Source organism: Phycicoccus sp. Root563, from assembly GCF_001427915.1.
Taxonomy (GTDB): domain Bacteria; phylum Actinomycetota; class Actinomycetes; order Actinomycetales; family Dermatophilaceae; genus Pedococcus.
This window is the reverse complement of sequence record NZ_LMGM01000001.1, coordinates 2,680,309-2,737,185: the sequence shown is the minus strand read 5'-3', so window position 1 is coordinate 2,737,185 and position 56,877 is coordinate 2,680,309. Positions and strand designations below refer to the sequence as shown.

50 protein-coding genes, 1 tRNA gene and 1 pseudogene (1 of these 52 only partly in view) are annotated in these 56,877 nt (G+C 71.4%); 19 read left to right on the top strand and 33 right to left on the bottom strand.

The annotated features are described in order from the left end of the window. From mmsB to ASD62_RS12960, 7 genes are all read right to left on the bottom strand, one after another. Positions 1 to 576: the 5' end (the start) of a multiple monosaccharide ABC transporter permease gene (gene mmsB, locus ASD62_RS12990; protein WP_369818819.1), read on the bottom strand. Its footprint begins 759 nt before the window's first position; 576 of the gene's 1,335 nt are visible here — the first part of the coding sequence; it begins with the start codon at positions 574 to 576; the stop codon falls past the left edge of the window. A gap of 84 nt (positions 577 to 660) precedes the next feature. Further along, on the bottom strand, positions 661 to 2,193 hold the full coding sequence (gene mmsA, locus ASD62_RS12985; RefSeq protein ID WP_082553252.1) for a multiple monosaccharide ABC transporter ATP-binding protein: 1,533 nt from the start codon (positions 2,191 to 2,193) through the stop codon (positions 661 to 663). 167 nt (positions 2,194 to 2,360) lie between these two features. After that, positions 2,361 to 3,455, bottom strand: coding sequence for a multiple monosaccharide ABC transporter substrate-binding protein (chvE, locus tag ASD62_RS12980; protein WP_200947805.1), 1,095 nt, complete (start codon positions 3,453 to 3,455; stop codon positions 2,361 to 2,363). Positions 3,456 to 3,548: 93 nt separating this feature from the next. Continuing rightward, positions 3,549 to 5,054 (bottom strand): L-arabinose isomerase, encoded by a 1,506-nt coding sequence (araA, locus tag ASD62_RS12975; protein ID WP_056916317.1) that lies wholly within the window; start codon positions 5,052 to 5,054, stop codon positions 3,549 to 3,551. Next, positions 5,051 to 5,743: an L-ribulose-5-phosphate 4-epimerase gene (locus tag ASD62_RS12970; protein WP_056916316.1), complete on the bottom strand. Its 693-nt coding sequence runs from the start codon at positions 5,741 to 5,743 to the stop codon at positions 5,051 to 5,053. The genes araA and ASD62_RS12970 overlap by 4 nt, the downstream gene beginning before the upstream one ends. After that, positions 5,740 to 7,413, bottom strand: a complete 1,674-nt coding sequence (araB, locus tag ASD62_RS12965; protein WP_056916315.1) for a ribulokinase — start codon at positions 7,411 to 7,413, stop codon at positions 5,740 to 5,742. Before araB ends, ASD62_RS12970 begins: the two co-directional genes overlap by 4 nt. 162 nt (positions 7,414 to 7,575) lie before the next feature. Beyond that, positions 7,576 to 8,607 (bottom strand): LacI family DNA-binding transcriptional regulator, encoded by a 1,032-nt coding sequence (locus tag ASD62_RS12960; RefSeq protein WP_056916314.1) that lies wholly within the window; start codon positions 8,605 to 8,607, stop codon positions 7,576 to 7,578. Between the two features lie 269 nt (positions 8,608 to 8,876). Here ASD62_RS12960 and ASD62_RS12955 point away from each other — a divergent pair. After that, a tRNA-Phe gene (locus ASD62_RS12955) sits at positions 8,877 to 8,953 on the top strand. A gap of 224 nt (positions 8,954 to 9,177) precedes the next feature. Here the strand turns inward: ASD62_RS12955 and ASD62_RS12950 are convergent. Together ASD62_RS12950 and ASD62_RS12945 are read right to left on the bottom strand one after the other, a co-directional pair. Continuing rightward, complete coding sequence (locus ASD62_RS12950) at positions 9,178 to 9,495, bottom strand: Hpt domain-containing protein (RefSeq protein WP_056916313.1); 318 nt, start codon at positions 9,493 to 9,495, stop codon at positions 9,178 to 9,180. Next, positions 9,483 to 9,884 carry a response regulator gene (locus ASD62_RS12945; RefSeq protein WP_056916312.1) on the bottom strand — a complete coding sequence of 134 codons (402 nt, stop codon included), beginning with the start codon at positions 9,882 to 9,884 and terminating at the stop codon, positions 9,483 to 9,485. Before ASD62_RS12945 ends, ASD62_RS12950 begins: the two co-directional genes overlap by 13 nt. Positions 9,885 to 10,125: 241 nt before the next feature. Between ASD62_RS12945 and ASD62_RS12940 the strand changes: the two genes are divergently transcribed. Both ASD62_RS12940 and ASD62_RS12935 read left to right on the top strand, forming a co-directional pair. Continuing rightward, on the top strand, positions 10,126 to 13,368 hold the full coding sequence (locus tag ASD62_RS12940; protein WP_056916311.1) for a PAS domain S-box protein: 3,243 nt from the start codon (positions 10,126 to 10,128) through the stop codon (positions 13,366 to 13,368). A gap of 37 nt (positions 13,369 to 13,405) precedes the next feature. Continuing rightward, positions 13,406 to 16,765, top strand: a complete 3,360-nt coding sequence (locus tag ASD62_RS12935) for a response regulator (protein ID WP_056916310.1) — start codon at positions 13,406 to 13,408, stop codon at positions 16,763 to 16,765. 248 nt (positions 16,766 to 17,013) lie between these two features. Here the strand turns inward: ASD62_RS12935 and ASD62_RS12930 are convergent, their stop codons facing one another. From ASD62_RS12930 to ASD62_RS12920, 3 genes are all read right to left on the bottom strand, one after another. Then, on the bottom strand, positions 17,014 to 17,394 hold the full coding sequence (locus ASD62_RS12930) for a helix-turn-helix transcriptional regulator (protein WP_056916309.1): 381 nt from the start codon (positions 17,392 to 17,394) through the stop codon (positions 17,014 to 17,016). 194 nt (positions 17,395 to 17,588) lie between these two features. Then, positions 17,589 to 18,668 carry a CaiB/BaiF CoA-transferase family protein gene (locus ASD62_RS12925; protein WP_056916308.1) on the bottom strand — a complete coding sequence of 360 codons (1,080 nt, stop codon included), beginning with the start codon at positions 18,666 to 18,668 and terminating at the stop codon, positions 17,589 to 17,591. A 175-nt stretch (positions 18,669 to 18,843) separates the two neighbouring features. Continuing rightward, on the bottom strand, positions 18,844 to 19,032 hold the full coding sequence (locus ASD62_RS12920) for a BldC family transcriptional regulator (protein WP_056916307.1): 189 nt from the start codon (positions 19,030 to 19,032) through the stop codon (positions 18,844 to 18,846). Between the two features lie 201 nt (positions 19,033 to 19,233). Between ASD62_RS12920 and ASD62_RS12915 the strand changes: the two genes are divergently transcribed. The 4 genes from ASD62_RS12915 to ASD62_RS12900 all read left to right on the top strand — a co-directional run bounded on the left by ASD62_RS12915 (position 19,234) and on the right by ASD62_RS12900 (position 22,908). Then, positions 19,234 to 20,358 carry a Glu/Leu/Phe/Val dehydrogenase dimerization domain-containing protein gene (locus ASD62_RS12915; RefSeq protein WP_235530697.1) on the top strand — a complete coding sequence of 375 codons (1,125 nt, stop codon included), beginning with the start codon at positions 19,234 to 19,236 and terminating at the stop codon, positions 20,356 to 20,358. Between the two features lie 167 nt (positions 20,359 to 20,525). Continuing rightward, positions 20,526 to 20,723: a DUF3073 domain-containing protein gene (locus tag ASD62_RS12910; protein ID WP_056916306.1), complete on the top strand. Its 198-nt coding sequence runs from the start codon at positions 20,526 to 20,528 to the stop codon at positions 20,721 to 20,723. A gap of 137 nt (positions 20,724 to 20,860) precedes the next feature. Beyond that, positions 20,861 to 22,363 carry a cytosine permease gene (locus tag ASD62_RS12905; protein WP_056916305.1) on the top strand — a complete coding sequence of 501 codons (1,503 nt, stop codon included), beginning with the start codon at positions 20,861 to 20,863 and terminating at the stop codon, positions 22,361 to 22,363. Then, on the top strand, positions 22,360 to 22,908 hold the full coding sequence (locus tag ASD62_RS12900) for a cysteine hydrolase family protein (RefSeq protein WP_056916304.1): 549 nt from the start codon (positions 22,360 to 22,362) through the stop codon (positions 22,906 to 22,908). The genes ASD62_RS12905 and ASD62_RS12900 overlap by 4 nt, the downstream gene beginning before the upstream one ends. Here the strand turns inward: ASD62_RS12900 and ASD62_RS12895 are convergent. The 3 genes from ASD62_RS12895 to purM form a co-directional block, all read right to left on the bottom strand. After that, positions 22,905 to 23,426 carry a hypothetical protein gene (locus ASD62_RS12895; RefSeq protein ID WP_056916303.1) on the bottom strand — a complete coding sequence of 174 codons (522 nt, stop codon included), beginning with the start codon at positions 23,424 to 23,426 and terminating at the stop codon, positions 22,905 to 22,907. The two genes, ASD62_RS12900 and ASD62_RS12895, sit on opposite strands and share 4 nt — an antisense overlap. Before the next feature lie 54 nt (positions 23,427 to 23,480). Then, positions 23,481 to 23,933, bottom strand: coding sequence for a hypothetical protein (locus ASD62_RS12890; RefSeq protein WP_157581460.1), 453 nt, complete (start codon positions 23,931 to 23,933; stop codon positions 23,481 to 23,483). A 206-nt stretch (positions 23,934 to 24,139) separates the two neighbouring features. Next, positions 24,140 to 25,255, bottom strand: a complete 1,116-nt coding sequence (gene purM, locus ASD62_RS12885) for a phosphoribosylformylglycinamidine cyclo-ligase (RefSeq protein ID WP_056916301.1) — start codon at positions 25,253 to 25,255, stop codon at positions 24,140 to 24,142. A 183-nt stretch (positions 25,256 to 25,438) separates the two neighbouring features. Between purM and ASD62_RS12880 the strand changes: the two genes are divergently transcribed. Continuing rightward, positions 25,439 to 26,422 (top strand): hypothetical protein, encoded by a 984-nt coding sequence (locus ASD62_RS12880; RefSeq protein ID WP_157581459.1) that lies wholly within the window; start codon positions 25,439 to 25,441, stop codon positions 26,420 to 26,422. 25 nt (positions 26,423 to 26,447) lie between these two features. On the opposite strand, the gene purF is transcribed toward ASD62_RS12880, so the two are convergent. After that, positions 26,448 to 27,986: an amidophosphoribosyltransferase gene (purF, locus tag ASD62_RS12875; protein WP_056916300.1), complete on the bottom strand. Its 1,539-nt coding sequence runs from the start codon at positions 27,984 to 27,986 to the stop codon at positions 26,448 to 26,450. A 30-nt stretch (positions 27,987 to 28,016) separates the two neighbouring features. Continuing rightward, the gene (locus ASD62_RS12870; protein ID WP_056916299.1) at positions 28,017 to 28,244 is read right to left on the bottom strand and encodes a hypothetical protein; all 228 of its coding nucleotides are present in this window, start codon (positions 28,242 to 28,244) and stop codon (positions 28,017 to 28,019) included. Between the two features lie 97 nt (positions 28,245 to 28,341). On the opposite strand from ASD62_RS12870, the gene ASD62_RS12865 reads away from it, so the two are divergent. The 4 genes from ASD62_RS12865 (at position 28,342) to ASD62_RS12850 (ending at position 32,232) form a co-directional block, all read left to right on the top strand. Next, positions 28,342 to 29,910, top strand: coding sequence for a molybdopterin-dependent oxidoreductase (locus tag ASD62_RS12865; protein WP_157581458.1), 1,569 nt, complete (start codon positions 28,342 to 28,344; stop codon positions 29,908 to 29,910). Positions 29,911 to 30,126: 216 nt separating this feature from the next. After that, positions 30,127 to 30,765: a fasciclin domain-containing protein gene (locus tag ASD62_RS12860; protein ID WP_056916297.1), complete on the top strand. Its 639-nt coding sequence runs from the start codon at positions 30,127 to 30,129 to the stop codon at positions 30,763 to 30,765. 73 nt (positions 30,766 to 30,838) lie between these two features. After that, entirely contained in the window at positions 30,839 to 31,387 is a 549-nt protein-coding gene (gene sigK, locus ASD62_RS12855; RefSeq protein ID WP_235529196.1) for an ECF RNA polymerase sigma factor SigK, read from the top strand. Then, on the top strand, positions 31,384 to 32,232 hold the full coding sequence (locus tag ASD62_RS12850; protein WP_056916296.1) for an anti-sigma factor domain-containing protein: 849 nt from the start codon (positions 31,384 to 31,386) through the stop codon (positions 32,230 to 32,232). The genes sigK and ASD62_RS12850 overlap by 4 nt, the downstream gene beginning before the upstream one ends. On the opposite strand, the gene ASD62_RS12845 is transcribed toward ASD62_RS12850, so the two are convergent. Then, entirely contained in the window at positions 32,225 to 33,097 is an 873-nt protein-coding gene (locus ASD62_RS12845) for an LLM class flavin-dependent oxidoreductase (protein WP_056916295.1), read from the bottom strand. The genes ASD62_RS12850 and ASD62_RS12845 overlap by 8 nt on opposite strands. 54 nt (positions 33,098 to 33,151) lie before the next feature. After that, a complete protein-coding gene (locus tag ASD62_RS12840) occupies positions 33,152 to 34,210 on the bottom strand; it encodes a hypothetical protein (protein ID WP_056916294.1) in 1,059 nt (352 codons plus the stop codon). A gap of 117 nt (positions 34,211 to 34,327) precedes the next feature. Here ASD62_RS12840 and ASD62_RS12835 point away from each other — a divergent pair, with 117 nt between their 5' ends. From ASD62_RS12835 to ASD62_RS12825, 3 genes are all read left to right on the top strand, one after another. After that, positions 34,328 to 35,374: a zinc-dependent alcohol dehydrogenase family protein gene (locus tag ASD62_RS12835; protein ID WP_056916293.1), complete on the top strand. Its 1,047-nt coding sequence runs from the start codon at positions 34,328 to 34,330 to the stop codon at positions 35,372 to 35,374. A 2-nt stretch (positions 35,375 to 35,376) separates the two neighbouring features. Continuing rightward, positions 35,377 to 36,255, top strand: coding sequence for a spermidine synthase (locus ASD62_RS12830; RefSeq protein ID WP_200956888.1), 879 nt, complete (start codon positions 35,377 to 35,379; stop codon positions 36,253 to 36,255). A gap of 64 nt (positions 36,256 to 36,319) precedes the next feature. Beyond that, positions 36,320 to 37,354: a Gfo/Idh/MocA family protein gene (locus ASD62_RS12825; RefSeq protein ID WP_056916292.1), complete on the top strand. Its 1,035-nt coding sequence runs from the start codon at positions 36,320 to 36,322 to the stop codon at positions 37,352 to 37,354. A 72-nt stretch (positions 37,355 to 37,426) separates the two neighbouring features. On the opposite strand, the gene ASD62_RS12820 is transcribed toward ASD62_RS12825, so the two are convergent. The 6 genes from ASD62_RS12820 to purS all read right to left on the bottom strand — a co-directional run bounded on the left by ASD62_RS12820 (position 37,427) and on the right by purS (position 43,357). Then, a complete protein-coding gene (locus ASD62_RS12820) occupies positions 37,427 to 37,789 on the bottom strand; it encodes a sterol carrier family protein (RefSeq protein WP_056916291.1) in 363 nt (120 codons plus the stop codon). Positions 37,790 to 38,016: 227 nt separating this feature from the next. Further along, positions 38,017 to 38,772 (bottom strand): histidine kinase dimerization/phospho-acceptor domain-containing protein, encoded by a 756-nt coding sequence (locus ASD62_RS12815; RefSeq protein WP_056916290.1) that lies wholly within the window; start codon positions 38,770 to 38,772, stop codon positions 38,017 to 38,019. Positions 38,773 to 38,868: 96 nt separating this feature from the next. Continuing rightward, a complete protein-coding gene (locus ASD62_RS12810) occupies positions 38,869 to 40,065 on the bottom strand; it encodes an ATP-binding protein (protein WP_082580791.1) in 1,197 nt (398 codons plus the stop codon). A 54-nt stretch (positions 40,066 to 40,119) separates the two neighbouring features. Beyond that, a complete protein-coding gene (purL, locus tag ASD62_RS12805) occupies positions 40,120 to 42,420 on the bottom strand; it encodes a phosphoribosylformylglycinamidine synthase subunit PurL (RefSeq protein WP_056916288.1) in 2,301 nt (766 codons plus the stop codon). Next, positions 42,417 to 43,088, bottom strand: a complete 672-nt coding sequence (gene purQ, locus ASD62_RS12800) for a phosphoribosylformylglycinamidine synthase subunit PurQ (protein ID WP_056916287.1) — start codon at positions 43,086 to 43,088, stop codon at positions 42,417 to 42,419. The genes purL and purQ overlap by 4 nt, the downstream gene beginning before the upstream one ends. Beyond that, positions 43,085 to 43,357 (bottom strand): phosphoribosylformylglycinamidine synthase subunit PurS, encoded by a 273-nt coding sequence (gene purS / locus ASD62_RS12795; RefSeq protein WP_056916286.1) that lies wholly within the window; start codon positions 43,355 to 43,357, stop codon positions 43,085 to 43,087. Before purS ends, purQ begins: the two co-directional genes overlap by 4 nt. A gap of 160 nt (positions 43,358 to 43,517) precedes the next feature. Between purS and ASD62_RS12790 the strand changes: the two genes are divergently transcribed. After that, entirely contained in the window at positions 43,518 to 43,979 is a 462-nt protein-coding gene (locus tag ASD62_RS12790) for a nitroreductase family deazaflavin-dependent oxidoreductase (RefSeq protein WP_162254769.1), read from the top strand. Between the two features lie 58 nt (positions 43,980 to 44,037). Here the strand turns inward: ASD62_RS12790 and ASD62_RS12785 are convergent, their stop codons facing one another. Continuing rightward, positions 44,038 to 45,429: a pyridoxal-dependent decarboxylase gene (locus ASD62_RS12785; RefSeq protein ID WP_056916284.1), complete on the bottom strand. Its 1,392-nt coding sequence runs from the start codon at positions 45,427 to 45,429 to the stop codon at positions 44,038 to 44,040. Between the two features lie 27 nt (positions 45,430 to 45,456). Continuing rightward, the gene (locus tag ASD62_RS12780; RefSeq protein ID WP_369818800.1) at positions 45,457 to 46,362 is read right to left on the bottom strand and encodes a phosphoribosylaminoimidazolesuccinocarboxamide synthase; all 906 of its coding nucleotides are present in this window, start codon (positions 46,360 to 46,362) and stop codon (positions 45,457 to 45,459) included. Positions 46,363 to 46,527: 165 nt separating this feature from the next. Between ASD62_RS12780 and ASD62_RS12775 the strand changes: the two genes are divergently transcribed. Continuing rightward, positions 46,528 to 47,928 (top strand): MFS transporter, encoded by a 1,401-nt coding sequence (locus ASD62_RS12775; protein ID WP_056916282.1) that lies wholly within the window; start codon positions 46,528 to 46,530, stop codon positions 47,926 to 47,928. Between the two features lie 26 nt (positions 47,929 to 47,954). Here the strand turns inward: ASD62_RS12775 and purD are convergent, their stop codons facing one another. Next, complete coding sequence (gene purD, locus ASD62_RS12770; RefSeq protein ID WP_056916281.1) at positions 47,955 to 49,238, bottom strand: phosphoribosylamine--glycine ligase; 1,284 nt, start codon at positions 49,236 to 49,238, stop codon at positions 47,955 to 47,957. A gap of 288 nt (positions 49,239 to 49,526) precedes the next feature. On the opposite strand from purD, the gene ASD62_RS12765 reads away from it, so the two are divergent. Beyond that, positions 49,527 to 50,528: a LuxR C-terminal-related transcriptional regulator gene (locus ASD62_RS12765; RefSeq protein WP_056916280.1), complete on the top strand. Its 1,002-nt coding sequence runs from the start codon at positions 49,527 to 49,529 to the stop codon at positions 50,526 to 50,528. Between the two features lie 99 nt (positions 50,529 to 50,627). Continuing rightward, the gene (locus ASD62_RS12760) at positions 50,628 to 52,862 is read left to right on the top strand and encodes an AAA family ATPase (RefSeq protein WP_056916279.1); all 2,235 of its coding nucleotides are present in this window, start codon (positions 50,628 to 50,630) and stop codon (positions 52,860 to 52,862) included. A gap of 118 nt (positions 52,863 to 52,980) precedes the next feature. Here the strand turns inward: ASD62_RS12760 and ASD62_RS12755 are convergent, their stop codons facing one another. The 5 genes and pseudogenes from ASD62_RS12755 to ASD62_RS20755 form a co-directional block, all read right to left on the bottom strand. Next, the gene (locus ASD62_RS12755; protein WP_056916278.1) at positions 52,981 to 54,282 is read right to left on the bottom strand and encodes an adenylosuccinate synthase; all 1,302 of its coding nucleotides are present in this window, start codon (positions 54,280 to 54,282) and stop codon (positions 52,981 to 52,983) included. A 176-nt stretch (positions 54,283 to 54,458) separates the two neighbouring features. Continuing rightward, positions 54,459 to 54,791, bottom strand: a complete 333-nt coding sequence (locus ASD62_RS12750; protein ID WP_056916277.1) for a putative quinol monooxygenase — start codon at positions 54,789 to 54,791, stop codon at positions 54,459 to 54,461. A gap of 33 nt (positions 54,792 to 54,824) precedes the next feature. After that, entirely contained in the window at positions 54,825 to 55,322 is a 498-nt protein-coding gene (locus tag ASD62_RS12745; RefSeq protein ID WP_056916276.1) for a DUF1097 domain-containing protein, read from the bottom strand. A gap of 43 nt (positions 55,323 to 55,365) precedes the next feature. Further along, positions 55,366 to 56,400 carry an NAD(P)-dependent alcohol dehydrogenase gene (locus ASD62_RS12740; RefSeq protein ID WP_200956887.1) on the bottom strand — a complete coding sequence of 345 codons (1,035 nt, stop codon included), beginning with the start codon at positions 56,398 to 56,400 and terminating at the stop codon, positions 55,366 to 55,368. Next, positions 56,397 to 56,877 (bottom strand): annotated as a pseudogene (locus tag ASD62_RS20755) (metal-sulfur cluster biosynthetic enzyme); the annotation flags it as partial. The gene ASD62_RS12740 and the pseudogene ASD62_RS20755, both read right to left, overlap by 4 nt.

The following is a 56,877-nucleotide window of genomic DNA, read 5'->3' as shown; positions in this document are numbered from 1 at the left end:
GTACGTGCGCAGGTCGGCCCGCTTCTTGAGCTCCAGCCAGACGATCACGGCGACCGCGAGCAGCGTGAGGACCAGCGTGGGGTTGTGGTACCCCGTCACCGGCCCCATCTCGGGCAGGTAGCCGTTGGCGATCTTCTGGAACGACTCGGGGACGGGGATGCTCTCGGCGTTGAGGATCATCAGGTCCAGGCCGCGGAAGAGCAGCATGCCGGCCAGCGTGACGATGAAGGCGGGGATCCCGACGTAGGCGACCCAGAAGCCCTGCCACACCCCGACGAGGATGCCCAGCGCCAGGCCGAGCAGGATCGCGGCCGGCCACGGCAGGTCGAACCGCTGCATCGACAGGGCGACGGTCGCGCCCACGAACGCCGAGACGGACCCGACCGACAGGTCGATGTGCCCGGCGATGATCACCATGACCATCCCGATGGCCAGGATGAGGATGTAGCCGTTCTGGACGAGCAGGGAGGTGACGTTGCGCGGCTGCAGGAACAGTCCGTCGGTGAAGATCTGGAACATCACCACGAGCAGCAGGAGCGCGATCATCATCCCGTACTGGCGGATGTTGCCGCTCATCGTGCGACGGATCTCGACCGCCAGCGAGGTGGTGGGAGCCGCTCGCTCCTCCGTCCGCGGGGGTGCGGTGTGGGTGGCCATGGCTCAATCTGCCTTTCGCTGGGTCATGAAACGCATGAGGACTTCCTGGTCTGCCTCGGCCCGGGGGACGTCGGCGGTGATGACGCCCGCGGAGAGGGTGTAGATGCGGTCGCAGAGGCCGAGCAGCTCGGGCAGCTCGGAGGAGATCACGAGCACGCCGCGCCCGCTGTCGGCGAGCTGGTTGATGATCTCGTAGATCTCGTACTTGGCCCCGACGTCGATGCCGCGGGTGGGCTCGTCGAGGATGAGGACGTCGGGTTCGGTGAACATCCACTTGCCGAGGACGACCTTCTGCTGGTTGCCACCCGACAGCTTGCCGACGCCCGCCTCCACCGACGGCGTCTTGATGTTCATGCTGGTGCGGTAGCGGTTGGCCGCCACCACCTCTGCGTGCTCGTCGACCCGTCCCCTGCGCCGGATCTTCTTGAGCCCGGCAGAGGTGATCGACACCTTGACGCTGTCCAGCAGGTTGAGGCCCAGGCTCTTGCGGTCCTCGGTGACGTAGGCGAGGCCTGCGTCGATCGCCTGCTGCACCGTGTTGGCCTTGACCGGCTTGCCTTCCTTGAGCAGCTCGCCGGTGACCTTGCGACCGTACGACTGCCCGAACACGCTGCGCGCCAGCTCGGTGCGGCCCGCGCCCATCAGGCCGGCAAGCCCCACGATCTCGCCGCGGCGCACGGTCATCGAGGCGCCCTTGACGACGAGACGGGACGAGTCGTCCGGGTGGGCGACCGTCCAGTCGCGGATCTCCAGCAGGGTCTCCCCCACGGTGGACTCGTGCGGCGGGAAGCGGTGGTCGAGGTCGCGGCCGACCATCCCGCGGATGATGCGGTCCTCGTTGACCTCGCCACGTCGCACGTCGAGGGTCTCGATGGTGCGCCCGTCGCGGATGATCGTGATCGAGTCGGCGATCTCCTCGATCTCGTTCAGCTTGTGGGAGATCATGATCGAGGTGATGCCCTTGGCCTTCAGCCCGAGGAGCAGGTCCAGCAGGTGCCGGGAGTCGGTGTCGTTCAGCGCGGCGGTCGGCTCGTCGAGGATGAGCAGCTTCACGTCCTTGGCCAGGGCCTTCGCGATCTCGACGAGCTGCTGCTTGCCGATGCCGATGCTCCGGATCGGGGTGGCGGGGTCCTCCTGCAGGCCCACCCGCGCGAGGAGCTCCAGGGCTCGTTGTCGCGCGGCGTTCCAGCTGATGACCCCGGCCCGGCTCTGCTCGTTGCCGAGGAACAGGTTCTCCACGATCGAGAGCTCGGGCACGAGCGCGAGCTCCTGGTGGATGATGACGATCCCCGCGGCCTCGCTCTCGCGGATACCCTTGAACTCGCAGGGGCTCCCCTCGAACTCGATGTCGCCCAGGTAGGTGCCGTGCGGGTAGACCCCGGACAGGACCTTCATCAGGGTCGACTTCCCGGCGCCGTTCTCGCCGCAGATCGCGTGGATCTCGCCGCGCTGGACGTCCAGGCTGACGTCCGAGAGTGCCTTGACTCCCGGGAACTCCTTGGTGATGGACCGCATCGACAGGATGGGGTTGGTCATCGGCATGCCTCGTCGCATCGTCGGGTGGGACCGCGCGGTCCCGGGAGAGGTGCTGGGCGGAACCCGGTGGCAGTGGCTGCATGGTGCCGCTGCCACCGGGTGGCCCGGGGAGTGCCGGTGGCAGCGGCGGAGACGTGCCGCTGCCACCGGACCTCAGTGGTGACCGGCTACTTGAGCTGGTCCTCGGTGTAGTACTTCGCGTCCAGCAGGACCTTCGAGACGTTGTCCTTGTTGACCGAGACCGGCTCGAGCAGCTGGGTCGGCACGGTCTTGACACCGTTGTTGTACGAGGACGTGTCGTTGACGGTCACGGTCTTCTTGTCGGCGATCTCCTGGATCATCTTCACCGTGGCCTGCGCCAGGTCACGGGTGTTCTTGAAGACGGTGGAGTACTGCTCGCCCGCGAGGATCGACTTGACCGACTCGAGCTCGGCGTCCTGCCCGGTGACGACCGGCAGGGTCTTGCCACCGCTGCCGTAGCCGCTGCCCTTGAGCGCCGCGATGATGCCGCGGGAGAGGCCGTCGTACGGGGACAGCACCCCGTTGACGTCCTTGTTGGAGTAGGACTTGGTCAGCAGGTTCTCCATGCGCTTCTTGGCGACCGCGGCGTCCCAGCGGAGGGTGGCCACCGTCTTGAACGCGGTCTCGCCCGAGGCGATCTTGATCTCGCCGGCGTCGATCTTCGGCTGCAGGACCTGCATCGCGCCGTTGAAGAAGAAGGTCGCGTTGTTGTCGTCCGGCGAACCGGCGAAGACCTCGACGTTCCACGGCTTCGGCGCGCCGCTGGCCGCGAGCCCCTCGAGGAGGGACTCGGCCTGCAGCTTGCCGACCTTGAGGTTGTCGAACGTCGTGTAGTAGTCCACGGCGTCGGTGTCACGAAGCAGCCGGTCGTAGGCGATCACGGGGATGCCGGCGTCCTTGGCCTCCTTGAGGGCGCCCTTGAGAGCCGTGCCGTCGATCGAGGCGACGACCAGGACCTGGTTCTGCTTGGTCACCATGTCGTTGACCTGGGTGACCTGGGTCGGGATGTCGTCGTTGGCGTACTGGAGGTTGACCTTGTAGCCGGCCGCCTCGAGCTGGGACTTGATGTAGTCGCCGTCCTTGATCCAGCGCTCGGACGTCTTGGTCGGCATGGCGACCCCGATCGTCCCCTTCTCGGTCGAGCCGCTCTTGGCGGCACCCCCGGTGTCGGTCTGGCGACCGCACGCACTCAGGCCGAAGGCCAGGGCCCCGGCCGCTACGACCGCAACGATTCTGCGCACCACTGTGTGCTCCATTCTTGTGCAGGCCAACCTGCCCTTGTGCCGGTTGATCCAGATGTTGTGCGTATTCAGTTGTCCTGCAACGGCTTCCGATCAGGCGAGCCCTTGGGCGAGCCGGTGGTAGGCGTTGTTCCACCGCAGCTCGCGACCGAAGCCGCGCACGGTGGTGTCAGCGTCGATGTGGGCGAGCTCCACGCCCGCCATCTCGCTGAAGTCCTCGAGGTGCTCCCGGTCCAGCGCGGTCGACAGGACCGTGTGGTGGGGGCCGCCGGCCATGAGCCACGACGTGGTGGAGGTGCGCAGGTCCGGCTGCGGGCGCCACACGGCTCGCGCCACCGGCAGCCGGGGAAGGTCCTCGGGGGGCGTCACGACCTCGATGTCGTTGGCCACCAACCGGAACCGGTCTCCCATGTCGGCCATGCCCACGGTGAAGCCGGAGCCCGGGGCAGCGGTGAAGACCAGGCGTACCGGGTCCTCACGCCCACCGATGCCGAGCGGGTGGATCTCCACCGTCGGGCGGGCTGCTGCGATCGAGGGGCAGACCTCGAGCATGTGCGCGCCCAGGATGAGCTCCGCGCCCGGGGCGAGGTGGTAGGTGTAGTCCTCCATGAAGGACGTGCCGCCAGGCAGGCCGCGGCCCATGACCTTGAGCCCGTGCAGCAGGACCGAGGTCTTCCAGTCGCCCTCGCCGCCGAAGCCGTAGCCGTCGGCCATGAGGCGTTGGACCGCGATGCCGGGGAGCTGGCGCAGGCCCCCGAGGTCCTCGAAGTTCGTCGTGAACGCCCCGTAGCCACCCTCGACGAGGAACTGTCGCATGCCCAGCTCGATCCGCGCGGCATACCGCAGCGAGTCGTGCCGCTCGCCGCCCGCGCGCAGGGGCGCGGCCACGTCGTACTCGTCGGCGTAGGTGGCGACGAGCGCGTCGATGTCGGCATCGCCGATGGCGTCGATCACGGTGACGAGGTCGTTGACGCCATAGGTGTTCACCGAGACGCCGAACCGACGCTCCGCCTCGACCTTGTCACCGTCCGTCACCGCGACGTTGCGCATGTTGTCGCCGAAGCGCACCAGCCGCAGCGACCGCACGGCCGCGAGACCGCAGGCCGCCCGGCTCCACGCGGCCACCCCTGCCAGGACGGCCGGGTCGCTGACGTGGCCGGCGACGGTCTTGCGGGTGACCCCGAGCCGGGACTGGACGTACCCGAACTCCCGGTCGCCGTGCGCGGCCTGGTTGAGGTTCATGAAGTCCATGTCGATGCTGGCCCAGGGCAGGTCGCGGTTGACCTGGGTGTGCAGGTGCAGCAACGGCTTCTGGAGCCGCTCGAGTCCGGAGATCCACATCTTGGCGGGCGAGAAGGTGTGCATCCAGGCGATGACCCCGACGCAGCTGTCGTCGCTGTTGGCCTCGAGCATCACCCGCCGGATGGCGTCGGCGTCGGTGAGGACCGGCTTGGCCACGACCTCGGCGATGATGCCGTCGTGACCCGCGAGCGCGTCCGAGATCGTCGCCGACTGGGCCGCCACCTGGGCCAGGACGTCGTCCCCGTAGAGGCCCTGGCTCCCGGTGAGGAACCAGACGTGTGCAGGGGTCGCGGTCATGGTGTGGTGTCCTTCTGTCCGTAGACGTTCTGGTAGCGGTCGTAGAGCTGCGTGACGTCGGCCTGGTCCAGGGGCCAGGTCCGCCCCAGCTGCTGGGCGACGTGCACGGTGCGGGCCACGTCCTCGAGCATCACGGCCGCCTTCACCGCCGCGCGGGCGGTGGCGCCGATGGTGAAGGGGCCGTGGCCACCCATGAGGACGGCCGGCGACCGGTGCCCTCGCAGGGTCGAGACGATGCCGCGCCCGATGGAGTCGTCGCCGATGAGGGCGAACGGACCGACGGGGACGTCACCGCCGAACTCGTCGGCCATCATCGTCAGGACGCAGGGAATGGGCTCGCGTCGGGCGCACCACGCCGTCGCGTAGGTCGAGTGCGTGTGGACCACGCCGCCCACCTCCGGCATCTCCCGGTACACGTAGGCGTGGGCCGCGGTGTCGGAGGACGGCGAGCCGTCACCCTGGACCACCCGGCCCTCGAGGTCGCAGACGACCATGGCCTCGGGGGTCAGCTCGTCGTAGGAGATGCCGGACGGCTTGATCACGAGAAGGTCGGCGCCCGGGACGCGCGCCGAGACGTTGCCCGCGGTCCACACCACGAGCTGATTGCGCGTGAGCTCGGCGTGCAGCTCGGCCACCTCGGCCCGCAACCGGTCGACCGTCGCGCGGACGGTGCCGGGGATGGTCGTCATGCCCCCACCGCCCGCCGCTGGAGGGCCCGCAACCGGCGCATCACGTCGGTCCCGCCCCGCCCGAAGTGGTCGTGCAGGGCGCGGTACTCCGCGTACAGCTCGTCGTACGCGGCGGCGTTGGCCGCGATCGGCTCGTATGCCGCGACACGGCGCCCGCCCATGGCCTGGGCGGCCTTGTGGATGTCGGGGTAGGCCCCGGCAGCCACCGCAGCGTGGATCGCGGCACCCAGGGCGGGGCCCTGCGTGGAGGAGATGACCGACAACGGCATACCGAGGACGTCGGCGTAGATCTGCATGAGAAGCTCGTTGCGCATCAACCCGCCCGCGACGATGAACTCGGTCACGGGGACGCCCGAGTGGGCGAACGTCTCGACGATGGTGCGCGCGCCGAACGCGGTGGACTCGAGGAGCGCCCGATAGTTGTCCTCCGGCCGGGTCGCCAGCGTCTGGCCGACGACCAGTCCCGAGAGCTCGTGGTCGACCAGCACCGAACGGTTGCCGCTGTGCCAGTCGAGGGCCACGAGACCGTGCCCACCGATCGGCTGGCGGGCCGCGAGCTCGGTCAGGTGCTCGTGGACCGAGAGGCCGCGCTCGGCGGCTGCGGCGTGGTACTCCGGCGGCACACCGTTGCCGACGAACCAGCCGAAGATGTCACCGACCCCGGACTGCCCCGCCTCGTAGCCCCAGAGGCCGGGGACGATCCCGCCCTCGACCACGCCACACATCCCGGGGACCTCGCGCAGGACCGCTGCGCTCATGACGTGGCAGGTCGAGGTGCCCATGATGGCCACCATCTGTCCGGTGTCGACCGCCTGCGCGGCCGGGGCGGTCACATGGGCGTCGATGTTGCCGACCGCGACGGCGATCCCCTCCGGCAGCCCGGTCCAGCGCGCCGCCTCCGCGGTCAGCGAGCCCGCGGCCTCGCCGAGCTGCCCGATCCGGTGGGCCAGCTTGTCCTCGACGAAGGAGGCGAACTCCGGGTTGAGGGCGGTCAGGAACTCGCGCGACGGGTACTCCCCGTCCTGGTAGATGCCCTTGTACCCGGCGGTGCAGGCGTTGCGGACGTAGGTACCGCACAGCTGCCACACGATCCAGTCCGCGGCCTCGACGAAGTGGGCCATCGCGGCATACACCTCGGGGGCCTCCTCGAGGATCTGCAGACCCTTGGCGAACTCCCACTCCGAGGAGATCAGGCCGCCGTAGCGCGGCAGCCAGCGCTCGCCGCGCTCCTTGGCGAGGACGTTGATGCGGTCGGCCTGCGCCTGGGCCGCGTGGTGGCGCCAGAGCTTGACGTAGGCGTGCTTCTCGGACGCCCCGGAGGCGGTCTCGCACAGCGGCGTCCCGTCCGAGGTGACGGGGAGCATCGTGCAGGCGGTGAAGTCGGTGGCGATGCCCACGACGCTGCCCGGGTCGATCCCGGCCGCTGCGAGGGCCTCGGGGACCGCGGTGCGCAGGACGTGCACGTAGTCGGTGGGCACCTGCAGCGCCCACTCCGGGGGGAGCTGCTCGCCGCTGCCGGGCAGGACCTCCGAGACGACCCCGTGGGGGTAGGTCGCGACGGCGGTCCCGAGCTCGGCGCCGTCGCTGACCCGGACAACCAGGGCCCGACCGGACAGGGTGCCGAAGTCGACACCGACCACATGGGTCTCCCGGGCTTCCGGCTGGGCCATCGTGAACTCCTCGTCGAGTCGGTGTTAGCGCTAACGCTGTGCAGAAGTTAGCGCTAACACCGCCCTGCGTGTCAAGGGTTTCACCCGAACTTCCGTCGAGCGCGGTGGACCCACGCCTCGGGGCGACGGCTCGGACGCCGCTCGGACCCTTCCGCAGAGGGCTCAGGCGCGGGCTCGTCGGGCGGTCGAACCCCGCACCACGAGCTTCGGCGGGACGAGGACCGCGCCGTCGCCCGGCTCGCCGTTGATGGCGCCGAGCAGCTCCCGCAGCGCCGCCCTCCCGAGGGCGACGAAGTTCTGGTGGACCGTGGTGAGCGGCGGGAAGAGGTACTCCGCCTCGGGCAGGTCGTCGAAGCCCACGACACTCACGTCCTCGGGCACCCTGCGCCCGGCCTCGGCCATGGCCCGCAGGACCCCGATGGCCATCTGGTCGTTGGCCACGAAGACCGCGCTGACGTCCCGGTCGGCGGCCAGCCCGACACCGTGCCGGTAGCCGCTCGAGGCGGTCCAGTCCCCCGTGAGCACCGGCCCCGGCGTCAGCCCAGCGGAGGCGAGCGCCGAACGCCAGCCCTCGAGGCGGCACTCCGCCTGGTACCAGTTGGCCGGCCCGCCGATGTGGGCGATGTGGCGGTGCCCGAGGTCGATGAGGTGCTGGGTCGCCAGCCGCGCACCCTGCGCGTGGTCGACCCCCACGCTGAGCCCGGCCCGAGCCGGGTCGGAGTCCAGCACCACCAGGGGCAGCGGCACCTGTGCCCCGGGGCCGAGGTCCAGCCCGGCGTCGTCCGGGGCGATCATCACCAGCGCCTCCACGGACTCGCCGATGAGGTGCTCGATCGCGTCCTGGGTCGCCCGGTTGCTCGCCTCGGGACTCGTCTCGGACACCGACACGAGGACCAGGCTGTAGCCCTCGGCGCGGGCCGCCGCCTCGAGGCCCACCACGGTGCTGGAGGGCCCGAAGTAGCCGAGCCCGGCGACGACGACCCCGATCGTCCCGGACCGCCTGGTGGCCAGGGCCCGTGCGGCACTGTTGCGCCGGTACCCCAGCTCGTGGATCGCCTCGAGGACGCGGTCACGGGTGGCGGGAGCGACGCTCGGCGACCCGTTGACCACCCGCGAGACCGTCTGGTGGGAGACGCCGGCGACCTCGGCCACGTCCTGGAGGCTCGGGCGACGACGCGGTGCCGGCTTCGTCATGGCGCTCCTCGGGGACCGGTCGGGGACTGGGGGTGGACACGGGCGGGGTCGGTGCCGTTGCCTCGCGGCAGACTCTAGGACCTGCGGAGCCCGCCTCGGCATAACGCCTGCACCGAGGGGCGGTATGGCGCCCCGCGAGCCCCAGCCGGCGCCCGAGAGGGCGTCACCACCACCGTTGGCGATGGGATATGATCGACGCGCCGCGACAGGCCTACCCCGGACATCAACCGGAGCAGACCGGTCGCGAACGCATGTTGTGCGTGCTTCACGGCCAGGTAGCTCAGTTGGTACGAGCGTCCGACTGAAAATCGGAAGGTCGGCGGTTCGACCCCGCCCCTGGCCACCACGAGGAACCGCCGTCACCCGTGAGGTGGCGGCGGTTTCGTCCTGTCCGAGCCAGTTCGCACGCCCTGCGGGGCTGTGCGTCCTGCTCGCGACGCGCCCGCAACACGGCGGTTGCTGGGCAAAACCAGCACAAATAACTGCCGTTTCGCCCAGCAACTGCCGTCTTGCCGTGTCGTCCGGGACCGGCAGGTCGGCTGGGAAGTCGGCCCAGCGGTCCGGCGGCGGTCAGGCGTCGGTGGGTTGGAGCTCGGCGCGCAGCGCGACCAGGTCGTCGCGCAGGCTGGCCGGTGCCGGAGCCTCGGAGCGCAGGGCGTCCTCGAGGGCGTGCTCGATCTGGCGGGCCAGGCGGGAGGCCTCGTCGTACCCGAACGTTCCGGCGGCCCCGGCCACCGAGTGGGCCACCGCACGGCCGGCGTCGACGACCTCGCGCGGGGCGCCGTCCGCGAGCGCAGGCTCGATCTGGTCGGTGCGGGCGAGGTTCGTGGCTCGGGCGCGCTCACGCATCTTGGCCCACATCAGGGCCTCGTCGCTCACGCGGTCCACCCGAGCATGGTGCTGAGCTGGGCCGGCAGCGTCATCGGGTCGAACGGCTTGGCCAGCACCCCGACGACCGGGAGCCCCGACTTCTGGGCGTCCTCGGCGGCCTGGGCCTTGGCGGTGAGCAGCACGACCGGGATGTGGCTGATGGCGGGGTCCTGCGACATCAGGACCGCAGCGGTCGACCCGTCCATGCCCGGCATCATGACGTCCATGACCACGGCGTCGGGCAGCTCGCGGGCGCAGCGGTCCAGCGCCTCCTGGCCACCCGTGGCGGTGGTGACCTCCCAGCCTCCGACCATTGACAGGCTCATCTCGGCCACCTCGAGGATCAGCTCGTCGTCGTCGACCACCAGGACCCGCCGCGGGCCACCTGACGGCAGCGCGGGGGTCATGCGGGGAGAGGGACTGATCCCCCGGGTCGGCACATCATGCGGACATAGTGCATCAACCCGAGGTCCCTCGGGGCAACTGCACGCAACATCCTGTCCACACAGCCGATCGACGTCTCCGTCCTACGGGCTGACAAGGAGACCCGACTCCGACCAAAGGGCGCACATCGGACAGTTCGGCTCCTACCATCGAACTCGTTGGTCGCCCGTCACGGATGACATGGCCACGCATCGAGGGAGCGACATGGTGGTAGGGGAGGGACCCTTCACGCAGTGGTCCGAGCGCCCCGTCCTCCAACCCGAGGACCGGGCCCTGGCCCACCGCCTCGGCGTGGCCGTCTACGTCGCCGAACCGGGTGCCGCAGGGCGCTGGTTGCACGCCAGCCCGGCAGTGACCGCCATGATCGGGCTCACCCCCGAGGCCCTCGTCGCCGACCCCGACCTCTGGCTGCGCCACCTGCACCCCGACGACCGCGAGCGGGTGCTCGACCGCGAGTCCCGACTCCAGGTCGACGGCCGCGTCCGCTCCGAGTACCGCATGATCCGTCCCGACGGCCAGATCGTCTGGCTCGTCGACGACGCCGCCATGGCGCGGACGGCGGAGGGCCGGATCGTCCAGGACGGCTTCCTCGTCGACATCACCGACCAGAAGCGGTCAGGGTTCATGCTCGCCGCCCAGGCCGAGCTGGTCGAGGCGCTGGCCGGCCCGACCTCGTTGCCGGAGGTGCTCGCGGGGCTGGCCCGCAAGGTCATGGGTATGGCGTCCGCCCACCGCTGCGTGATCACGGTCAAGGACCTGCCGCAGGTGGTCCACCCCCCGGTCACCGCGACGTTCGTGGGCGCCACCCACTCCTCCCCCATCAAGGGGCAGGACGGCAGCGAGATGGGCTGCGTCACGCTCCACTACATGCCGGGCACGCCGCCTCCCGAGGGCGACCTCGACCTCCCCGAGTGGGCGGCGCAGCTCGCGGCGCTCGCCGTGACCCGGGCCGGGGAACGCGAACGCGCAGCCACCTCGCGCGCCCTGCTGGCCGCGACCCTCGAGTCCACCGTCGACGGGATCCTCGTCGTCGACCGTGACGGCCACATCGTCGGTCACAACGAGCGGTTCGCGTCCATGTGGCGCATCGACCGGGAGGTGATGAACTCCGGCGACGACGGCAAGGTGATGGGCTCGGTGCTCGAGCAGCTCGTCGACCCCGACGGGTTCGTGGCGCAGGTGCGCGACCTGTACGACCACCCGGAGCAGACCAGCTTCGACGAGCTGAGGTTCCTCGACGGCCGGATCTACGAGCGCTACTCCCAGCCGCAGCGGGTCGACGGCACGACCATGGGGCGGGTGTGGAGCTTCCGCGACGTCTCGGACGAGCGACGCCTGCAGGACGACCTGCGGCACAGCGAGGCCAACCTCGACATGCTCGTCACCCAGGTCCGTGACTACGCCATCCTCAACCTCGACCCGCACGGGCACGTCATCACCTGGACCGAGGGCGCCCTGCGCATCCACGGCTTCACCGAGGACCAGATCCTCGGGCGCTCCCACGCCGCCTTCTACCCCCAGGAGGACCTGCAGGCCGGCCGTCCCTGGCAGCTGCTCGAGCAGGCCCGCTCGGAGGGCCGCGCGACGGACGAGGGATGGCGCGTGCGCCAGGACGGCTCCCGGTTCTGGGCCAGCGTCGTGCTCACCGCCCTGCGCGACGAGTCGGGCGAGCTGCGCGGCTTCGGCAAGGTCACCCAGGACATCACCGAGCGGCGCAACGCCGAGCTGGCTCTCGCCCGCCAGGCCCGGACGCTCGAGCTGCTCGGGTCGGTGGCCACCGCGTCCAACACCGCGTCCGGCGTCGAGGAGGCCCTGCACGCGACGCTCGAGGCGTTCTGCGACTACGGCGGCTGGCAGCTCGCACACGCCTACCTCGCCGACCACGACACCGGCATCCTCCAGCACTCCGAGTGGTACTCCCAGGACTCGGGGTGCTGCTCCGAGTTCCGCGCCCGCACCGAGATGCTGCCGGTCAGCGAGCTGGGGCTCCCCCGCACCGTCTTCGAGCAGGCCAAGCCCCAGTGGATCGACCGGCTCGACGAGCGCGCCCAGCGGGGCCGTGCCGTCCAGGGCGCGGCTGCGGGCCTGGTCTCGGGGTGCGCCTTCCCGCTGATGATCCGCGAGGAGCCGGTCGGCGTCCTGGAGTTCTTCAGCACCGAGATCCGCGAGCTCGACAGCGCGACGATCCAGATCATGCGTCACCTCGGCACGCAGCTGGGACGCGTCGTGGAGCGCGCTCGGGCCGAGCACCACCTCGGTCGCCACGCCCTCGAGCTGCGCCGGCTCTCCAAGCGGCTGGAGACCGTCCTCAACTCCGCCGGCGAAGGCATCTACGGCGTCGACGACACCGACCACGTCACCTTCATCAACGAGGCCGGGGCCGCCCTGGTGGGCCGACGCCGCGAGGAGATCATCGGCCGACCGGTGCAGGTCGTGCTGCGGGCCGAGGTGGACACCACCCCCCGGCGGCTCCCGGCCGGGAGCCAGCCCGACGCCATACCGGGCTCGCAGGGGTCGGTCACACCGGGGTCGGCCACTCAGGGGTCGGCCACTCAGGGGTCGGCCACTCAGGGGCAGGACGGCTCCGCCGCGCCGGTGGCGACACGCGTCCTCGGGCGGCACACCCGGGCCGACGGGTCCGCGTTCGACTCCGAGTGGATCTCCGCCCCCATCGTCGCCGAGGGGGTCGAGAGCGGTGCGGTCGTCGTGTTCCGCGACGTGAGCGAGCAGCGCGCGGTCGAGCGGATGAAGGACCAGTTCCTCGCGGTGGTGAGCCACGAGCTGCGGACGCCGCTCACGTCGATCCGGGGTGCGCTCGGCCTGCTCGGTGGCGGCGCGGCCGGCGAGCTCCCGGCAGCCGCAGGGCGGATGGTGGACCTCGCGACCGTGAGCACCAACCGGTTGATCCGGCTGGTCACCGACATCCTCGACATCGAGCGCCTCGCGGCCGGCCAGATGGCGCTGTACCCGCAGGCCTGCGACACCAGCGCGCTCGTCGCGGCCAGCCTGCAGGACACTGCGGCGTTCGTGGCCGAGCGGCGGGTGCGGATCGACGCGGAGGGGTCGCCTGCCCGGGTCATGGCCGACCCGGACCGCGCCATCCAGGTGCTCACCAACCTCATCACCAACGCGGTGAAGTTCTCCGACCCCGGCTCGGTCGTCCAGGTGACCACGCGCGAGATCGGGCGGCAGGTCTGCTTCGAGGTCCGCGACCACGGTCCCGGGCTGCCCCCCGACCAGTTCGAGGTGATCTTCGAGCCGTTCCGGCAGGCCGACGCGTCCGACACGCGGCGCCACGGAGGCACCGGCCTCGGTCTGGCGATCTGCCGGGGGCTCGTCGAGCAGCACGGCGGACGCATCTGGGGCACCAACCACCCCCAGGGCGGGGCACAGTTCTCGTTCACACTCCCCCTGGCACCAACCGAAGAGATGATTTCCAGCGTTTAGCGACGCTTGGCCCCTGTTGATGCATGAAGATCGGAGGGTGCAGCACCCCGCCCTCGCCAACGTCGACCCCGGTGACCTGAGTCGCTGGCTGGTCCAGGCATCTCCCGACGGGCTGTGGGTGTTCGACGAGCACGGCATGACGGTGTTCGCCAACGCCCGACTCGGTGAGCTCCTCCGACGGACCCCGGAGCAGATGCGCACCCTGTCGGTCTACGACTGCATGGACGAGCAGGGCAAGGTCGACCTCTCCCGCCACCTGGCCAACCTCGCCACCACCCGGACCCCGGGGAACAACCTCGAGTGTCGCTTCCTGTGCGGCGACGGGTCGGACATCTGGGCGCTCGTCAGTCACACCCCCGTCCTCGACGACGACGGCGACCACGTCGGGTGGCTGCACCGGGTCACCGAGTACAGCGAGCAGCGCCGCCTCCTCGACACCCTGCAGCACCGCGAGCAACAGCTCGCCGAGGCCCAGCGGATCGCCAAGATCGGCAGCTGGGAGTGGGACGTCCGCGCCGACGTCGTCACCTGGTCCGACGAGCTCTACCGGATCTACGAGATCGAGCGGGGCAGTGAGCCCGTCCCCAACTACCGAGCGTTCATCGAGCGGCTCCACCCGGACGACCGGGACCGGGTCAACGCGGCGATCGGCGAAGCGCTGGCCGGTCGCGACGCCTTCGAGTTCGACGCCCGCACGGTGCAGGTGGACGGCGAGATCATGTGGATCCGCGGCCGCGGCCAGGTGACCCGGGACGCCAACGGCCAGGTCCTCCGGCTGGGTGGCACGTCCCAGGACATCACCGCCACCAAGGACGCCGAACAGGCGTTGGCCCTGCTCTCGGCGATGGCCACGACGGCCAACCAGGCCAACAGCCTCGTCGAGGTCGTCCCCACGGTCATCGCAGACGTCGCCACGCACACCGGGTGGCGTCCGGTCGCCGCGTGGATGGTCGCCGAGGACGGTCGCCTCGACCCGGTCGACGGCGACCTGCGGCAGACGCCCCAGGACGACCGCGAGGAGGCCCTGCGCCTGGCCCGTCAGGCCGTCCAGCAGCGCACCCCAGCCGTCGGCTCCACCTCGGAGGGCACGACCCTGGTGGCAGCCCCGATCGTGGCCGAGGGCCGCGCCGCCTGCGTCATCGTCATGGACAGCCGCGCCACGACGCCGCCGACCGAGAGCGACGCGGTCACCATCAGCCAGGCCGCAGCCCTCTTCAGCCGCGTCGCCGAGCGTGAGTGGACGCGCGAACGCCTTGCCACCGCTCGCGACGACGCCATGGCCGCCTCGGTGGCCAAGTCGCAGTTCCTCGCCACCATGAGCCACGAGATCCGTACCCCCCTGAACGGTGTCATCGGGCTCTCCGAGCTGCTCAACCGCACCGAGCTCACCGAGCGCCAGCGCCGGCTCGCCGACGGCATCGACAACGCCGGGCGCCAGCTGTTGGCCCTGGTCAACGACATCCTCGACCTGTCCAAGATCGAGGCCGGCCGGCTCGAGCTGGAGCAGGTCGACTTCGACCCGCGCACGGTCATCGAGCAGAGCAGCACCGTCGTGGCCGAGCTGGCCCGGCGCAAGTCGCTCGAGCTCGTGGTGTCCTGCCAGCCCGACCTGCCGACCGCCGTGTGCGGCGACCCCGTCCGGTTCGGACAGGTCGTCGCCAACCTCACCTCCAACGCCGTGAAGTTCACCGCGAGCGGCGAGGTCGTCGTGCGGGCCTCCCTCGAGCGCGGGACGCCGGACGACTCGGTGGTCCTGCGGGTCGAGGTGACCGACACCGGCTACGGCATGACGCCCGAGGTGCAGAGCCGCCTGTTCACCGCCTTCTCCCAGGGCGACACCTCGACGACGCGCGAGTTCGGGGGCACCGGCCTCGGACTGGCCATCTGCCGCCAGATCGTCACGGCCATGGGTGGCGAGATCGGGGTCACCAGCGCCCGCGGTCGCGGGAGCACGTTCTGGTTCACGGCGCCGTTCGCCCCCGCCACCGAGGTGTCCGTGCCTGCGACGATGGGAACGGCGATCGTCTCCGGCCTGCGCGTCCTGGTCATCGACGACAACGAGACCAACCGCTTCATCCTCGAGGAGCAGCTGGGCTCGTGGAAGGTCGACACGTCCCTGGCCGCCTCCGGCGTCGAAGGGCTCAGCCTGCTCGACGAGGCGAACCGGCACGGCACGCCGTTCGACATCGTGCTGCTCGACTACCTCATGCCGGGCGTCAACGGTGAGCAGTTCGCCCGGATGGTGCGCGGCGACGGCCGGTTCGCCGCCACCCGCATCATCTTGTTGAGCTCGTCGATGGACCTCAAGTCCTCGACCCTGACCGAGGCCGGCATCGACCTCGCCCTGACCAAGCCGGTGTTCGCTTCGAGCCTGTTCGACAGCCTCGCGACCGTGGCCGCGTCGGCCCCGACGCCGCTCGGCTCTGCCGCCCACGCGCGCGGGGTCGCGCCGAGCCCGCCCGCGGCAGCCGGCCCCGCAGGCCACCTCGGCCGGGTCCTCGTGGTGGAGGACAACGCCGTCAACCAGATGGTCGCCGTGGGCATCCTGGAGAGCCTCGGGTATGCCGCGTCCGTCGCCGAGAACGGCGTCATCGGCGTGGCCACCTTCGTGGAGGACCCCGGCGCCTACGACGCGATCCTCATGGACTGCCAGATGCCGCAGATGGACGGCTACGAGGCGACGCGGGCGATCCGTGCCCACGAGGCCAACGCGTCCCGGGTGCCGATCATCGCCATGACCGCCGCCGCGATCGCCGGGGAGCGCGAGCGCTGCCTGCTCGCCGGGATGGACGACTTCCTCACGAAACCCGTCGACGTGGGCCTGCTCCGCTCGACCCTGGCCCGCTGGGTCCAGCCGGACGCCGAGCGAACGAGCGGGGCCGCTGGTGCGCCGGCATCCCTGTCGGCGCCGGCTTCGGCCCAGGGGTCGGCTCCCCTGTCGGCACCGACCGCTGCGACGCCTTCCGGCGAGACCGGCGAGACCGGCGAGACCGGCGGCACCGGCGGCACCGGCGCGGACCTCGTTCCCGACGCCGACACGGACGTCCTCGACCGAGACCGGCTCGGGGAGCTGCTCGACCTCGAACCCGGTGACCCGTCGATGCTGCTGCGGTTCATCGACCGCTTCGACGTGAACTCAGGTCAGACGATGCGCGAGCTCGTGCGGGCCCGCGACACCGGCGCCGCCCAGGAGATGGGCCGTGCCGCGCACAGCCTCAAGGGCAGCTCGGCCAACCTGGGCGCGACCGCCCTGGCCGCGCTGTGCAAGGAGGTCGAGGACCTCGGCGACCAGGGTGAGCTCGTCGACGACCGCGTGCTCGACAACCTGGCCCGGGAGCGCCAGCGGGCCGTGGCCGCCCTGGAGGGGCTGGCTTCGGCCCTGCGCCGCGACGCCTGAGGGACCCTCGCCCGAGTCCTGAAGGTCACGGGTCTGGACGTCAGCGGCCCGCGGCTGGCCCCCGGCCCACGCGCCCTCCGGCGGGGAATGCCAGAGCCCCTCGTGGTGGAGCCTGAGGACACGCAGGCCCCACCACGAGGGGCGGGCAGTTCTTGGGGTCGGGGGTGGGTCCTCAGGCGTCCGTGGCCAGGGAGGGGCCAGGGAGGGGCCGAGGACCGGCCGAGGAGGCTCGGACGGGTACTGCGGGGTCAGACGGCTTCGACGTCCCAGTGCTGGGCCGGGGCGGCGAGGTAGCCACCGGTGCGGGCGCCCAGCGCGAGCCGGCGACGCACCTCCCGCATGAGCTCGTCGTTCGAGGCGAGGAGCAGGGTCTCGGTGGGGCTCAGCGGCGCCATCACGTGCAGGCCGCACCCCTCGGCGGAACGGAGGACGATCTCACGCACCGGCATCGAGAAAGCCCGGGCGAGGGCCACGATGTCGTCGGTGTCGGGCGACCCGGGGAGGACGTGGGAGTCCAGGATCGTGGCCAGCGTCCACTCATCGATCCCGGTGCGCTCGGAGAGGACTTCGCGGGTCCATCCGAGCAGGCTCATCTGCTCCTGGACGAAAAGGCCGAGGCTGTTGATCACTACGAGCTCCCTAGAAGACACCTGCGTAAGTTATGTGATGATCGAACACTTCTTGGGAGGTCGGGGATAGGAACTTTGCCAATACTTGAACGTGATGTCGTCCGTTCGGCCAGCACCTCCTAGTCCCAACTCGCCGAGCCTGTCAGCCGAAGCGCTTCGTCCGCGTTCGTCCGGGGCTCGCCGCACTCATCCCTTCACCGGGGTGCACTGGCCGTGCCCGCGGACCCCGGAGTGGCCGAGAACCGCGGCACGACGCCGGGGTGGACCACGGACCCCGCCCGGGCGGCATACGTGTGGCGCGCAGCCAGGTGGGGGTCCTCCCTCGCCTCCTGCAGGCTGAGCACGGGCGCCACGCAGGCGTCGAGGTCCGCGAACACGCAGACCCACTCGGCCCGGGTGCGACGGGCGAACTCCTTCGCCAGCCGCTCGCTCGTCGCCGGCCACGTCGCAGCATCCATCTGGGCGGCGGCCAGCTCGGCGGAGTGGAGGCCCAGACCCTGCAGGAGGCGGCCGTAGAAGACCGGTTCGATCGCGCCGACCGCCATCCACCGGTCGTCAGCGGTGCGGTAGCAGCGGTAGAACGGAGCTCCACCGTCGAACAGGTTGTGGCCCCGTGGCCCCGACCACGCCCCGGAGGCGAGGAGCGACTGCTGCATCGCCGTCATCGCCGCGACGCCGTCGACGATCGCGGCGTCGACCACCTGGCCCTCGCCGGTGGCGCGAGCGTGCAGCACGCCGGCCAGCACCCCGAAGGCCAGCAGCGCCCCACCCCCACCGAAGTCGCCGAGGAGGTTGAGGGGTGGCACGGGTCGGCCGCCGTCCCCGACGAACGCGTCGAGGACCCCGCTGATCGCGAGGTAGGTGATGTCGTGGCCGGCCAGCGCGGCATACGGCCCGTCCTGTCCCCACCCGGTCATCCGGCCGTAGACGAGGCGCGGGTTGCGCGCGAGGGCGACCTCGGGTCCGAACCCCAGCCGCTCGGCCACGCCGGGGCGGAAGCCCTCGAGCAGCACGTCGCTGGCCTCGACCAGGCGCAGCACCTCCGTCCGACCCACGTCGGACTTGAGGTCGAGCACCACCGACCTCCGCCCACGCAACAGCACGGCGTGGGTGCCGCTCAGGTCGTCCAGGGGACGGTCGACACGCACGACGTCGGCCCCCAGGTCCGCCAGCAGCATGGCCGCGAACGGCACGGGACCGATCCCACCGACCTCGACCACACCCACATCGGTGAGCGGGCCACGACGGGCAGCAGGCAGCGCGTGGTCGACCATGGTCCGCAACGTACCGTCGCGGGGCCGCGGACGAGGCCAGGCAGGTCCGGACCGTCAAGGCCCTGACCCCACCGACCTTCCCGAGCCGGTGGTGACCTCACCCGTGGGTGAGCGGTGATGGAGAGCCGCTGGTGGTCCAGCGCCCGGGCCCTGCCCCCGGACGCCGGTCAGCGGCTCAGATCACGTCAGTGAGAAGGGCGCGAACCTCGGCCTCTCGGTAGCGGCGGTGGCCGCCGAGCGTGCGGATCGAGTTGAGCTTGCCGGCCTTGGCCCAGCGGGTGACCGTCTTGGGGTCGACGCGGAACAGTGACGCGACTTCCGCGGGGGTGAGCAACTTCTCGACCTCGGTGGTGCGAGTAACCATGACTTTCTCCTCGTGCAGGGGACGTCTCTCCATAATCGGACAAGGGGGATGCTTTGGGAACATTCCATACGGGTCATCCCCCATGGCCCGTTGGGACTAGTCACACGACCACCAGGTGGTCAGGAATACGCTGGGGTGGGCGCGTGACCCGCGCCATCCCGTTCCCGTCCAGCGCCCCACCGAGCTCCAGGAGTCACCACCGTGACCACGTCCTCGTCGCCGTCCAGCCCCGTGCTGCCCACGCCCCCCGGCCCCCTGGCCGCGATGGCCCAGCACGAGCAGGTCGTGTTCTGCCACGACCGCGCCACCGGCCTGCGGGCCATCATCGGCATCTACAGCACCGCCCTCGGGCCGGCCCTCGGCGGGACGCGGTTCTACCCGTACGCCTCCGAGGAGGCCGCCCTGGCCGACGTCCTGCGCCTCTCGCGCGGCATGGCCTACAAGAACGCGGTTGCCGGGCTCGACCTCGGTGGGGGCAAGGCCGTCATCATCGGCGACCCCGCGACCGACAAGACCCCGGAGCTGCTGCGCGCCTACGGCCGGTTCGTCGAGAGCCTCGGCGGCCGGTACGTCACCGCCTGCGACGTGGGCACCTACGTCGCCGACATGGACGTCGTCAGCGAGACGACCCGCTTCGCCACCGGGCGCTCGGAGAGCAACGGCGGCGCGGGCGACTCCTCCGTCCTGACCGCGTACGGCGTGTTCCAGGGCCAGCGCGCGTGCGCCCAGCACCTGTGGGGCGAGGCCACCCTCAAGGGCCGGACCGTGGGCATCGCCGGCGTCGGCAAGGTGGGTCGCATCCTCACCGGCCACCTCCTCGAGGACGGCGCGCACGTCGTGGTGACCGACGTCAACGAGCAGGCCGTCGCGGCGCTCAAGGCCACCCACCCCCAGATCGACGTCGTCGCCGACACCGACGCCCTGGTCCGGTCCGACCTGGACGTCTACGCCCCCTGCGCACTCGGAGGGGCGCTCGACGAGCAGACCGTCGCCGCCCTGAGGGCCACCGTGGTGTGCGGTGGTGCCAACAACCAGCTCGTGACCGAGGGCCCGGGCGGGACCGCCGACCAGCTCAAGGCCCGCGGCATCACCTACGCCCCCGACTTCCTCGTCAACGCCGGTGGCGTCATCCAGGTCAGCGACGAGCTGCACGGGTTCGACTTCGAGCGGGCGAAGAAGGGCGCCGCGGCGATCTTCGACCACACCCTCGAGGTCCTCGAGACCGCGACATCACGCGACATCACGCCTGCAGCGGCCGCCGACCACATCGCCGAGGAGCGGATGGCGGCCGGGGCAGCCGGCGGGATCTGGCTGCCGGCACGCTGATCTCGTCCCGTCAGCCGGGAGTCCTGCCGCCAAACTTGCCACGCTCATGTAGCGTTGGCCCCACGACAAATACACGATTCCCGGGACCGCTCCGCGGAGTCGAGCCGTCATCACGACGACTCGGACCCAGCGATGCCGTCCCGCCAGACGCATGAGGGGGTCACGCCATGGGGCGCGGCCGGGCCAAAGCCAAGCAGACCAAGGTTGCCCGGGAGCTGAAGTACTTCTCTCCCAACACCGACCTGAGTGCGCTTGAGCAAGAACTGCACGGGTCCTCCTACGCGGAGCCGGACCGAAAGTCCGACACCTCCGTCAGCGAGGACGAGTACGACGAGTACGGGAAGTGGGCCTCGGGTCAAGCTTGACCCGGACGCTCGACCGACCACACCACCTCATGCGCGGGCCCTGCCCGTGTGTCCTCACCGCCGCGCCACGGCACGTCGTCATGGCGTCGTGCCGTGGCGCATGAGTGGTGGGGGCCGTCAGGGCCTACGCTCGCGCCATGAGCACTGACACGCGCGAGCAGACGCGCCGTCTCGGGGTCGAGACCACCGGCATCGAGATCATCGACGAGGCCGAGCGCACCGCCCGGCCCTCCGACCTCTTCTGGCCGTGGTTCGCGGCCAACGTCTCGGTGTTCGGGCTGTCGTACGCCGGATTCGTCCTCGGGTTCGGCATCTCGTTCTGGCAGGCGTTCGTCGTGACGGTCGTCGGGGTCGTCGTGTCGTTCGCCCTGTGCGGCGTGATCGCCATCGCCGGCAAGCGGGGCTCCGCACCGACGATGGTGCTTTCGCGAGCCGCGTTCGGCGTGACCGGCCAGAAGGTCCCCGGCGTCATGTCGTGGCTGACCTCGATCGGCTGGGAGACCTTCCTGGTCATCACCGCGACCCTCGCGACCGCCACGATCTTCACCCAGCTCGGGTGGAGCGGCGGCACCGCCACCAAGATCGTGGCGAGCCTCGTGACGGCGGCGCTGGTCGTGGCGGCCTCCGTCGCCGGGTACCACGTCATCATGCGGCTGCAGTCCTGGCTGACCTGGATCACCGGTGCGGTCAGCGTCGTCTACATCGCGCTCACGGTGGGACACATCAACTGGTCCACGGTCTCCGACCTCCCCTCGGGCTCCACCCAGCAGGTCGTCGGCGCCCTCGTCCTGGTGATGACCGGCTTCGGCCTGGGCTGGATCAACATCGCCGCCGACTGGTCCCGCTACCAGCGGCGCGACGCCTCCGGCGCCTCCATCGTCGGGTGGAACACCTTCGGCGGCGCGCTCGCGCCCGTGCTGCTCGTCGTCTTCGGGCTGGCCCTCGCCGGCTCCGACAAGAAGCTGCTGGAGGGCATCGGGTCCGACCCGGTGGGCACCCTGGCCACGATCCTGCCGACCTGGTTCCTCGTGCCGTTCCTGCTCGCAGCGATCCTGGCCCTGGTCAGCGGTGCCGTCCTCGGCATCTACTCCTCGGGCCTGACGCTGCTGTCCCTCGGCGTGCGCATCTCGCGACCGCGGGCCGCGTTCGTCGACGGGGTCATCCTCACCGTCGGCACGATCTACGTCGTCTTCTTCGCCGACAGCTTCATCAACCCGTTCCAGTCGTTCCTCATCACCCTGGGCGTCCCGCTCGCCTCGTGGGCCGGGATCATGATCGCCGACATCGTCCTGCGCAAGCGCGACTACGACGAGGCGGCGCTGTTCGACCCGGCCGGCCGGTACGGCGCATGGGACTGGGCCTCGATCGGCACGATGGTCGTGACGTCCGTGATCGGCTGGGGCCTGGTCGTCAACAGCTTCGCCAAGGACGCCTCCTGGAACAACTGGCAGGGCTACCTGCTGGAGCCGCTCGGCCTCGGCAAGTTCGTCGACGACCCCGCCGGCGCGTTCTGGGAGGGCAACTGGCCGTACGCCAACCTCGGCGTGCTCCTCGCGCTGGTCCTGTCGTTCGTCGCGACCCTGGTGCTGCGCCGCGGGACCGTCCGCCGCCAGGAGGAGGGCACGGGGTCCCGCGCGTGAGCGGGACGACCTGGTTCGTGGGGATCGACCTCCAGCGCGTCTTCGGCGACCCCTCGAGCGCCTGGTGCGCCCCCCGGTATGCCGCCGCGGCGAGCTCCGCGCGCCGGCTCGCCGCGGCATACCCGGACCGCACGGTCCTCACCCGGTTCGTGGCACCGGCGGCCCCGGACGGTGCGTGGAAGCCGTACTACGAGGACTTCCCGTGGGCGCTCGTCGGTGATGACGACCCGCTGTACGCGCTGACCGACGAGGTGGCCGACCTGCCGGCGCGCGTCGTGACGGCACCGACGTTCGGCAAGTGGGAGGTGCTGCGTCCCGCCGTGGGCGAGCACCCCCGCCTCGTGGTCGCCGGGGTCGCGACAGACTGCTGCGTGATCTCGACCGTCCTGGCCGCGGCTGACGCCGGCGCGTCGGTCACCGTGGTGACCGACGCCTGCGCGGGCTCGACCGACGAGAACCACACCAAGGCGCTGGACGTCATGGCCCTCTACGGTCCGCTCGTCCACCTCGCGACCACGGACGAGGTCCTCGCGACCTGCGGCTAGCCGCCGCTGGTGCCCCACGTGCTGACGGCAGCGGCGTGTCCGTAGGCGAACGCCTTGGCCTCGGCGGCAGGGTCGCCCCGGTCCACCGGGTGCGCTCCTCCGTGGTCCACCCCGAGGTCGGCGGGCTCCGGATCGGCGCCGTCCCACGCGGCATACCCGGTGAACAGGCCGAACACTGCCTCGGACGCCACGACGGCGTCTGCCAGCCGGCGCCGCGGACCGGCCGGGCAGGCGGCGAGGAACACCCCGGGCGCCCGTCGCTCACCGGCCGTCACCAGCCGCGCGATCGCGCGACGGTCACCCGTCGTGAGCCGCTGCCCGGCGACCAGGGCGTCCTGGACCGTGCGGAGCACAGCGTCCCGCACCTGCTCGGTGACCGCCTCGAGGGCCTCGACGTGCGCCTCCTCCAGGGCATCGGTGGGGGCGGTGCGCAACAGGTACCGGTACTGCCGCTCGACCGGGTCCTCCGCGTGGGCGGCCGGCTGCACGGACACCTTGGCCCGACCGAAGATCGTCATGATCCAGGGTAGGACCGTGGTCGTCCCGGGCGCCAGGCATTCGCGAGGTCGGGGTCAGGCACCCCGACGGAGCTGCTCCGGCGGCGGCGACAGGCGCCGTGCGCTGGTGGCGAGGTCGGGGTCCATACCGTCCCAGGTGTCGTACCCGTCGAGGAGGTCGGTCTGCGCTGCCTGCCGGAGCACGGCACGGGCGAGGCGTTCGTGCGCGATGTCGACCAGGCCCGACACCAGCACCCCGGGGGTGCGGATCTCCGCGACGGTCATGAGGCGGGCGAGGCGGTGGATGTCGTCCACGGTGAGGTCGCGCCCGGTCTGGAGGCGTTCCTGCGCCGTCCGCAGGATGATCGCGCGGACCGCCGGGTCGAGGACCAGCAGGGCGTCGAGGTGCAGGGCGTCGAGGGCTTCGGGTGGGGCCGTCCGCAGCAGGTAGCGGTACTGGCGCAGCTCGTGGCGCTCGACCGGCGCCGGCTCCTCGGGCTGCTTGCGCAGGAAGTGCATGAGGCTCACGCTTCGAGGCTAGGCAGGCCGTCGGCGGTCGCCCTCCACCAGAACGCGGCCCAGCCCTGCGTCAGGTGGTGGAGTCCGGAGCACGGTATAGGGGTTTCGCCCCGGGATCGCCCGAGGTCACCCCGTCGCGTCGGCCAGGCCGATCACGCCGATCAGGCCGATCAGGCCGATCAGGCCGGTCAGGCCGGTCAGGCCGGTCAGGCCGGTCAGGCCGAGGGGTGGTCCCCGACGACCTGCACCGAACCACCGTCGACGCCCTTGGCCCCGTGGACGACCTCGACGCCGTCGGCGATCGCAGCTCCCTCGAGGTCGCTCACCTCACCGATGGCCCACGCCGGTATGCCGCGCGCGGCGAGCTCCCGGGTCGCCGCGTCGACCTGGTCGGCCGGGAGCATGGCGACGAAACCGACCCCCATGTTGAGGGTGCGTTCGAGGTCGGCGCGGGGGACGCCACCGAGACTGCCGACGGTCGAGAAGACGGCGGGCGGGGTCCAGGTGGAGCGGTCCAGCCTGGCGAAGACGTCGCGGGGCAGGACGCGCGCGAGGTTCGCGGCGAGCCCACCACCGGTCACGTGCGAGAGGGCGTGCACGTCCACGCCGTCCGTGCGGATGAGGTCGAGCAGGTCGGCGGAGTAGACGCGGGTCGGGGTGAGCAGCTCCTCCCCCAGCGACTGCCCGAACTCCTCGACGTGACGGTCGAGCTGCCAACCGGCCGCCCCGATCACCTTGCGCACCAACGAGTACCCGTTGGAGTGCAGCCCGCTCGAGCCGAGGGCCAGCACGACGTCGCCGGGACGCACCCGGTCGGGACCCAGCACGTCGGCATGCTCGACGACCCCGGTCGCGGCACCTGCCACGTCGTACTCGTCGGGCTCGAGCAGTCCGGGGTGCTCCGCGGTCTCGCCGCCCACGAGGGCGACCCGGGCCTGCTCGCACGCTGCGGCGATGCCGGAGACGATGGCTGCGATGCGCTCGGGGACCACGCGTCCCGTGGCGATGTAGTCGGTCATGAACAGCGGCTCCGCGCCACAGACCACGATGTCGTCGACGACCATGCCGACCAGGTCGAACCCGATGGTGTCGTGGCGGTCCAGCGCCTGGGCGATGGCGACCTTGGTGCCCACGCCGTCGGTGCTCGTGGCGAGGACTGGGCGGGTCATCCGCGCGATCGCGCTGGCGTCGAACATGCCCGCGAACCCGCCCAGGCCGCCCAGCACCTCGGGGCGGGTGGCCCGACGGACCGAGGCCTTCATCAGCTCGACGGCCTTGTCACCGGCCTCGACGTCGACGCCGGCGGAGGCATAGGTGATCGGTTCGCTCACGCGGCCAGCCTAGCCCCCGCGCCACTCCCCCCCGTTCGAGGTATTCGCCTACCGGGATGCGGTAGCCGAATACCTCGAACGGATGGAGGGCGCCCGTCCACAGGCGGGTCAGGCGGTGCCGTGGCCTCCACAGCTCGTCGGTGCAGGCCACTCCGCACGGGCTTCACGGGACAGCGTCGTCGCATGACCACGGCAGACGTCCTGACCCCACGGACGACCGGCTGGCGGAGGAGTGCTGCCGCCCAGCTGCCCGACGCCGTCGATGGCGTCCTGTCCCGAGACCTGCTGGCAGGGATCGGCATCGACGACCGCATGATCCGTCGGGAGGTGTCTGCCGGACGCTGGCGCCTACACGGCAGGCAGACCGTCGCCCTGCACACCGGCCCGCTGGGTCCCGGCGGCTGGCGACGACGGGCGGTGTGGGAGGTGGGCGTCGGGATCGCTGCCCTCGACGGGGTGAGCGCCCTGCAGGCGGCCGGCCTCACCGGGTTCGAGGACGCGATGGTCCATGTGTCGGTCAAGCACACCGCGGCAGTCCAACCCGTCGTAGGCGTGCGCGTGCACAAGCTGGCCCGGAGAGTCGAGGACGAGGTGATGACGCCGGGGGTGCCGAGAACCCGCCCGGCGCTGGCCGCGGTGCGAGCTGCCCGATGGGCCACCAGCGACCGCCAGGCGGCGCTCCTCCTGGTGATGCCCGTGCAACAGCGCCTCTGCACCGGTGCCCAGCTGCTCGAGGCAGCCCACACGACCCGCGGGCGCACGCGCAGGCGGCTCATCCCGATGCTGGCACGCGACATCGCCCTCGGCGCAGAGTCGCTCGGGGAGCTCGACTTCGCCCGACTCTGCCGGAACCGTGGCCTGCCGGAGCCGAGCCGCCAGGTCCTGCGCCACGGCGTGCGCGGACGGGTGTACCTCGACGTGGCGTGGGAGGACATCGGTCTCGCCGTGGAGATCGATGGCGCCGGCCACCAGATGGGCTTGTCCGTGACTGACGACCACCTCCGCCAGAACGAGCTCGCCCTGACCGATCACACCGTCCTGCGCATGAACCTCGTCGGGCTGCGACTCGAGGAACGGCGCTTCATGGACCAAGTGGTCACCGCCCACGCTCGGCTGAGCGTCGGCCACCTGCCTCGTTCGAGGTATTCAGCCACCAGATCCCGGTAGGCGAATACCTCGAACCGGGGGAGTCCTAGGGGCGGGTGAGGGCGTCCGCGGCGCCGCCGCCGACACCCAGGGTCACCCCGTCGACGTCGAGGGGCAGGGTCTCGAACAGGTTCTTGCCCAGCCGGCTGGAGTCGGGGAGCTCGAGCGGGTACTTGCCGGAGAAGCACGCGGTGCACAGCTGGTCGGCCGGCTGCTCGGTCGCCGCGATCATGCCTTCCTCGCTGATGTAGCCGAGGGAGTCGGCGCCGATCGAGGTGCAGACCTCCTCGACGCCGATGCCGGTCGCGATGAGCTCCGCCCGAGTGGCGAAGTCGATGCCGTAGAAGCAGGGCCAGCGCACCGGCGGGCTCGAGATCCGCACGTGCACCTCGGCCGCCCCGGCCTCACGCAGCATCCGCACGAGGGCCCGCTGGGTGTTGCCGCGGACGATCGAGTCGTCGACGACGACGAGGCGCTTGCCCTTGATGACCTCGCGCAGCGGGTTGAGCTTGAGCCGGATGCCGAGCTGGCGGATCGTCTGCGACGGGGCGATGAAGGTGCGCCCCACGTAGGAGTTCTTCACCAGGCCCTGGCCGTAGGGGATGCCCGACTCCTGGGCGTAGCCGATGGCCGCAGGTGTTCCCGACTCCGGCGTCGGCATGACCAGGTCGGCCTCGACGGGGTGCTCACGGGCCAGGGTGCGACCCATCTCGACGCGGGACTCGTGGACGCCGCGCCCGTTGATCGTCGTGTCGGGGCGGGCGAGGTAGACGTACTCGAAGACGCAGCCCTTGCGCGCGGTCTCGGCGAACCGCTGTGAGCGCAGGCCGTCCTCGTCGATGGCGATGAGCTCACCGGGCTCGACCTCGCGGATGAGCGAGGCGCCGACGATGTCGAGGGCGGCGGTCTCGGAGGCGACGACCCAGCCACGGTCCAGGCGGCCCAGGACCAGGGGACGGATCCCCTGCGGGTCGCGCGCGGCATACAGGGTGTGCTCGTCCATGAACACGAAGCAGAAGGCGCCCTGCAGCTTGGGCAGGATGTCCATCGCCGCCGCCTCGAGCGAACGGTCGGGGTCGTCAGCGAGCAGTGCGGTGACCAGGGCGGTGTCGGTCGTGTTGCCCCGGACGAGCTCGCCGCCGCCGTGGGCGAACCCCTCCTCGGCGCGGGAAGCGACCAGCTCGCGCAGCTCGGCGGAGTTGATGAGGTTGCCGTTGTGGGCCAGGGCCACCGTCGACTCGGCGTGGCCGCCGAGGGTGGGCTGGGCGTTCTCCCACGTGGAGCCGCCGGTCGTGGAGTAGCGGCAGTGGCCGACGGCGAGGTGTCCGCGCAGGGAGGCGAGCGACCGCTCGTCGAACACCTGGGACACCAGGCCCATGTCCTTGTAGACGAGGATGCTGCGCCCGTCGGAGGTCGCGATGCCGGCCGACTCCTGCCCGCGGTGCTGCAGGGCGTAGAGGCCGTAGTAGGTGAGCTTGGCGACCTCCTCCCCGGGAGCCCAGACGCCAAAGACCCCGCAGGCGTCCTGCGGGCCCTTCTCGTTCGGAAGGAGGTCGTGCGTCAGCTGTCCGTCGCCACGTGCCACGTGGCTCAGTCTCCCACAGGGGGAACGGCGTCAGTCGCGGCGTTCCAGAAGCACGGCCACCACCGCGGCCAGGAGCCCGAACACGCAGGCGCCGAGGACCCCGAGGAACAGCACCGACGACGACTCGCTGTAGGAACGGCCGAACTCCGTGGTGTTGCTGCCGCCGTAGTAGGCGAACACCGAACCGACGATGAAACCGAGGATCGCCCCGGTCGAGATGAAGGCGACGAAGTTCGGGTAGCGACGGGTGGGAGGCACGGGTCCACGCTACCTCCCCCTCCCCGAGGCCTTGCCGGGCCCTGATCGACGCCACCCCCTACCCATCCGTTGCCCCCGGCGGGTACGAATGGAGGTCATGGAACCCACTTCGAAGAGCCAACGCCTCAGGTATGCCGTCAGCGGCCTGCTCGCGGCCCTCACCGGTATGGCCGTGGGTCACCTCGTCGCAGCCCTGGTCAACCCGGCGGCCTCGCCGGTGCTGTCCGTGGGTTCGACGGTCATCGACGCCACCCCGACCCCGGTCAAGGAATGGGCGATCCAGCACTTCGGCACCAACGACAAGCCCGTCCTGCTCTCCAGCGTCGCCCTCGTCACGGCCCTCGCGGCCCTCGGCATCGGCCTGCTGGCCCGCAAGCGGCCGAGTGCAGCCGGCGTCCTCGTCGTGCTGCTCGCCGGCCTGGCCGGACTGGCCGCGATGCTGCGACCCACCGCCTCGCCGGTCGACATCCTGCCCGCGTTCGCCGCGGCGGTCGTCGGCGTCGGGGTCCTGTTCGGGCTCCTGCGCCTGCTGAACACCGGCGCCACCGAGGCGGCCGTTCACGAGTCCCCGCTCGACCACTCCGCGCAGGCCCCGGGGGTCGCCTCGACGACCGGGCGACGCAACTTCCTCATCGGTGCGGCCGGCGCCACGGTCGGTGCAGCCGCCGTCGGCACGCTCGGCCAGAAGCTGGCCGTTCCGCCCACGCTGCCGTCCTCGGTGTCCCTGCCCACCCCGCAGAACACCGCGCCGGCCCTGCCGGCCGGGCTGGAGACCAAGGTCAAGGGCATCAGCGCCTTCAGCACCCCGATCAAGGACTTCTACCGCGTCGACACGGCCCTGGTCATCCCGCGCATCGACGTGAAGAGCTGGAAGCTCGAGATCGGCGGGGACGTGGACAAGCCCTACTCGATCACCTTCGACGAGCTGCTCAAGATGCCGATGATCGAGAAGTACATCACCCTCAACTGCGTCAGCAACGAGGTCGGCGGCCCCTACATCTCCTCGACCCTGTGGCAGGGCGTCCGCATCAAGGACCTCCTCGAGCGCGCCGGGGTGAAGGCGAACGTCGACCAGATCCTGAGCGAGTCGACCGACGGCATGACGATCTCGACCCCGATCGAGGCCCTCACCGACGACCGCGACGCCATCATCGCCGTGGCGATGAACGGCGAGCCGCTCCCGCCCAAGCACGGGTTCCCCGCGCGGATGGTCACGCCGGGCCTCTACGGGTTCGTCGGCGCCACCAAGTGGGTCACCAAGCTCACCGCGACGACGTACGCCAAGGACAAGGCCTACTGGACCGAGCGCGACTGGCTCATCGACGGGAAGGTCAAGACGCAGGCTCGCATCGACACGCCCCGAGGCCTCGCGACCTACAAGCCCGGGAAGATGGCTGTCGGCGGGGTCGCGTGGGCCCAGGGCCGCGGCATCGAGAAGGTCGAGGTCCGCGTGGACGACGGCCCGTGGCAGAAGGCCACCCTCGGACCGGACGGCGGCACGGACTACTGGCGCCAGTGGTTCTGGGAGTGGGATGCCAAGAGCGGTCGCCACGACCTGACGGTGCGCGCCACCGACGGCACCGGCACGGTCCAGACCCAGGAGAAGGCCGACCCGTTCCCCGGTGGAGCGTCCGGCTACCACTCGATCGTCGTGCTCGTCTCCTGACGAATCATCAACAGCCGCAACACTTCGAAGTGATGCGGCACCGAGGCCCCTGCTGAGCCGCCCTGGCTCGGCAGGGGCTTTGGCGTTGTCCCGCAACGGTTTCGAGGGACCGCCGGGGCAAGGACTCGAAAAAAAACTTTCACCAGAGTCCAATCCGCCTCCTGAGCAGGGCCGAATGCCAGATGTCAGAACGTCACTGAAACAAGGAGCCACATCATGCGACTCGCACGCCGCAGCACCATCGCCGTCCTCGGCCTCGCCCTTCCCCTGAGCCTCGCCGCCTGTGGGAACTCCGGTTCCGACGCGGCCTCCACGTCCTCCTCCTCGTCCCCGATGTCGAGCAGCTCGAGCTCCTCGTCCTCCAGCACCACCGACGACATGGCCGCCAAGCCGTTCGGCTCCGGTTGCGCCGCCGTTCCCACGAGCGGCAAGGGCTCGTTCTCCGGCATGGCCACCGACCCGGTCGCCACCGCCGCGAGCAACAACCCCGCGCTGTCCACCCTGGTCACCGCCGTCGGCGAGGCCGGCCTGGGCGAGACCCTGAACTCGGCCAAGGACATCACCGTCTTCGCCCCGAGCAACGACGCGTTCAAGGCCGTCCCGAAGGCCACGATGGACGCCGCGATGAAGGACCCGAAGGGTCTGCTCACCAAGGTCCTCACCAACCACGTCGTCGAGGGTCGCCTGACCCCGGAGACCCTGGCCGGCGAGCACAAGACCCTGGGTGGCGGCACCATCACCGTCGAGGGTTCCGGCGAGTCCTTCAAGGTCGGTACGGCCAACGTGGTCTGCGGCAACGTGCAGACCGCCAACGCCACCGTCTACATCATCGACGGCGTCCTGCTCCCCAAGTAAGCCCGGATCAGCGATGATGGTGTCCATGGCAGCGACTTCCTCAGGTCCCAACCCGACTTGGGGAGGTCCTGCCGTGGCACCGGACCTCAGCGAGCTGCTGCGGATGTGTTCCCTCGGGGACGAGTCCGCGTTCGCCAAGCTGTATGACGCGGTGTCCTCCCGGATCTACGGGTTGGTGCTGCGCGTCGTACGGGATCCGGCGCAGTCCGAAGAGGTCGCCCAGGAAGCCTTGCTCGACATCTGGCGCACCAGCGCCCGGTTCGACCCCGAGCGTGGGACCCCGGTGAGCTGGATGCTCACCATCGCCCACCGCAAGGCGGTCGACCGGGTGCGGTCCGCGCAGGCGTCCACCAACCGCGAGGACAGCTACGGTTCCCGGAACCAGGAGCGGTCCTTCGACCAGACGGTCGAGACGGTGGAACGTCGGCTGGACGCCCAGCGCGTGCGCAACGCGATGGACTCCTTGACGGAGACCCAGCGCAAGGCGGTCGAGCTCGCCTACTTCGGTGGCTACACCCATACCGAGGTCGCTTCCCTCCTCGGCGTTCCCCTGGGAACGGCGAAGACCCGAATACGTGACGGACTCATCCGTCTGAGAGACACCCTGGGGGTGCAGCAATGAGTGCCGACGTCCACAGCCTGGTCGGTGCCTACGCCGTCGATGCCATCGACGAGCATGAGCGCGCAGCGTTCGAGCTCCACCTCTCCGAGTGCCCCGAGTGCATGGACGAGGTGACGAGCCTTCGCGCCGCTGCTGCCAGCCTGTCGCTCGTCAGCGAGGTCGCTCCCCCGGCCGCCCTGCGTGATGCGGTCCTGGCCGGCATCCGCACGGTGCGCCCGCTGCCTCCGCTCGAGCAGCCCGGGGACGCCCAGCACTCCCTGACCACCAGCACCGCCGGCCCGACCGGCACCCCTGTCGCCCGCATCCCGGTCGTCACCGACGACGGCGAGACCGAGCCGGCACCCGGCGTCGGTCCGGCTGCCCTGCCGTCGAACGTCGTGCCGATGCGTCGTCGCCGCCCCGTCGCCGAGTGGCTCGTCGGCGCAGCCGCCGCAGTGGCGCTGGTCGCCGGTGGCATCGCGTGGAGCCCGTGGGACAACGGCACGGGGAACCAGCAGATCTCCGCCTCCGAGCAGGTCCTCGAGGCCAAGGACGCGCAGCGCGTGGTCCAGACCGTTGACGGCGCCAAGGTGACCATCGTCCGCAGCCCGTCGCTGGGCAAGGCCGTGATCATCGCCGACAACATGCCGGCGGCGCCCGACGGCAAGGACTTCCAGGTCTGGTTCAACCAGCCCAACCAGGGCATGGTCAGCGCCGGAGTCATGCCGCACGGCAGCGCACCGACCGTGGCCGTCATGCTCGACGGCGACGCCAGGAGCGCCTTGGCTGCCGGGATCACCCTCGAGCCGGCGGGTGGCTCGAAGTCGCCGACGACCGCGCCCCTGGCGCTCTTCGCCTTCAGCTGAGTCGGCGCAGGGCGTCGAGACGCCCGGCCACCTGCTCCAGCACGGCCTCGGACCCCGCGTACGGCGCGCTCGTCCGGGGCCAGTGCGTCACCACGTCCGTGAAGCCGAGCTCCGCGGCCCGACCCACCAGCTCCTCGAAGAGCTCGGGGCTCTCGAGCGAGAACCTCGGCGAGCCGTCGAGCGACAGGTAGCGGTCGATCGGTCGCTCACGCCCAGCGGTCGACTCGGCCTCGTCGAGCAGCTCGCTCAGCTCGGCCACCCCCGACCACCACTCCTCCAGGGTGTCGCCACCCCGGCCGTAGGTGACCCAGCCCTGCCCGAGCCGGGCCGCGAGCCGCAGCGACCGCGGTCCGTTCGCCGCGACGAGGAACGGCACCCGTGGTCGTTGCACGAAACCCGGCAGGGTGCGCGCGTCGACCGTCGTGAAGTGAGCCCCGTCGTGCGACACGTGGTCCTCGCGGGACAGCCGGTCGAGCACCTCCACGAACTCGTGGAACCTCTGCACCCGCTCCTTGAGGGGCCGTTCCTCGCCGAGGATCCGCGAGTCGAGGTCGCCACCGGTGCCGAGGCCGCAGATCAGGCGACCCCCTGAGATGTCGTCGACGGCCAGCAGGTCGCGCAGGAACGTGTACGGGTGCCGGTAGTTCGGTGAGCTGACGAAGGTGCCGAGCCGCATCGTCGAGGTCACCGTGGCGGCTGCGGTCAGGGTCGGCAGCGCCCCGAACCACGCGGAGTTCGGCAGGCCGGCCCAGACGAGGTGGTCGTAGGTCCAGGCATGGTCGAAGCCGTACTCCTCGGCCCGGCGCCACAACGGCTCGGCGACGGACCAGCGGTGCTCGGGAAGGATCGTGATGCCAAGGCGCATGCAGGGAGGGTATGCCGCGCGACAGGACGCGGCCCGTCCCACCCGTGCCCACGGTCACCCCAGCGGCAGCCGGTAGACGACGTCGAGGTCGTGGGCCGAGATCCACACGGCCGAGTCGTCGGCGGCGACGCTCCCGCTGCCGCCGGCAGGTCCGTACCGCGCGACCACCTCGTTCGTCGCCGGGTCGATCTTGGCGACCAGGGCGTCCGACACCCGGGCCCAGACGAACCCGCCCCCCACGGCCAGGTCGCCACCGTCGACCGCCCCGCCGTCCACCTTCACCGTCGCCACGACGGCGTTGGTGGACGGGTCGATCCGCGAGACCGTCCCGTCGATGTTGTTCTGCACCCACACCGCCCCCGCTCCGACCGCGAAGAACCGGGCCCCCTGCCCTGTCGCCACCGTCGCCACGACCTTCTGGGTGCGCGGATCGAGGCGGAGCAGCTCGCCCCTGATCGGGTCGGTGAGCCACAGCCCACCCAGCCCTGCCCGTGCCGCCACCACGCCGTCGGGAATGGCTGTCCGCGAGACGACCTTGTTGCTCTTCGGGTCGATCCTGACGAGCTGGTGCTGCGGCGGGGCGGTGACCACCCACACCGCCCCCTCCCCGCTGGCGACAGAACCCTCCTCGAGGACCTGCAGCCCTGTCAAGGTGACGCGTGCCTGCACCCCGCCGGTCGACGGATCGATGCGCAGGACCGACGCCGACGTCGGGTCGCAGGCCGCTGCCCAGAGGGAACGGAAGCCGGAGTCCATCGCCGTGCACGTCTCGGCACCTGCGTTGGCGATGGACGTCCGCGGACGTCCGCGGTCGTCGAGCTGCTGGACCACCCCGCCCTCGGGTCTGCTCACGGCCGTCCACAGGTGTCCCTCGACGACCTGCAGCCAGTCGGCGTCCTGGACGCTGAGTGCCGTCCCTCCGGCCCCGACGAGGTCGCTGACCGGGGGCCAGCCCTTCGTCGAGGGGGCCGAGGCCGTGACGGAGGACGAAGACGACGACGCCTTGCCCGGGGCATCGGTCGCACGGCTGCAACCGGTCGAGCCCAGGCAGACGAGGACGGCACCGGCGACGAGCCAGCCGCGGCGGCCACCTCGACTGCTCAACACGGCCATGGCTCTCCTCCGGGTCGGAACGCACGCAGACCTGACCACCATGCCCGAGGGAGTGCCCGCACGGCATCCGTGGAACCACGTAGCGTCCCTCCGCACGCCCCGTGGGAGGCTGGGTCCATGAAGGCCACGATCCTCCACGCGCCCGGCGACATCCGTCTCGACGAGGTCCCCGACCCCGTCCTCGTCGCCCCCACCGACGCCCTCGTTCGGGTCACCGCCTCGTGCGTCTGCGGCAGCGACCTGTGGCCCTACCGCGGCATCAACGACGTGACCGAGCCGACCCGCATCGGGCACGAGTTCGTCGGCATCGTCGAGGAGGTCGGCGCCGAGGTGCGCAGCCTGCGCCCGGGCGACTTCGTCATCGCACCGTTCATGTACTCCGACAACACCTGTCCGCACTGCCGGGTCGGCATCCAGTCGCGGTGCTCGCACGGCGGGTTCTGGGGCGGCAACGACCGGGACGGTGTGCTGGCCGACGGCGGTCAGGGCGAGTACGTCCGCGTCCCGCTGGCCGACGGCACGCTCGTGTCCACCCGTGAGGTCCCGGACGACTCGCTCGTCCCGTCGCTGCTCACCCTGTCCGACGTCATGGGCACGGGCTGGCACGCGGGTGTCGCCGCCAAGGTCTCCGAGGGCGACACCGTCGTCGTCGTGGGCGACGGGGCGGTCGGTCTCAGCGGGGTCCTCGCTGCCGCCCGCATGGGGGCCGAGCGCATCATCGCGCTCTCACGGCGCGCCTCGCGCCAGGCGGTCGCCCGCGACTTCGGGGCCACCGACGTCGTCGAGGTGCGCGGCGACGAGGCCGTCGCCGCGGTCAAGGAGCTCACCGACGGCGTCGGTGCGGACGCCGTGCTCGAGTGCGTCGGCACCAACGAGTCCATGCACACGGCCATCGCCGTCGCGCGGCCCGGCGCCACCGTCGGGTACGTCGGTGTGCCGCACGGCATCGAGTACCCGGTGCGCGACATGTTCGTGCGCAACGTCGGGATCGCGGGAGGCATCGCCCCCGCGCGCCAGTACCTGCCGCAGCTGCGCGACGACGTCCTCGCCGGCACGATCAACCCGGGCGCCGTGTTCGACCTCGAGCTGCCGCTCAGCGAGGTCGCCGAGGCGTATGCCGCGATGGACGAGCGCCGCGCGATCAAGTCGCTGCTGCGCCCCTGACGATGGGCCGCGACCGTGGGTCGAGGCGCACGCCCGACAGCCGCGCCGACACCCGCGCCGACCCCGCCGACGAGGCCGGCACCTCGCCGGTCGAGTTCGTCGACGACGGCACCGGCGGCACGGTCGTCATGATCGACGGGCACCCGCAGTCCTACGTCCAGCTCGGCGACCCCCGCCTCCTCGTCTTCGAGTACGTCCAGTTCCTCGCGGCCGTGGTCGACGTGCTGCCGGAGGGACCCGTGGCCGCCACCCATGTGGGTGGGGCCGGCCTGACCCTCCCCCGCTACGTCGCCCACACCCGACCCGGGTCGCCGCAGATCGTCCTCGAGCCTGCGCAGGACGTGACCAGCGCCGTGCGCCAGACGCTGCCGCTGCCGCGTGGTCACCGGATCCGGGTGCGCCCGGTGGACGGTCGCAGCGGGCTGCGCCAGCTCGCCGACCGCAGTGCGGAGCTGGTGGCCGTCGACGCGTATGCCGCCGGCCGCGTCCCTGCCGAGCTCACCTCGACCGAGTGGTTCACCGACGTCGCCCGGGTGCTCGGGGCGGGCGGTCTCCTCGCGATGAACACCGCCGACGAGCCCAGTCGTCGCCACCTCGCCCGCCTGCACGCCACGATCGCCACCGTCCTGCCGCACACGGCGGCGATCGCGACCTCCGAGGTCCGCAAGGGTCGACGCTTCGGCAACACCGTCCTCGTCGCGAGCGCCCAGCCCCTGCCCCTGACGGCCCTGGCCCGCAGGGTCGCCATGACGGCCTTCTCGGCCACCTTGCTGCACGGTCCGTCGCTGGCCAGGACCCTCGGGTCGGCGCAGCCGTTCACCGACGAGGACGCCGAGGCCTCCCCCGAGCCACCCCGCGTCGAGGGCTGGCGCGTGCGCTGAGGCGCACGGGCCGACGGGCGGCTGCCCCGCGCCATACCGGGGTCGACGCGGCAGGATGGAGTCCATGACCTCCGCCCTCAGGCTGCCCGCCCCGCGCGTCCCCGACCCCCGCTCCGCACCGGTGCTGCGCTGGGGCGTGATCGCCCCGGGCGGCATCGCCCGCACGTTCGGGCGGGCACTGCGCGCACGGACGGGCCAGGAGCTCCGGGCGGTGGCCTCGCGCAGCCTCGACCGGGCGCAGGAGTACCAGCGGGAGTTCGACGTCGAGGTCGCCTACGGCTCCTACGAGGAGCTGGTCGCGGACCCGCACGTCGACGCCGTGTACGTCGCGTCGCCGCACTCCGAACACCTGGCCCACGCCCAGCTCGCCCTGGAGGCGGGCAAGCCCGTCCTGGTCGAGAAGGCGTTCACGCGCACCGGTGCCGAGGCGCGCGCCGTGTTCGACACGGCGGAGCGCGCCGGGCTGTTCGCCATGGAGGCGATGTGGACGCGGTTCCTCCCCCACATGGACGTCGTCCGCCAGGTCCTCGAGCAGGGGCTGCTCGGTGAGGTGCAGGTGGTCGCCGCCGACCACGGTCAGAAGCTCTATCCCGACGGACCCCAACGGCTCAGCGACCCGGCCCTCGCCGGGGGTGCCCTCCTCGACCTCTGCGTCTACCCGATCTCGTTCGCCTCCATGGTGCTCGGCGAGTTCGACTCGCTGTCCGCGACCGGGCTCCTCACCACCGAGGGCGTGGACGCCCAGGAGGTGGTCACGGTGCAGAACGCCGCCGGGGCCCTCGGGCTGCTCAGCGCCAGCATGGTCTCGAGCACCCCCACGACCGCGTCCATCTCCGGGACCCGGGCGCGTCTGGAGTTCACCGGCGCCTTCTACGGCCAGTCGACCATGACCCTGCTGTCGCCCCACGACGAGGTGCTCGACGTCCTCGAACCCAGCGACCGCGAGCACGGCCTGCACCACGAGATCGTCGAGGTGGCTGCCTGCGTCGACGCCCGGCTGCTCGAGTCGCCGCTCCTGCCGTGGGCCGAGACGCTGCGGGTCATGGACGCCATGGACGCCGTGCGCGAGCAGATCGGGTTCCGCCTGCTCGGCGAGTGATCCGCGCCCGCACGCTGCCCGCCCGTGCTGCGCCGAGGTCCGGGACGTGGGCAGGTCGCGCAGGTGGTGGGGTCAGACCAGGGGGAGGTATGCCGTGAGGTCGGCCCGGTGGCCGCTGACCCGGAGGCTGCCCGCCTCCCACGCACCGTCCCAGCTCAGGGAGCCCGTGGCGACCTGCAACCACGTCTGCGCGTCGGTCTCGACCACGTTGGGCGGGGTGCCGCGCGTGTGGGTCGTGCCGGACACGCACTGGACCGCGCCGAACGGTGGCACGCGCACCTCGACGCTGCGACCGGGCGCGACCGTCGCGAGTTCCTCGAGCGCGTAGCGCACCGCGGTGGCGAGGTCCGCGCGGGCGAGGTCCGCACCCTCTGCCTGCCAGCGTTGCACCGCCGAGCGTCCGGCGGCGACAGGGACTCGGCGGCGCGGCGGCATACCTCCATCGTAGGCAGCGAGCAGGGGGCGGCCGGACGCGGCGGTCCGACGCGACCGGCCGGCGCGGGTCGCTCGCGACCTGCCGGCGGCGGCTCCAGGGAATGGGTACTTCTACCCATGTACGCCTGTCGGTGGGCAGGCCTATGGTTCACGACAGGGGACACCACAGGGGACGAACGGCCCGGCCACGCAGGGGGAAGCGTGACCGGGCCGCTCGCTGTGTCGGGTCAGCGTCGGTCCGGTCTGCGGCCGTCCGCCGGCCCGGCGTCGGCACCAGAGGACCGGGCCACGTCCAGCAGCTCGGCGATCATGGCGCCCATCCCTGCCGCCGAGGACTCGGCCCGGGCCAGCAGCTGGGCAGCGTTCGGGGAGTCGATCAGCTCGGGACTGCCCGCCGCGAGCTCGATGAACCACGTGAGGGCGGCGAGAGGGTTGCGAAGGTCGTGGCAGACCTGTCCGGCGAACTTGAGCAGGTGGTCGTTGGAGCGCGCCAGCTCACGGGACACGAGCCGCAGCTCGAGGAGGTCGACGGCCTGGTCGGCCAGGGCTCCGAGCGCCCGCCCACCTGCGACTGACAGGTTGCGCGGGACGTCGTCGAAGACGCACAGGGTCCCGATCGGCACCCCGGCCGGCGTGACGAGCGGGCTCGAGGCGTAGAAGCGGACGTTGGCGATCTCACCGGTGACGAACGGGTTGGCCTTGAAGCGTTCGTCGACCCGGGCGTCCGGGACGGCCACCTGCACCGGGTCGCTGAGGACCTGGGCGCACATCGACTCCTCACGCGAGCACACCGCAGCGAGCAGGCCCACCGCTGCGATCTGGTGCTGGTGGCGGTCGTCGATGATGTTGATGACCGCGGTAGGGACGTCGCACATCGCTGCCGCCAGCTCGACGAGCCGTTCGAGATCCGGTTCGGCCGGAGCGCCGACGACGTCGTACTCCTCGATCGCCTCGCGGCGTGCGAGGTCCTGGACCTTGCTCATCTCGCTTCCCCCAGGGATTCCCACACCCACGTCCCCCTCTCGTCAGCTGCCGGCCGGTCGCCCCCTCGGTCCCCGGTCCCCGTGGCCGTTCTCGTCCTACCCGCTGCCCTGTGACTGCGGCCGATCCGGGAAGGACACCCAGACGCTGGCGCCGCCGAGCTCGGAGTCGACGATGCCGATGCGGCCGCCGTGCGACTGCACGATGCGGCGGCACGTGCTCAGGCCGATGCCCAGTCCTTCGACGTCCTGCTTGTCGTCCCCCCGGGCGAGCAGCTCGAAGACGCGGTCGCGGTCCTGCTCGGGCACCCCGGGACCGTTGTCGTCCACGGTCACCCGCCAGCCGCCGGTGATGCGTTCGGCGCCGACGCGGACCACGGGCTGCCCGGTACCGGCTGCGGCACTGAACTTCACGGCGTTGGCGACGAGGTTCTGGAGCAGGGCGCGAAGCAGCGTGGCATCGCCGGACACCTTGGGCAGGCCCTCCACGCGGACATCGGCCCCGGCGTCGGCGATCTGGGCGGACAGGTCCTCGAGCACGGCGTCGGCCTCGCCCTGGAGGTCGACGATGCCCTTGCGCCCACCGCCACCGATGCGGGCGAAGTCGAGCAGGTCGCCGATCATCGCGGTCATCCGCGCTGCGGACGACTCGGCCCGCGCCAGCAGCTCGGCCGCGTCAGGGGCGTCAGCGAGCTCCGGGCTGTCGGCGGCCAGCTCGAGGAAACCGGTCAGCGCCGCGAGCGGGTTCCGCAGGTCGTGGCTGACCTGCCCGGCGAACTGCGTCAGCTGCTCGTTGGAGCGCGCCAGCTCACGGGTGAGGCGGCGCAGCTCCAGGACGTCGACCACCTGCTCGGCCAGCACCCCCAGGGCCTTGCCCGCTGCCACGGACAAGCGGCGAGGCACGTCGTCGAAGACGCACAGGGTGCCGATCGGCACGCCCGCCGGCGTGACGAGCGGGCTGGAGGCGTAGAAGCGGACGTTCGCGATGACGCCCGTGACGAACGGGTTGTCCGCGAAGCGCTCGTCGAGGCTCGCGTCGGGCACCGCCACGAGCTGGGGGTCGTGCAGGACCCGGGCGCACATCGAGTCCTCGCGGGAGCAGACCGCAGCAGACAGCCCGATCGCTGCGATCTGGTGCTGCTGACGGTCGTCGATGATGTTGATGACGGCCGTCGGGACGTCACACACGGCAGCGGCCAGCTCGACGAGGCGCTGGAGGTCGGGTTCCGCCGGGCGTCCGACGACCTCGTACTCCTCGATCGCCTCGCGCCTGGCGAGGTCCTGCCCTGAACTCACGACACTCCTCAGTGGGACCCGTCGACATCGTCGTCGACCCGGAAACCGGACGAATCAGCCGGCGAAGACCTCTCGCAGCGTACGCGTGTGGGCCTGCGTCATGGCGGACAGACCCACCGTGAAGTGACCTTGCACGTCCAGCCCGTCGGTCTCGTCGTCGACCACACCGATGCGCGCGTGGACCTGGCCGCGGGCGGTGCACATGTCGGTGAAGCGGACCTCCTCCGAGCGCGGCACGCTCACGACCACCCGGGCGGTCGACTCGCTGAAGAGAGCCGTGAACACGTCGATGCCGTCGCGCTCGCAGACCTCGTCGAGCCAGATCCGCGCGCCGACGCCGTACCGCATGGTCGCCTCGGCCAGGGCGATGGCGAGGCCACCGTCGGAGAGGTCGTGCGCGGCGTCGACGAGACCGTCCCGGCTCGCGTTGACGAGGATGTCGCCGAGCAGCTGCTCGGCCCCGAGGTCGACCTTCGGCGGCAGCCCGCCGAGGTGGCCGTGGACCACGTGCGCCCACTCGCCGCCCGCGAGCTCGTCACGGGTCGAGCCGAGCAGGTAGATCACCTGGCCGGGGGCCTTCCAGCCCGACGGGGTGCGGCGGGAGACGTCGTCCATGACCCCGAGGACACCGATGACGGGCGTGGGGTGGATGGCCGTGTCACCGGTCTGGTTGTAGAAGCTGACGTTGCCGCCGGTCACCGGGATGCCGAGGGTCTTGCAGCCCTCGGCGATGCCCTTGACCGACTCACGGAACTGCCACATGACGCCCGGGTCCTCCGGGGAACCGAAGTTGAGGCAGTCGGTGACGGCGAGCGGGACGGCGCCGGCGGTCGCGACGTTGCGGTAGGACTCGGCGAGTGCGAGCTGGGCCCCGGTGTAGGGGTCGAGCTTGGCGAACCGGCTGTTGCAGTCGGTCGAGATGGCCACACCGCGGCCGGTCTCCTCGTCGACGCGCACCACCCCTGCGTCGTCGGGCATCGCGAGCGCGGTGTTGCCGAGGACGTAGCGGTCGTACTGGTCGGTGATCCACGACTTGTCGCACAGGTTCGGCGACCCGAGCAGGGTGAGCAGGTCGGACTTCAGGCCCTCGCCGTCGACGGGACGGGCCAGCGTGCCGGTGCCGTTCGCCTGGAGCTGGTCGAGGTAGTCCGGACGGGCCAGGGGCCGGTGGTAGGTCGGGCCCTCGTGGGCGACCGACCGCGGCGGCACGTCCACGATGACCTCGCCGTGCCAGGTGATGACGAGGTGGTCGCCGTCGGTGACCTCCCCGAGCACGGTCGCCTCGACGTCCCACCGGTCGGTGATCGCCATGAACTCGTCGAGCTTGCCCGGCTCGACGACGGCCATCATGCGCTCCTGGCTCTCCGACATGAGGATCTCCTCAGGTCGCAGGGAGGCGTCGCGCAGCGGCACGCGGTCGAGCTCGATCTGCATGCCCCCGTCACCGTTGGAGGCGAGCTCGCTGGTGGCGCAGGACAGCCCCGCACCGCCGAGGTCCTGGATGCCGTCCACGACGTGCGCGGCATACAGGTCCAGACAGCACTCGATGAGCACCTTCTCGGCGAACGGGTCGCCGACCTGGACCGCAGGACGCTTGGTGGGACCACCCTCGTCGAAGGTCTCCGAGGCGAGGACCGACACGCCGCCGATGCCGTCGCCACCGGTCCTGGCGCCGAACAGGATCACCTTGTTGCCGACGCCCGAGGCCTTGGCGAGGTGGATGTCCTCGATGCGCATGGCACCGACGCACAGGGCGTTGACGAGCGGGTTGCCCTGGTAGCAGTCGTCGAAGACGACCTCGCCGCCGATGTTGGGCAGGCCGATGCAGTTGCCGTAGCCACCGACACCGGCGACGACGCCCGGGAGCACGCGCTGGGTGTCGGGGTGGTGCAGGTTGCCGAAGCGCAGCGGGTCCATGACCGCGATCGGCCGGGCGCCCATCGACATGATGTCGCGGATGATGCCGCCGACGCCGGTGGCGGCGCCCTGGTACGGCTCGACGTAGGACGGGTGGTTGTGCGACTCGACCTTGAAGGTGACCGCCCAGCCGTCGCCGATGTCGACGACCCCGGCGTTCTCACCGATGCCGACGAGGAGCTTCTCGCGCATCTCGTCGGTGGTGTTCTCGCCCCAGAGGGAGAAGTGCACCTTGGACGACTTGTACGAGCAGTGCTCGCTCCACATGACGGAGTACATCGCGAGCTCGGCGCTGGTGGGGCGGCGGCCGACGATCTCGCGGATCTCGGCGTACTCGTCGGGCTTGAGCCCGAGCTCGCTCCACGGCTGCTCGGTGTCGGGGGTCGTCGCCGCGTGGGAGACCGTGTCGAGCGTCGGACGGTCGACCTGGGCCGTCATGCTGAAACCACCTGTCGCAGAACAGAAGTGAAGAAGGGGAGCCCATCGGTCGAGGGGCCGTAGCCCTCCTCCACGCAGTGCTCGGGGTGGGGCATGAGGCCCACGATGTTGCCGCGCTCGTTGCTGATGCCCGCGATGCCGCGGTACGAGCCGTTCGGGTTGTCACCGGCATACCGGAAGACCACGCGGCCCTCGCCCTCGAGCTCGTCGAGGGTTCGCTCGTCGGCGACGAACCCGCCCTCGCCGTTCTTGAGGACGATCGTGATCTCCTGCCCGGCCTCGAAGTCGGAGGTCCAGGTGGTCGAGGCGTTCTCGACGACGAGCCGCTGGTCGACGCAGTTGAACTTGCGGTGGTCGTTGCGGATCAGCGCACCGGGGAGCAGGTGGCTCTCGCAGAGCACCTGGAAGCCGTTGCAGATGCCGAGCACCGGCAGCCCTCCCTGGGCTGCCGGGATGAGGGCGTCCATGACCGGCGCGAAACGGGCGATGGCACCGCAGCGCAGGTAGTCGCCGTACGAGAAACCGCCGGGGAGGACCACGGCGTCGACGCCCTTGAGGTCGGCGTCGCCGTGCCAGAGGCTGACGGCCTCGGCGCCGACGGCGCGCACCGCGCGGGCGGCGTCACGGTCGTCGAGGGAGCCCGGAAACGTGACGACCCCGACCTTCACTGGCCGGGGTCCGTGGTCTCGCCGTCGCTCGCGCGGACGGACACGACGTCCTCGATGACGGGGTTGGAGAGCAGCTTGTCCGCTGCCTCCCGCGCCGCCGCGAGCACCTCGTCGGTGACCTCGCCGTCCACGGTGAGGACGAAGCGCTTGCCCTGCCTCACATCCGTGAACTGCTCGAAGCCGAGCCGGGGGAGCGCCCCGTTCACGGCCTGACCCTGGGGGTCGAGGATCTCTGGCTTCAGCATGACGTCAATGACGACGTGGCCCATTCGGGTGTCTCCTGGGTTCAGCACGGGACTAGCGCGGGGGATGGAAGCGACCGCAGTCTATCCGGGCCACGGAGCAGGTATGCCGCGTGGTCACCTCCCGGACGTCCCCGCACGGCCGGGCGAGTGGTTGACACGTCGTGGCGCCCGGAGGAGCGTCCGTGTGGAGAGCCCGGGAGGCGCCATGAACACCGTGATGAAGACCGTGATGCGGACCGCCAACAAGGTGGGCGTCGGTGTCTACCGGGTGTCGGGCGGCAAGGTGGGGGGCAAGGGCTCCGGCGGCGTCCCGGTCCTGCTGCTCACCGTCCCCGGCCGCAAGACGGGGAAGCCGCACACCACCCCCGTCGGGTACTTCGAGCACGAGGGCGGCTACCTCGTCGTGGGGTCGGCGGGCGGGATGCCGCAGGACCCGCAGTGGTTCCGCAACCTGCGGGCCGCCGGTCGCGCGGAGGTGCAGCGGGGCCGGGCCACCGAGGCCGTCACGGTCCGGGAGCTGACCGGGGACGAGCGGGATGCTGCCTGGCGGGACGTGGTCCTCGTCCGCTGTCCACCGTTCGGCAAGTACGAGCTGAAGACGTCGCGGACCATGCCCCTCGCCCTCTTGACCCCCACGCGCGGCTAGTCCAACGGGGCGGGGTCGGCTGCGCGGGCGGCGTCGGCTGCGCCGGGGCCAGCCGGCGTCAGGTGCGCGCTGCGGCGAGGGCAGCCAGGACCGCCTCGACGGAGCGGTCGACGTCCCGCGAGGTCGTCATCCAGCCGGACACCGAGATCCGCATGACCGCGTCGCCGTTCCAGGTGCTGCCACCGATCCACGCCTCGCCGCCGGCCTGGACCCCAGCGAGGACCGCGCGGGTGACGTCGTCGGAGTCGTCGAACCGCACCAGCACCTGGTTGAGCACCACGTCGTTGAGGACCGCGACCCGTGGGTCGGCGGCCACCAGGGCCGAGGCGAAGCGGCGCGCGTGGGCGCAGGAGCGGTCCACGAGGTCGGCGACGCCGTCCCGGCCGAGCTGGGAGAGGGCGGCCCAGATCGCGAATCCCCTTGCGCGACGGGAGGACTCGACGACATACCTGTAGGGGTCGCGGCCCGCCCCGGGGACGACGTACGGCGCCTCCCACGACATGGCGGCGACGTGGGCGACGGGATCGCGGGTGGCGACGAAGGCGGAGTCGTAGGGGACGTTGAGCCACTTGTGGCAGTCCGTGGCCCAGGAGTCGGCGCGCTCCACGCCGTCGACCAGCGGTCGCAGCCGTTCGCTCGCCCCTGCCCACAGCCCGAACGCGCCGTCCACGTGCAGCCACGCACCTGCCTGCGCGCAGAGGTCTGCCAGCTCCCCGAACGGGTCGAAGGCACCGGTGTTGACGTTGCCGGCCTGTGCGCACACGATGACCGGCCCCCCGTCCCGCCGGAGGACCTGCGCGAGGGCCGCGGGTCGCATCCGACCCTGCTCGTCGCTGGCGGCGACGTCGGGACGGCTGCCCAGGCCGGCGAAGCGCAGGGCCTGAGGCACGGTCGCGTGCACCTGGCCGCCGACGACGACCTGGATGCGGGGTGCGCCCTGGAGACCGTCGGCCTCGACGTCCCATCCCGCCCGCTCGAGCACCGCGTGCCTGGCTGTCGCGAGCGCCGTGAAGTTCGCCATCTGGGCGCCGGTCGGGAACCCGAAGGACGCCTGCGCCGGAAGGCCGAGCAGGTCGAGCAGCCAGCCGCCGGTGACCTCCTCGACGGCGGCCGCAGCCGGCGACATCACCTCGAGGCCGGCCACCTGGTCCCAGGCGACCGCGAGCCAGTCGGCGGCCATCGCGGCCTCGAGGGTGCCGCCCACGACGTACCCGAAGTAGCGGGGCCCGCTGGAGGCGACCAGTCCCGGGCCGACGGCTGCGGCGAGGCGCTCGACGACCTCCGCCGGTTCGGAGCCGCGGACCGGCACAGGTCCGCCGAGCGCCGCCCTCAGGCTCTGCGCCGTGACGTCCGGAGGCGCCCCGACCCGGCGTTCCCGCAGCCCGTCGAGGTGGGCGCGCGCAGCGGCCGACGCCGCGGCGAGGGCCGGGTGGCCCTCTAGGTCCTCCACGTCGGTGAGGCTACGCCCGCGCGGCGGTCAGGAGAAGGTGCGGCCGGTCAGGCGCTCGTAGGCCTCGACGTACTTCGCCCGCGTCTGCGCCACGACGTCCTCGGGCAGGTCGGGCGGAGCCTCGCCCGACGCCTTGTCCCAGCCGCTGGCGGACGAGGTCAACCAGTCGCGGACGTACTGCTTGTCGTACGACGGCTGCGGGTGGCCCGGCTCCCAGAGCTCGGCCGGCCAGAACCGGGACGAGTCCGGCGTCAGCACCTCGTCCGCGAGGACGACCTCGTCACCGTCGAGCCCGAACTCGACCTTGGTGTCGGCGATGAGGATGCCGCGCTCGGCGGCGATCTCGTTGCCGCGGGCGAGGATCGCGGTCGTGAGGTCCCGCACCCGCGACGCGAGGGGGGCGCCGATCTCGGCCTCCACGGCGGCATACGGCATCGGCTGGTCGTGCTCCCCCATCGGCGCCTTGGTGGACGGGGTGAAGACGGGTTCGGGCAGGCGCGAGCCGTCGACCAGGCCCTCGGGCAGCGCCACCCCGGAGACGTGGCCGTCGGCGCGGTACTCGGTGAGTCCGCCACCGGTCAGGTAGGCGCGGGCGACGCACTCGACGGGGAGCATCGCGAGCCGCTTGACCAGCACCGCCCGCCCGGCAACGGCATCGGGCACGTCGGCCGACACCACGTGGTTGGGCACGAGGTCCTGCAGCCGCTCGAACCACCAGAGCGACAGCTGCGTCAGGACGGCACCCTTGTCGGGGATCGGGGTGTCGAGGACGAAGTCGTAGGCGGACATGCGGTCGCTGGCGACGAGGAGCAGCTGGTCGTTCCGCGGCGTCCCCGACTCGTCGAGCGGGGCGTAGAGGTCGCGGACCTTGCCCGAGTAGACGTGGGCGTAGCCGGGCACCGTGAGCGGCTGGGAGGACGTCATGGCCGACATCCTCCCAGCCGACCGGTGGTCCGCGCGTGCCGGTCCGGCGCCCTCGCCCGTGTTCAGTGAGCAGCAACCGTCGGAGTCCGCGTGCCATACCGACAGCTGCTGCTCACTCAACCGATCCTCGTGCGGCTTGACTTGAAGTCCACTTCATCTTTGAGGATGGCGGGCATGTCCACCGACACGGCGCAGAGCCGACCCACCGACCGGCCCCCGAGCCTGTTCACCCGAGCGCACCTCCCCTTCGCCATCGGGGCGGTGGCGCTCGTGACGCTCGGGGCGTTCGAGAACCGCGCGACGACGACGGTGCTGCCCACCGTCGCCCGCGACCTCGACGGGCTGTGGCTGTTCGGTGCGGCCAGCGCCGCGCCGCTCGTGTCGTTCGTCCTCGCCACCGTTGTCGCCGGCGCCTGGGCCGACCACCGCGGGCCCGTCCGCCCCCTGCTGGCCGGGATGGCGGTCTTCGTCGCCTCCCAGGTCCTCATGGCCGTCGCCCCCGGTATGGCGCTGTTCACCGTGGGGCGGTTCGGCTCCGGCATCAGTGAGGCGTTCATGGACGTGTCGCTCACGGTCCTGCTCGCGCGGGCACTGCCAGAGGCCTTGCGGGCCAAGGTCTTCGCCGCGTTCGCAGCGGCCTGGGTGCTTCCCTCCCTGCTCGGGCCGCCGGTGGCCGGGCTCCTGGCGCAGACCTGGTCGTGGCGATCCGTCTTCGCCGTCGGCATCGCCCTCATGGTGCCGGCCGCCCTCCTGCTCCGACCGTCGATGCGCGCCTCCTCGGCGGCCACCGGTCCTGCCACGCCGTGGACGGGACAGGAGCACCGAGCCGTGCGGGCAGCGGCCCTCGCCGCAGTCGGGCTCGGCGCCCTGACCGCTGGGGGGTCGCTCTTCGGTGGCAGCAGCACCGCCCGAGTCCTCGGCCTCATCCTGGTGGCCACCGGACTCGCCTGCACCGTCCCGGCGGTGCGCGCCGTGCTGCCGGCCGGCACGCTGCGGCTCGTCCACGGCATACCGGCCCTCGTGGCGTTGCGTGGGCTCGTCGCCGCGGCGTTCGGGACCGCGGGGAGCCTGCTGCCCCTCATGCTCACGACCATCCACCACCTCGGGCCGGCCGCCGCGGGCGTGAGCCTCACGGTGACGGGGCTGTGCTGGGCGGCGGGTTCGCAGGTGCACGGGCTCGACGCGGTGCAGCGACGGGTGGGGGCCGTACGGCGGCTGCAGGTCGGGTTCGCCCTCATCTCCGTCGGGATCGCCGGACCCGCCCTGACCAGCCTCGGGCTGCTGCCGGTCGCACCCGGACTCGTGCTGTGGGGGGTCGCCGGACTCGGCATGGGGATCGTGTCGCCGACGCTGTCGACCCAGCTGCTCCTTCTCGCACCCGTGTCCGACCAGGGCCGGATCACCGCTGCGTCGAGCCTGACCGCGTCGGTGGCCCAGGCCGTGGCGCTGGCCGGGGCCGGCGCGCTGATCGCCTGGCAGGCCCCGGCACTGCCCGGGTGGCTCTTCGCCGCCGTGATGGTGGGCAGTGCAGCGATCGGGGCCCTGGGGTGGGCCGCCGCCCGCCGAGCCGGGTAGACCGTGCCGGTCAGTCGGCGGGGTCGTCAGCCGACGTGGAGCTCGTCGCGCTCGGCCGCCAGGGCGATGTCGGTGCGGTGGTGGGACCCGTCGAGCTCGATCGAGGCCACCCCCTCGTAGACCCGTTCCCGGGCCTGGCTGAGGCTCTCCCCGAGGGCCACGACCGACAGCACGCGGCCGCCCGCCGAGACCAGCGTGCCGTCGTCGGCGCGGCCGGTACCGGCGTGCAGGACGTAGACGGTCGGCACCTCGGTGGCGGCCTCGATCCCGGTCACGGGGTCTCCCGTGCGCGGGGTGCCGGGGTAGTTGTGCGAGGCGACGACGACCGTCACCGCGTGCTGCGGGGACCAGTGCAGCGCGCCGACCTCGGCCAGCCGTCCGGTGGCCGCTGACAGGAGCAGCCCACCCAGGGGGGTCTGCAGCCGCGCCAGCACCACCTGGGTCTCCGGGTCGCCGAACCGCGCGTTGAACTCGATCACCCGAGGACCACGGCTCGTCAGCGCCAGCCCGATGAACAGCACCCCGGAGAACGGCGTCCCGCGGCGGCGCATCTCGTCGACGGTCGGCTGGGCGACGCGGGTGACGAGCTCGTCGACCATCGAGGCCGGCGCCCAGTCCAGCGGGGAGTAGGCACCCATGCCGCCGGTGTTGGGGCCGCGGTCCTCGTCGAAGACCCGCTTGAAGTCCTGCGCCGGAGCCAACGGCACGACCGTCTCCCCGTCGCAGAGGACGAACAACGACACCTCCGGCCCGTCGAGGAACTCCTCGACGACCACGCGCCCGTCCTCCTTGGCGAGGCAGCCCCGGGCGTGCTCGAGGGCGGCGTCACGGTCGTCCGTGACGACGACGCCCTTGCCCGCTGCGAGGCCGTCGTCCTTGACCACGTATGGCGCGCCCATGGCGTCGAGCGCGTCGGCCACCTCGTCCTCGGTCGCGCACACGCGGGCGAGGGCCGTCGGCACCTCGGCGGCAGCCATGACCTCCTTCGCAAAGGCCTTGCTGCCCTCGAGGCGGGCTGCCTCCGCGGACGGGCCGAAGACGGGGAAGCCGGCCGCGCGCACCACGTCGGCCACTCCGGCGACGAGCGGGGCCTCCGGGCCGATGACCACGAGGCCGACCGAGTGCCGGCGCGCCAGCTCGACCACACCGTCGCCGTCGAGCAGGCCTGCGGGGAGCGGCTCGCACAGGGCGACGGCGTCCATGCCGGGGTTGCCGGGAGCCACCACCACGGCGTCGACGTCCGGGTCCGCGCCGAGCGCCTTGACGATGGCGTGCTCACGAGCACCGGACCCGACGACGAGAACCTTCACGCGCCCAGCGTAGAGAACCGTGCGGGAGATGAGTGCGCGGCGTCCCGGGGAGGCAGGGGGGACATTCTCCCGGGGACGCCGCGCAGCCGACGTGCGGTCGCCTGGCGGGGGAACCTGCGACCGGGCACGTGGGTCGACGAATCGACTCAGACCAGATTGGACCATGACGGGTCCGCACGTAAAGCCTCGACGTGGCGGACTTGCGCCATTGACGGGATCTCGCCAACACAGCACCATGGGTCGCGGCCACTCACCTCGGACCGAGGAGCAGCGCATGGGCAGGACCTCGTGAGCGACGCCGTCGACGCCCTGGGACTCGGCAACCACGACAGCGACGGTGGCGGCGTGGTGACGCGGGTCTACCTCGCTGCGCTGCAGCACCCGGAGCCGACCCGGTCCCTGCTCGTGGCGCAGGGGATGAAGGCGCCCCTCGTCGACCACTCGTTGGAGGTGCTGCAGGAGCGCGGCCTCGTGCGGCTCCAGGCCGGTGGTGTCATCGAGGTCATCCCGCCCGACATCTCCCTGCCGACCCTGGCCCTCAGCTACGAGCGTCGCGCGCGGGAGACACGGTCGGCAGCGCACGAGCTCGCGCAGGTCTTCTTCCAGGCCCGGGCCGCGACGACGACCCCCGACGCGGGCACCATACGCATCCTCGCCTCGCTGGACGAGATGGCGGCGGTGACGGCCGAGGCCGTGGCGGCTGGGACGGAGATCGTCCGTGTCTTCCGCGCACCGTCGCCACGGACGGACGCCATCTTCGACAGCCCGATGCACAGCCACGAGGAGCCGAGCAGGGGCGCCGGCGGGATCGTCCTCGACATGGCCTCGGTGTACGACTCCCGCATCCTGGAGATCCCCGACGCTCTCACCATCCTCGAGGCTCGGGAGCGCGGCGGCGAACGCTTCCGCCTCACGACCAGCGTCCCGTTCTCCTGCGTGATCGTCGACGAGTCGGCCGCCATCGTGGACGTCAGCTCGTTCGACCCGACGGGGTTCGGGTCGGCGCTCGTGCGCGCGCGGGCGATGGTCCTGGCGCTGATCTCGCTGTTCGACCACCTGTGGACGCTCGGTTCGCCGTTGCAGCGCGCGGGGACGGGCAGCGCCGCCGAGCAACGCGACCAGCTCATCCTGTCCCTGCTCGCTGCCGGCGCGCCCGATGCGACGATCGCCCGGCAGACCGGCGTCTCCCAACGCACCGTGGAGCGGCGGGTGCGCGCGCTCATGGACCAGCTCGGCGCCGGGACCCGGTTCCAGGCCGGCGTCCAGGCAGGGAGGCGGGGCCTGATCTGAGGCCCGGCGTGGGATGGCGCGAAGACACCCGGGGACGCGGGGCTAGACTCGTGCGTTCTCTGCGGGACGAGCAGGCCGTTCGACAAGAAAGTCACCACCGTGACCGCTCCGGATCACCAGTCCTCCACCTCCAACAAGGCGACCACCGCCGAGGTGGCGCGCGAGATCGCCGTCGAGCAGGCGCACGTCGACGTCGTCTACGCCGAGCTCGCGAAGGCCAAGCTCCGGGCGGGCCTGGTCGAGACCGACGGGCTCGCGCGGGGGCGCACCGACCGCACGGGCGACGTCCGGGACGAGGAGCTGACCGGGCTGTTCGAGCGCGACGCCCTGGTGTTCAACGCCGCCCGACGCCGCTCGACCCTCGACACGCAGTTCGAAGGCCTGGTGTTCGGCCGGCTCGACCTCGACCACGCCCTGTCCAAGGAAGGCGCCGACAGCGACCGCGAGACCCGCTACATCGGCCGGCTCGGCGTCCGCGACGACGACTACGAGCCGCTGGTCGTCGACTGGCGCGCGCCGGCAGCGGCGGCCTTCTACCGCGCCACCCCCGTGGAGCCGATGGACGTCCTGCGCCGCCGGGTGCTGCGCTGCAAGGGCCCTGACGTCGTCGGCGTCGAGGACGACCTCATGGTGGCCGAGGCACCGGACGACCTCGTCGTGGTCGGCGACGGCGCCCTGCTCGCGGCGCTGACCCGCAGCCGCGGCGCCCAGATGCGCGACATCGTCGCCACGATCCAGCGCCACCAGGACGAGGCCATCCGCGCCTCCGCCCGCGGCATCACCGAGATCACCGGCGGACCCGGTACCGGGAAGACGGTCGTCGCCCTGCACCGGGCCGCCTACCTGCTCTACTCCGACCGGCGCCGCTTCGAGAACGGCGGGATCCTCGTCGTCGGGCCGTCGTCGGCCTACACCGCCTACATCGAGCGCGTGCTCCCCTCGCTCGGCGAGGAGTCGGTGACGCTGCGCTCCCTCGGCGACGTCGTGGACGGGGTCACCGCGGTGCGCCTCGACAGCCCCCAGGTCGCGGCGGTCAAGGGGTCCCTGCGCGTGCGGCGCCTCCTGTCGAGGGCCGCCGCCGACAGCCCTCCCGGTGCGCCGACACAGTTCCGGGCGTTCGTGGGAGGCAACGCCGTCCGCATCGACACCCCTGCCCTCGACCGCATCCGCGCGCAGGTCCTACGCAGCCACCAGCGCAACCTTTCCGCCAAGGCCGTCCGCGCGCAGCTGGCGGAGGCCGCCTGGAACAGCGTGCGCGAGGGCGACCGGGGCGAGTTCATGGACCACTTCGAGGACCACCTCGAGGTGGACGCGTTCCTCGAGCGCTGGTGGCCCCAGGTCGACCCGCGCGAGGTCCTGCTCTGGCTCGCCGACCCCGAGCTGGCCACCCGCCACGGGCGCGGTGTGCTGACCGCTCCCGAGTGCGAGGCGTTCGCAGCCTCCATGCGGGAGGCCCTGCGGACCGGGACCTGGTCCGTGGCCGACGCAGCCCTCGTCGACGACCTGGCCGCCCGCATGGGGTCGGTCCAGGAGGCCGCGGTCGAGGAGCGCGGCTTCTACGAGATCGAGGAGCTCGACGACGTCTCGCAGTTCGGCGTCGCGGAGGTGCGGGCCACCCGGCAGTCGGGAGCGGGCTCGGCCAACGCCTGGTCCCGGATCGCCGTCACCGACCCGCGCGAACGGCTGCTGCAGGGACGGGTCGAGGGCCCCGGCGAGTACGCCCACGTCCTCGTCGACGAGGCGCAGGACCTCTCCCCCATGCAGTGGCGCATGCTCGGCCGCCGCGGCCGCTACTCGTCGTGGACCGTGGTCGGCGACGCCGCGCAGGCCTCGTGGCCCGACGCCGCCGAGTCGGGGCGCGCCCGGGAGGAGGCGTTCGGCACGCAGGAGCGACGGCTGTTCCACATGGACACCAACTACCGCAACGCCCGCGAGATCTTCGACTACGCGGCTGCGGTCGTGAAGGCGCAGGTCCCCGACGCCGACATCCCGCAGGCCGTCCGTGAGACCGGCGCGCACCCCCTCGACCTCACGGTCGGCGACGGCGACTGGGCGGCGGTGGCCACCGAGGCCGTCGAGGTGCTGCTCGGCGAGGTCGAGGGCTCGATCGCCGTGATCACCCCCGAACGCCACCACTCGGCGCTGGCCGCCGTCGGCGAGCTCGGCGACCGCGTGGTCGTCATCGACCCGATGTCCACCAAGGGCCTCGAGTACGACGCCACGGTCGTCGTCGACCCGGACGAGATCACGGCCGAGTCACCCGGTGGCGTGCGCGTCCTCTACGTCGCGCTGACCCGAGCCGCGCACCGCATGACCGTCCTGCGACCCGCCTGACAGGTGGAGCCCGCCTGTCCTGCAGCAACCTCTGCTAGCAGAGGTTGCTGCGGTGGGGTCACGCTGCTGCCTACGGCTCGGGCAGCAACCTGTGCTGAGTGAGGCGCAGGGCCGAGGGTCAGTCGCCGAGCAGGGAGTGGCGGCTGATGATCTCGTCGCGGCCGGGGCCGACACCGATCGCGGAGACGCGGGCGCCGATGAGCTCCTCGAGGCGCAGCACGTAGGCCTGAGCGTTCGCCGGCAGGTCCTCGAACCTGCGGCACTCGGTGATGTCCTCCCACCAGCCGGGCAGCTCCTCGTAGATCGGCTTCGCGTGGTGGAAGTCGGTCTGGTTGACCGGCATCTCGTCGTGCCGCACCCCGTCGACGTCGTAGGCGACGCAGACCGGCACGGTGTCGAGACCCGTGAGCACGTCGAGCTTGGTGATGACGAAGTCGGTGGTGCCGTTGATCCGGGTGGAGTAGCGGCCGACCACGGTGTCGACCCAGCCGCAGCGACGCGGGCGGCCGGTGGTCGTCCCGAACTCGGCCCCCGTCTTGCGCAGGAACTCGCCGTTGGCGTCGAACAGCTCTGTGGGAAAGGGCCCCTCGCCGACACGGGTCGAGTACGCCTTGAGGATCGCGATGACCCGGTCGACGCGGGTCGGCGGGATGCCGGAACCGGTGCAGGCGCCACCGGCAGTCGCGTTGGACGACGTGACGAACGGGTAGGTGCCGTGGTCGACGTCGAGCAACGTCGCCTGGCCGGCCTCGAGCAGCACCGTCTTGCCCTCGTTGAGCGCCTTCTCGAGGACCAAGGAGGTGTCGGCGACCATGGGACGCAACCGCTCGGCATACCCGAGGAGCTCGTCCATCACCTCGTCGACCTCGACGGCGCGACGGTTGTAGATCTTGGCGAGGATCTGGTTCTTGAAGGCCAGGGCGGCCTCGACCTTCTGGCGCAGGATCTTCTCGTCGAAGAGGTCCTGGACGCGGATCCCGTTGCGGGACATCTTGTCGGCGTAGGTGGGGCCGATGCCGCGACCGGTCGTGCCGATCTTGCGCGAGCCGAGGAAGCGCTCGGTGACCTTGTCGAGGACCCGGTTGTACGGCGCGATGATGTGCGCGCTCGCGCTGACGAGCAGGCGCGAGGTGTCGACGCCGCGGGCCTCGAGCCCGTCGAGCTCCTCGAACAGGACGGCGAGGTCGACCACCACGCCGTTGCCGATGACGGGGGTGCAGGTCGGCGTGAGGATGCCGGAGGGCAGCAGGTGCAACGCGTACTTCTCGCGCTTGCCGTCCTTCTCGATGACGATCGTGTGACCGGCGTTGTTGCCACCGTTGAACTTCACGACGTAGTCGACGTCGCTGCCCAGGAGGTCGGTCGCCTTGCCCTTGCCCTCGTCGCCCCACTGCGCGCCCACGAGCACGATTGCCGGCATACCAGCACCTCTTCCATCACTACGGTCGTCCTGCGGTCATGCAGCGAGCCCCTCGCGTACAGCGCGGGGCCCGTACCGGTGAAGGCTACCGGTCCGTGGGGAGGCAGGGCACCGGCGACCACGCAGCCGTGGCGTCGGCCCCGCCGCGCCGGCTGCGGCGGGGCCGATGGGCACCGTCAGGACCCGCGGGGCGAGATCTCCCCCATCGGACCGAAGCCGGTCACCTCGTCCGCGTCGACGTAGATGATCTGCGGCTGGGCCGAGACGATGTCCGGCATCTCGGTCATGAACCGCGCGACGTGTTCCTGGCCCATGTGCTCCCGGCCGGCGTCCGAGTCACGGAAACCCTCGATGCAGACGTACGTCTGCGGCTCCGTGAGGCTCCTGGAGAACTCGAAGAACACGCACCCGGGCTCCTCGTTGACGGCCTTCGCGTAGAAGGACGACAGCTCGCCCCACTCGTCGAGCTTGTCCTCGCGGATCGGGAACTTCACGGTGATGAGAATCATCGGGTTCGCTCCTTGGGTAGGGGTTGGACTGACCTAGGCCGCGGCCTGGGCCGGGGCGACCGGGGGCTCGGTCGTCCGCGTGCGTCCGTCCACGGCCACCTGCAGCCGGGTACCGAGCACCCCGGACGCCCAGCCGAGCAGGGCACCCACCACGAGGGCGATCGCCGTGGGCCAGAAGGAGAAGGCCGTGCCGAAGTAGGCGGCGGCGCCGACGAACGCCCCGGGGATGAACGAGAGCGTCGACCATCCGGCCTGCAGGCACATGAGGGCGGCCACGACGCCCACGGCGATGGCGAGGGCGCCGGGGAACGACGCCACACCGATGAACGCGGCGACCAGCCAGCCGTACGCGAGCCCGGACAGGTTCGCCGCGAGGCCGCGGGTGAAGCCCACGCGCCCCGTGCCGGCGGCGAAGTAGCAGGCCCAGGCGAGGAACCCGACCCAGGTCACGAGGTCGAGACTGACGCTGACCTGGGTCCAGACTGCTGCGAGGACGCCGATCGACACGGCGACGCCGAGGTAGTTCTTCATGACGGACTCCTTTGTCCGAGTGGTGGGTGGGGCTCCGGCCGGGTCACGGCACGAGGATGGCGCGCCCGCGGACGTCGCCGTTGTCGAGGTCGGTGACCGCCTGCTGGAAGTCGTCGAGCGCGTACTTCTGGGTGTGCAGCGTGACCGCCCCGGTCGCCGCCAGGGCCATCAGGTCCTGGAGGTCGTTGTAGGACCCGACGAGGTTGCCGACGACGTTCTTCTCGTTGGAGACGAGATCGATGGTGGGGACGTCGACGTTCTCGCCGTAGCCGACGACGTGGTAGTCGCCGGCCTGTCGGGTCATGGCGATGCCCTCGGAGGTCGACCCGTTCTCCCCCACGAAGTCGATGACCACCTCGGCACCGAAGCCACCGGTCAGCCCGAGCACCGCGTCCACCTGGCCGCCGTCGGCGAGCACTCCCTCGTGAGCCCCGATCGTGGTCGCCAGGTCCAACGCCGCCTGGTTGCGGTCGACGACGACGAGACGGGCGGGCGAGAGGGCCCGGAGGACCTGGATGCCGATGTGCCCCAGGCCTCCTGCGCCGATGACCACGCACGTGTCGCGCGGGGTCAGGCGGCGGGCCGCCTTGGCAGCGGCGTGGTATGCCGTGAGCCCGGCGTCCGCGAGCGCGGCCACGTCGGCGGGCTCGAGGGAGTCGTCGATGCGGACGACGGAACGGGCGGACGTGAGCAGGTACTCGGCATACCCCCCGTTGGTGCTGATGCCGGGGAAGGCGTTGTTCTCGCAGTGGACGTCGTCGCCGGAGCGGCAGGCGCGGCAGAGGCCGCAGGTGATGAGGGGATGGAGGATGACCTTGTCGCCCTCCTTGACGTTCGTCACGGCTGAGCCCACGGCGTGCACCCACCCCGCGTTCTCGTGGCCGATCGTGTAGGGCAGGGTCACCTGGGACTTCTCGGCCCACTGACCCTCGAGGATGTGCAGGTCGGTACGACACACTCCGGCTCCGCCGATCCGGACGACGACGTCCCACGGACCCTGCGCCTCGGGCACGGGGACCTCGGTCATCTCGAGCTTCTCGTGGTAAGCGACGACCTGGACGGCTCGCATGGTGCTCATCGGGGAATCTCCTTCACGGTCACGGGGATCAGGTGGTGGTGGTCTGCCGGCTCCGCACCGTCGGGGCGAGGCGCCTGGTCCGCACCCGACCCCTCGTAGCGGGTCCGCAGCAGACCCCGGCAGAAGTGCGCATTGCCGTCGATCGAGATCCGGGTCGACCGTGCCCGGCGCAGTGCCATCGGCACCTCGTCGGGCGAGTACCCGCGACCCTCGTGGTCGACGAGCACCAGCGCGTCGGGGTCGTCGGGCAGGCCGAGGGCCTCCCGCCGGCGCAGCAGCGCCTCGGTCGTGCGACCCGGACCGAGGTGTCGCAGCCGGACCGAACCCACCATGCTCTCGGGCAGGGTGGGCTTCGAGCGCAGGAGCTCGGTCAGCACCCGCTCCGCGGCGGCCGTGTGGGCCTTGCGACGGAAGGTCATCCGCAGCTCGTCGAGGCTGCTCTCCGCCTCGTGGCCGAAGGTGCCGACGTACCCGGCA

Coding starts and splice junctions, on each gene's coding strand:
- mmsA (WP_082553252.1), bottom strand. CDS start 2,193: ATGACCAACCCCATCCTGTCGATGCGGTCCATCACCAAGGAGTTCCCG.
- araA (WP_056916317.1), bottom strand. CDS start 5,054: ATGACCGCGACCCCTGCACACGTCTGGTTCCTCACCGGGAGCCAGGGC.
- ASD62_RS12970 (WP_056916316.1), bottom strand. CDS start 5,743: ATGACGACCATCCCCGGCACCGTCCGCGCGACGGTCGACCGGTTGCGG.
- araB (WP_056916315.1), bottom strand. CDS start 7,413: ATGGCCCAGCCGGAAGCCCGGGAGACCCATGTGGTCGGTGTCGACTTC.
- ASD62_RS12960 (WP_056916314.1), bottom strand. CDS start 8,607: ATGACGAAGCCGGCACCGCGTCGTCGCCCGAGCCTCCAGGACGTGGCC.
- ASD62_RS12945 (WP_056916312.1), bottom strand. CDS start 9,884: ATGACCCCCGCGCTGCCGTCAGGTGGCCCGCGGCGGGTCCTGGTGGTC.
- ASD62_RS12940 (WP_056916311.1), top strand. CDS start 10,126: ATGGTGGTAGGGGAGGGACCCTTCACGCAGTGGTCCGAGCGCCCCGTC.
- ASD62_RS12925 (WP_056916308.1), bottom strand. CDS start 18,668: ATGGTCGACCACGCGCTGCCTGCTGCCCGTCGTGGCCCGCTCACCGAT.
- ASD62_RS12920 (WP_056916307.1), bottom strand. CDS start 19,032: ATGGTTACTCGCACCACCGAGGTCGAGAAGTTGCTCACCCCCGCGGAA.
- ASD62_RS12910 (WP_056916306.1), top strand. CDS start 20,526: ATGGGGCGCGGCCGGGCCAAAGCCAAGCAGACCAAGGTTGCCCGGGAG.
- ASD62_RS12905 (WP_056916305.1), top strand. CDS start 20,861: ATGAGCACTGACACGCGCGAGCAGACGCGCCGTCTCGGGGTCGAGACC.
- ASD62_RS12895 (WP_056916303.1), bottom strand. CDS start 23,426: ATGACGATCTTCGGTCGGGCCAAGGTGTCCGTGCAGCCGGCCGCCCAC.
- ASD62_RS12880 (WP_157581459.1), top strand. CDS start 25,439: ATGACCACGGCAGACGTCCTGACCCCACGGACGACCGGCTGGCGGAGG.
- ASD62_RS12865 (WP_157581458.1), top strand. CDS start 28,342: ATGGAACCCACTTCGAAGAGCCAACGCCTCAGGTATGCCGTCAGCGGC.
- ASD62_RS12860 (WP_056916297.1), top strand. CDS start 30,127: ATGCGACTCGCACGCCGCAGCACCATCGCCGTCCTCGGCCTCGCCCTT.
- ASD62_RS12850 (WP_056916296.1), top strand. CDS start 31,384: ATGAGTGCCGACGTCCACAGCCTGGTCGGTGCCTACGCCGTCGATGCC.
- ASD62_RS12845 (WP_056916295.1), bottom strand. CDS start 33,097: ATGCGCCTTGGCATCACGATCCTTCCCGAGCACCGCTGGTCCGTCGCC.
- ASD62_RS12840 (WP_056916294.1), bottom strand. CDS start 34,210: ATGGCCGTGTTGAGCAGTCGAGGTGGCCGCCGCGGCTGGCTCGTCGCC.
- ASD62_RS12835 (WP_056916293.1), top strand. CDS start 34,328: ATGAAGGCCACGATCCTCCACGCGCCCGGCGACATCCGTCTCGACGAG.
- ASD62_RS12830 (WP_200956888.1), top strand. CDS start 35,377: ATGGGCCGCGACCGTGGGTCGAGGCGCACGCCCGACAGCCGCGCCGAC.
- ASD62_RS12825 (WP_056916292.1), top strand. CDS start 36,320: ATGACCTCCGCCCTCAGGCTGCCCGCCCCGCGCGTCCCCGACCCCCGC.
- ASD62_RS12820 (WP_056916291.1), bottom strand. CDS start 37,789: ATGCCGCCGCGCCGCCGAGTCCCTGTCGCCGCCGGACGCTCGGCGGTG.
- ASD62_RS12815 (WP_056916290.1), bottom strand. CDS start 38,772: ATGAGCAAGGTCCAGGACCTCGCACGCCGCGAGGCGATCGAGGAGTAC.
- purL (WP_056916288.1), bottom strand. CDS start 42,420: ATGACGGCCCAGGTCGACCGTCCGACGCTCGACACGGTCTCCCACGCG.
- purS (WP_056916286.1), bottom strand. CDS start 43,357: ATGGGCCACGTCGTCATTGACGTCATGCTGAAGCCAGAGATCCTCGAC.
- ASD62_RS12780 (WP_369818800.1), bottom strand. CDS start 46,362: ATGTCGGCCATGACGTCCTCCCAGCCGCTCACGGTGCCCGGCTACGCC.
- ASD62_RS12775 (WP_056916282.1), top strand. CDS start 46,528: ATGTCCACCGACACGGCGCAGAGCCGACCCACCGACCGGCCCCCGAGC.
- ASD62_RS12755 (WP_056916278.1), bottom strand. CDS start 54,282: ATGCCGGCAATCGTGCTCGTGGGCGCGCAGTGGGGCGACGAGGGCAAG.
- ASD62_RS12750 (WP_056916277.1), bottom strand. CDS start 54,791: ATGATTCTCATCACCGTGAAGTTCCCGATCCGCGAGGACAAGCTCGAC.
- ASD62_RS12745 (WP_056916276.1), bottom strand. CDS start 55,322: ATGAAGAACTACCTCGGCGTCGCCGTGTCGATCGGCGTCCTCGCAGCA.
- ASD62_RS12740 (WP_200956887.1), bottom strand. CDS start 56,400: ATGAGCACCATGCGAGCCGTCCAGGTCGTCGCTTACCACGAGAAGCTC.